The organism is Rhodococcus sp. Leaf278, from assembly GCF_001426085.1.
Classification (GTDB): domain Bacteria; phylum Actinomycetota; class Actinomycetes; order Mycobacteriales; family Mycobacteriaceae; genus Rhodococcoides.
On the sequence record NZ_LMRR01000012.1, the window covers coordinates 288,209 to 345,631 of the forward strand.

A 57,423-nucleotide genomic window follows, 5' to 3' on the forward strand; every position below is an offset into this window, starting at 1 on the left:
ACGACGACGGTGAGAAGGCGTTCCGTATCGGCCGCCTCTGCACCCAGCGATCGGCCCGAGGACAGGGCCACACCACGCGGATCCTGCGGGCAGCGCTCGCTGAAGTGGGCTCCGCGCCGTGCCGCATCAACGCTCAGAGCTACCTCGTCGACATGTACGCCAAGCACGGCTTCCTGCCCGACGGTGAGGAAGTTCTCGAGGACGGTATTCCGCACACCCCGATGCGTCGGGGTGGCGGCACCGCCTGGAGCGAGGCCTGACCTCCTGCACGACTCGATAATTGGTGAGGTCGTTCCGCAGGCTCCACTCCCGGAACGAATGCCACACACGGACCTACCGTGTGTGGCATTCGTTCGTTCGGCGGTAGTGTTCCGTTCGAAGTCGGTTGCGGAGAAGTCCTGTACGAATCAGGCGCGGTCCCGCCACTGTGTTCAGGAGTTCCTTCGTTCAGCAGTTTCTCCTGTCAGCCAGATCGCCGCCCGGCTTCGCTTTTATACCGAACGCCCGGCGCGGAACTCCGGGCACGAAGGGAATTGGCTGTGCAGCAAGGTGGAAGTGTTCCCGAACCGGGATATCCGTTCAGTGCGATCGTCGGACAGGACCAACTGCGCTTGTCGTTGATCCTGTGCGCTGTGCATCCCGGTATCGGCGGTGTATTGGTCCGCGGCGAGAAGGGGACCGCCAAATCGACGGTGGTGCGTGCGCTTGCGACATTGCTGCCCGCAGTGGAAGACGAGGAAGGCTCGCGGCCGGCGAAACTCGTCGAGCTTCCGGTCGGAGCCACCGAGGATCGAGTGGTCGGGTCCATCGACCTCGAGAAGGTCCTACGCGACGGCGAACGGGCCTTCCAGCCCGGCCTGCTCGCAGCTGCGCACCGCGGAGTGCTCTACGTCGACGAAGTGAACCTCTTGCACGATCATCTGGTCGACGTACTGCTCGACGCGGCCGCGATGGGCCGCGTGCACGTCGAGCGTGACGGTGTATCGCACTCGCACCCAGCACAATTCGTCCTCGTCGGCACGATGAACCCCGAGGAGGGTGAGCTGCGACCGCAGCTGCTCGACCGGTTCGGTCTCGCAGTGGACGTGACGGCATCGCGCGATGTGGATGTTCGCATGAACGTCGTCCGGCGGCGGATGAACTACGAGCGTGATCCGCACGCGTTCGCCGCCCAATTTCGGAACGACGACATCGCGGTGGCCGAGCAGATTCTGGCCGCCCGCACGATTCTCGACGATGTGGAGTTGAGCGACAAGGAACTTCGGCGCATCGCGGCCCTGTGCGCGTCCTTCGACGTCGACGGCATGCGCGCCGATTTGGTGCTGGCACGCACTGCGGCCGCACATGCCGCGTGGCGGGGTGCGAGCGAGGTGACCGAGGAGGACGTGCGGGTCGCCGCCGAACTCGCGCTCCCGCATCGGCGCAGACGTGATCCGTTCGACGAGCCGGGCATCGACGACAAGCAGTTGGACGACGCCATGCGCGATGCTGCGGAACAGGCCGAGCAACAACCGGATCCAGATCCCGACCCGACGCCCGACGGCGACGGGGGAGCGCCGGCGCCGGACAGTGCCGAAAGGACCGAGAGTTCGGAGTCGTCCCCGTCGTCGCCCGACGACGAAACTACGGGTGCTCCTGAGCCGCAGGCCTCGGGCGCGGGCAAGAACAAGCAAGCAGGAACTCCGGGTGCTCAGTTCAAGGCTCGGTTGCTCGAGGTTCCCGGAGTGGGCGAGGGTGCGCCGGGTCGACGCTCGCGGTCCCGCTCCTCACACGGTCGGTCGGTACGGCCCACAACCGAGCGAGGCACAGGGCTGCATCTGGTCGGGACTCTGTTCGCCGCCGCCGAGCATCAGGTCGTCCGCGGCCGCACGTCCGGCCGGTTGATGCTGGAGCCTGCGGATCTACGGGGCGCGATCAAGGAGGGCCGAGAGGGCAACTTGATCGTCTTCGTCGTCGATGCCTCGGGATCGATGGCTGCGCGAGATCGACTCTCCGCGGTGACCGGTGCGGTGCTGTCGCTGTTGCGCGATGCGTATCAACGCCGTGACAAGGTCGCCGTCATCACCGTGCGCGGCGCGGAAGCCGAGACTGTATTGCCGCCGACGTCGTCGGTGGATGTGGCCGTGACCCGATTGCGCAACATGAAGACCGGCGGTCGGTCTCCGTTGGCGCAGGGATTTGTGAAGGCGCGGGATCTGGTTCTGCGAGAACGGGTTCGGGACCCGCTGCGTCGTGCATTGATGGTTGCCTTGACCGACGGCCGAGCGACCGGAGGCACGGACCCCGTCGGCCGAGCACGCATTGCCGCAGCCCGTATCGCGTCGGACAAGATCGCCTCGGTTGTCGTCGACTGCGAATCGGGAATGGTCCGCCTCGGCCTGGCCGCCGATTTCGCGGCACGTCTCGGTGGCGGCTACGTGGCGCTGGAAGATCTGTCTGCCGAACAGGTCACCGCCGTCGTCCGCGCAGCGGCGTAGGGGGCACGCGATGCCTCAGGGTGTACCCGCTCCCGGAACCGTTCCGCAGGACGGACTCACGACGCGTCAGCGCCGCAATCTGCCCGTCCTCGCCGTCCACACCGGCCCGGGCAAGGGGAAATCGACCGCAGCGTTCGGCATGGCGTTGCGGGCGTGGAACCAAGGGTTCGACGTAGGAGTGTTCCAGTTCGTCAAGAGTGCCAAGTGGAAAGTCGGCGAGGAAGCGGCATTCCGGACTCTCGGCGATCTGCACGAGAGCACCGGTGTCGGCGGAGCCGTCGAATGGCACAAGATGGGCGAGGGCTGGTCGTGGACTCGCAAGAAGGGCAGCGACGTCGATCACGCCGAGGCAGCGGCAGAGGGCTGGCGGGAGATCGCCCGGCGGATCGAACAGGAGTCACACCGCTTCTACGTGTTGGACGAGTTCACCTATCCGCTCAAGTGGGGTTGGGTCGATGTCGCGGAAGTGGTGGAGGTTCTGACCCATCGACCGGGCAACCAACACGTCGTCATCACCGGACGGGACGCGCCCCCCGAGCTGATCGAGGCCGCGGATCTCGTCACCGAAATGGACAAGGTCAAGCATCCGATGGATGCCGGCCGCAAAGGGCAGCGAGGAATCGAATGGTGAATCCGTCGTGCCCCGCCGTGGTCATTGCGGCCCCCGCGTCGGGCAGCGGTAAGACGACGGTGGCCACCGGGCTGATGGGCGCACTACGTGCCGCAGGCCGAAAGGTCGCACCGTTCAAGGTGGGTCCGGATTACATCGACCCCGGGTATCACGGTCTGGCAGCCGGGCTGCCCGGACGCAATCTCGATGCGGTCATGGTGGGTGCCGATCGAATCGGGCCGCTGTTTCGGCACGGCAGCCGGGGCTGCGACATCGCGGTCGTCGAAGGCGTCATGGGACTGTTCGACGGCAAGATCGACATGACCGGCCCCGGGGAGGCGTCCGCCGAGGGATCGACCGCACGGGTGGCGGCGATGCTCGGTGCTCCGGTGATTCTGGTGATCGATGCCCGTGGCCACAGTCAGTCGTTGGCGGCTGTGCTGCACGGGTTCTCGACCTTCGACCCCAGCGTGCGCATAGGCGGTGTGATCCTCAACCGGGTCGGCAGCGAACGCCACGAGGATGTTCTGCGTCAAGCATGCGAGCGGGTGGGTGTGCCGGTGCTCGGCGCGTTGCCGAGAATGAGCGAACTGGTCGTGCCGTCACGACATCTGGGTCTGATCACTGCCGTCGAACACGGTGGGGCCGCCACCGAAGCGGTCGACGCGATGAGCGCACTGGTGGCGCAGTTCGTCGATGTCGAGGCAGTGAGCGCCTTGGCGCGCTCGTCGATACTCGCACCGGAGTGGAATTCGGCCGACGAGGTTCGTAGGTCCGAGGGATCGCCGGTCGTCGCAGTCGCAGGTGGTCCCGCATTCACCTTCGGCTACACCGAGCACGTGGAACTTCTGCGCGCCGCCGGGGCCGACGTAGCGGTGTTCGACCCCCTTCGCGACGGATTGCCCACCGGCACAGCAGCAGTCGTGCTGCCCGGCGGATTCCCAGAGGAGCACGCGGCCGCGCTGGCGGCGAACGAACTGTTGCTGGCCGACATCAGGACGGCCGCGGCCCGCGGTCTGCCCGTTCATGCAGAATGTGCCGGATTGCTGTATCTGGCGACACAATTGGACGGTCATGCAATGGCGGGAGTCGTCGACGTCGACGCGGAATTCGGGAACACGCTCACCCTCGGGTATCGCGACGCGGTCGCCCTGGAAGCCTCGCCTCTCTTCGATGCGGGAACCCGCGTCACCGGCCACGAGTTCCATCGCACGAAGCTCGTCGCAGTGCGCGAGGCCGCCTCGGCGGCCTGGGGTTGGCATCGGCAGCGACCGGACGGCAGAACCGCCGCTCGCGAAGGCTTCGTGCGCGGCGGAGTTCACGCGTCCTACCTGCACACGCACGCTGCCGGAAATCCGGAGTCCATCACCCGATTCGTCTCTGCTGCAGTCGATTACGCACGCGTCTAGGGTTCGTCGGCGATGCGGGTAGTGGTCGGAATCGGGGCCCGAAAGGGAGTCGCGGCCGCTGAGGTGGTGCGGGTGATATCGACTGTCCTGCAAACGAATTGGCGTGTCGAGGCCATCGCCTCGATCGACCGGAAAGCGGATCTGGTGGCGGCGGTGGCGTCGAGCATGGGGGTTCGGGGGGTGACGTACTCGGCGATGGAATTGTCGACCGTGGTGACCCCCACCGTGTCGGTTCGCGTGCTCGATGCCGTCGGAAGTGCCAGCGTCGCCGAAGCCGCGGCACTTCTGGCCGGTCGTTCGACGGAGTTGACGGTACCCAGGTTCGGTCTCCGAGGTGTCACCGTTGCCGTTGTCGAGCTCTGCCTTGACGGTGGACAGGGGGTTCGGGCCATCCTGTAGGTATGACCGAGACGATGAAAGCCGTTGCCTACACCCGCTCGCTTCCGATCGACGATCCCGCCAGCCTCACCGATGTGGTTGTCGACGTGCCGAACGTGCGACCGCGGGACATATTGGTAGATGTCAGAGCGGTGTCGGTGAACCCCGTGGACGTCAAGGTCCGTGCCGGCAACGATCCGCACGGTGTCCCGAAGGTTCTCGGGTTCGACGCCGCCGGTGTGGTGCACGCCGTCGGTGCCGACGTCACCTTGTTCGCACCGGGGGACGAGGTCTACTACGCGGGAGACATCGGCAGACCCGGAACCGACTCGGAGTTTCATGTGGTGGACGAACGCGTCGTGGCGAAGAAGCCGACCAGCCTCGATTTCGCGGAGGCCGCGGCATTGCCGCTGACTGCGATCACTGCCTGGGAAGGGTTGTTCGACAAGCTGCGCATCACTGCCGAGACCACCGGAACATTGCTGATGGTGGGGGCTACTGGAGGTGTGGGATCGGTTGTACTGCAGCTGCTTCGGGCACTCGTCCCTGGCGTGCGCGTGATCGCGACGGCTGCCGACGAGGATGCGGAGAAGTGGGTCCGTTCTCTCGGTGCAGCCGAGGTAGTGAATCATCGGCGCGATCTTCGGGGCGAAGTACGCCGAGTCGCACCGGACGGCATCGATTACGTGTTCACCGCTCATTCCGCCGGGCAGGTCGAGATCTATGCGGATCTGTTGACGCCGTTCGGGCAGATCGTGGCAATCGACGACCCCGAGACACTCGACGTTCTCCCGCTCAAGTCGAAAGCGCTGTCCTGGCATTGGGAGTTCATGTTCGCACGTCCGATGCACGACACTCCGGATCTTGTTCGCCAGCACGACTTGTTGACCAGGGTGGCCGAACTCGTCGACGCAGGTTCGGTCCGGACGACCGCCTCGACCGTCCTTTCTCCGATCGATGCCGAGCAGCTACGCGAAGCGCATCGGTTGGTCGAGACCGGGCACGTACGGGGAAAGGTCGTGGTCGCGGCCCGCTCGTGAGGGCGGATCCGCGCCACTGACTGGCGAAAGCGGGCCGACGCGGGCAATGTGGATCCAATGACTTCCGACAGCCTTGTCCTGCTCGGCCCGATCGTCCGGTACGTCGGCACCGAGACTGCGACCCTGTGGTTCGAGATGGCCGAATCGACGACCGTCACTGTTGTCACCGATGCCGGCGTCCGCGGCGTAGAACGAACCTGGGGTGTGCACGGCCACCACTACGCGTTGGTTCCACTCGAAGGGCTGCCCGCCAATTCTGCGGTGCACTACGAGGTGTTCGTCGACGAGCGGAAGGTGTGGCCGCGTGAAGGTCATCGGGCGGCCATCCACACTGTCGACGCTCAGGGGCCCGTCACATTGGCGTTCGGATCGTGCCGGCGAGGCGACAACTACAGCGACGAATCTCTGAAACAGATCGGGGCCGACGCGCTGGCCGGACTGGGCAACGCGCTGATCGAGGAGGATCCGAGCCGGTGGCCACAAGCATTGCTGCTTCTGGGTGATCAGGTTTACGCCGACGATCCGTCGCCGGAGATCGTCGAACGGCTGCAGGCTCGGCGTCGATCCGGCGAGGGCCCTCGAAGTGCCGTCGGAACCGACGCGGAGAACGAGATCTGCGACTTCGAGGAGTACTCCTGGTTGTACCGGGAGTCGTGGGGACTCGAGCCGGTACGGACGCTGATGGCGAGTATCCCGTCGTGCATGATTCTGGACGACCACGATCTGCGCGACGACTGGAACTCGTCCGCGTCCTGGCGTCGGGACATCGAGACTCGGCCGTGGTGGAACGATCGTGTGATCGGCGCTTACTCGTCGTATTGGGTGTATCAGCACCTGGGCAACCTCTCGCCCAAGGAGCTGGCGCAGGACGAGATGTACGCGGCGGTCCGGTCCGCCGCCAGTGACGCGGATCGCGAGAAGTTGTTGGCCGACTTCGCATTACGGATCGACCGCAATCCCGAGACGGGGCGCTGGAGCTTCTATCGCGATTTCGGGGACATTCGTCTGATCATGATCGATTCGCGGTGCTCGCGAAACCTCGATCCCAACAATCGAGAAATGGTGGACGAGAAGGAATGGGCGTGGGTACGCGAGCGCGCGCTCGAAGCCACTCCACGACACCTGCTGTTCGGTTCGTCGCTGCCCTATCTGATGCTGCCCGCCCTGCACTACCTCGAACAGTGGAACGAGGCTGTGGCGCAGGGGAGTTGGGGTGCCATGCCGGCCAAGGTGGCCGAGAAGATGCGCATCGGTCTCGACCTCGAACACTGGGCCGCCTTCACCAATTCGTTCAACGATATGGCGGCATTGACGCGTGAGCTCTCTCGCGGGGAGAACAAGCCCGCCTCCATCATGTGGCTCTCGGGCGACGTGCACTGCTCCTACGTGGCCAACGCGAACTTCGGCGTCGGTGGGCGAGATGTGCCTGCCACCTATCAGCTGACCATGTCTCCGTTCCGCAATCCGCTCGACCTTCCCATCCGCGCGGTGAACAAGCTGGCCATCAAACGTCCGGCCGCCCGGATCCTGTCGAAACTCGCCCGAGCCGCGCACGTGGGTCCGTCCGGAGTCGAGTGGGAAGCCGAGGCGGGACCGTGGTTCGACAACGGCGTGATGTTGCTGACCCTGCACGGTGATTCGGCGCGGTTGCAGGTGCGGCACGCTCACGTCGACGATGCCGGCGAGCAGGTGCTGACCGAGACATCGACCCTGGCCCTCGCCTAGAGACGGTTCGGCCCTCGCCTAGAGACGGTTCGGCCCTCGCCTGAAAGACAGGCGCAGTCGTAAACGATTGGCCATCGAGGGGCCGATGAGGTTGGCTGGTTCGTTGTGGCCCACCTCGAACTCAACGACATCGTGTACTTCCTGCCCGACGGTCGGCAGCTGTTGAACGGAGTCGGATTTCGCGTGGGCGACGGTGCCAAGACGGCGTTGATCGGCCCGAACGGAACCGGAAAGACGACACTGACGCGGATCATCGCCGGCGACGAGACCCCCGACGAGGGCTCGGTGTCGAGTTCTGGCTCGCTCGGAGTGATGCGGCAGTTCGTCGGTCAATTACGCGACGACTCGACCGTGCGTGACCTGCTTCTCTCTGTTGCGTCGCCGGCCGTCCGCACGGCGGCTGCGGCACTGGACGATGCCGAGAACACGATGATCGAGATCGACGACGAGAAGACCCAGATGAGGTACGCCCAGGCACTCTCGGATTGGGGTGACGTCGGCGGTTACGATCTCGAGCCGTTCTGGGACAAGGTCACCACCGCCGCACTCGGCATGCCGTTCGACCGGGCCAAGTGGCGTGCCGCGTCGACGCTCAGTGGCGGCGAACAGAAGCGTCTGGTGCTCGAAGCGCTTTTCGCCGGACCCGACAACCTGTTGCTTCTCGACGAGCCGGACAACTATCTGGACGTGCCGGGCAAGCGTTGGCTCGAGGCGACCATTCGAGACTCCGACAAGTCGGTGCTGTTCATCAGCCACGATCGCGAGCTGATTGCCAACGCCGCGAACAGAATCGTGACCCTCGAACCAGGTGTCAGCGGTGCGACGTCCTGGGTGCACGGCGGCGGATTTGCGACCTATCACGCCGCACGTGAGGACCGGAATGCTCGGCTGGACGAACTCCGGCGGCGGTGGGACGAGGAACTGGTCAAACTTCGGGCGCTGGTGCTGCGACTGCGTGAGAAGGCGAAGTTCAACGACGGAGTGGCCGCTCGCTACCACGCGTCCCAGACCCGCTTGGCCAAGTTCGAGGAGGCCGGCCCGCCGGAGGCGGTACCGCTGAAGCAGCACGTCACGGTTCGGCTACGCGGAGGACGGACGGCCAAGCGTGCGTTGGTGTGTACGTCGTTGGAACTGACCGGCCTGATGAAGCCGTTCGACACCGAGATCTGGTACGGAGACCGCGTTGCGGTGCTCGGCTCCAACGGCTCGGGCAAGTCGCATTTTCTGCGGCTGCTCGCCAACGGTGGTACCGACCCGGAGAAGGAGCACGAGCCGGTCCAGGAACTGGCACTGGACCCGGTGCCCCATACCGGCACTGCGGTTCTCGGTGCGCGAGTGCGCCCGGGCCTGTTCGCGCAGACCCACACTCGCCCGGATCTCGCGGGCAACACGCTGCTCGACATCCTGCACATGGGCAACGAACACCGTGACGGCATGGGCCGGGAAGCCGCGGGCAGGGCATTGGACCGGTACGGTCTGGCCCGTGCTGCCGAGCAGTCCTACGACAACCTCTCGGGAGGTCAACAGGCCCGCGTGCAGATCCTGCTTCTCGAACTGTCGGGTGCAACGCTGTTGCTGTTGGACGAGCCGACCGACAACCTCGACCTCATGTCCGCCGACGCCCTGGAAGACGCGATTGCAGCGTTCGAGGGCACTGTGATCGCAGTCACTCACGACCGCTGGTTCGCCCGTAGTTTCGACCGGTTTCTGGTGTTCGGCAGTACCGGGCAGGCGTACGAATCCGGTGAGCCCGTATGGGACGAAAAGCGAGTGCAGCGCGCGCGGTAGCGTTTCTTCCCGTGAACGCGACTGACTCTCCCTATCTGGTGGGCCTGAATCTGGACGGTCGACGCGTCGTCGTGGTCGGAGGCGGCACCGTCGCGCAACGCCGATTGCCGCTGCTCATCTCGTCCGGTGCCGTAGTGCACGTCATCACGCGCGACGCCACCCCTGCTGTCGAGGCAATGGCGACCGCAGGCCAGGTGACGCTCGAGTTGCGGGACTACCGCGAGGGTGACCTCGCCGACGCCTGGTACGCCATCGCCTGCACGGACGAGGCCGACACCAACGTCGCGATCGTCGCCGAGGCCACCGCGTCCAAGATCTTCTGCGTCCGAGCCGACATCGCCAAGGACGGAACGGCGGTCACGCCGGCCTCCGCCGAGTGGGACGGCCTGACGCTCGGTGTGCTCGCCGGTGGCGAGCATCGCCGTTCCGCGGCGGTACGCAATGCTGTGATCGAGGCTCTGCAGTCCGGGGTCGTCGCCGACTCGGCCCACGCGCCGATGACCGGCGTTGCGCTGGTCGGGGGAGGCCCGGGTGATCCGGATCTCATCACTGTCCGAGGTCGCAGACTGCTTGCCTACGCCGACGTCGTGGTCGCCGATCGCCTTGCTCCACCCGAGCTGCTCGCCGAACTGGGTCCGCACGTCGAGGTCATCGACGCCTCGAAGATTCCGTACGGCCGCGCTATGGCGCAGGAAGCGATCAATCGGGCCTTGATCGACGGCGCGAAAGCCGGCAAATTCGTCGTTCGGCTCAAGGGCGGCGACCCCTACGTGTTCGGTCGGGGATACGAGGAGCTCGAAGCGCTCGCCGCCGAGGGAATCCCGGTGACCGTGGTACCCGGCATCACCAGTGCCATCTCGGTGCCCTCGTCCGCAGGAATTCCGGTGACGCATCGCGCCGTCACTCACGAGTTCGTCGTCGTCAGCGGTCACGTGGCACCCGATCACCCCGATTCGTTGGTCGACTGGGACGCGCTGGCCAAACTCAAGGGCACGATCGTGTTGCTCATGGCCGTAGAGCGGATCGGCAAGTTCGCCGACGTACTCATCGCAGGCGGCCGGGCGTCCGACACTCCGGTCATCGTCGTACAGGAGGGCACCATGCGCACTCAACGTGAAGTTCGAGCGGATCTGAGCACTGTCGCCGAGGCCGTGAGCGAAGCAGGCATCAGGCCTCCTGCCATCGTGGTAATCGGGACCGTTGCCGGTTTTTCCGTGAACGCCGGTAACGTGAACGCTCGTGCCTGAGTCATCGATGTCCGAAACGTCCGCCACCGAGATCAAATATCCGGTGACGACCCGAGCGTTCGGGATGGCGATCATCGTCCTGAGTGGCCTGCAGTTGATGGTGGTGCTCGACGGTACCGTCGCCAACCTGGCCTTGGCACCGTTGCAGGCGGACCTCGGATTGTCCGACGCGGGTCGCAACTGGGTGCTGACCTCGTACGCCTTGGCGTTCGGTGGACTGATGCTGCTCGGCGGCAGGCTCGGCGATGCGTTCGGCCGAAAGAAGATGTTCCTCGCCGGCGTCGTGCTGTTCACGATCGCCTCGCTGCTGTGCGGTCTCGCGGTCAACGAAGCCACGCTCGTGGCGGCCAGGGCCCTGCAGGGCGTCGGAGCCGCGGTGGCGTCGCCCACGGCGTTTGCGCTGGTGGCCACCACCTTTGCCCCCGGACCGGTGCGAAATCAAGCGATTGCGATCTATGCGGCCATGACGGGTGTCGGTTCCATTGCCGGGCTCATCATCGGCGGCGCGTTGACCGAGGTGTCCTGGCGCTGGATCTTCCTGATCAATGTGCCGATCGGCGTGGTCATCGTGGTGCTCGCGGTCGTGTCGCTGCAGGAGACGGTGGGCGCGAGATTGCCCCTCGACGTTCCCGGCGCGATTCTGGCCACACTCGGCTGCACCGGCGTCGTACTGGCTCTGAGCGAGGGCACCGAGCTGGGCTGGACCAACCCGATCGTCATCGTCTCGCTGATCGCCGGGTTGCTCTTTCTCGGGTTGTTCCTTCTGGTCGAGCGTCGTGCCGACAATCCACTGCTGCCGTTCTCGCTGTTCCGCAACCGGGATCGGGTCGCGACCTTCGTGGCCATCTTCTTCGCCGGCGGAGTGATGTTCTGTCTGGCCGCGTACGTGGCCCTGTTCGTCCAGGACATCCTGGGATACAGCCCGCTCAATGCCGGCTTGGCGTTCGTGCCGTTCGCCTTCGGACTCGGTGCCGCGGCGTTCCTGGCGTCGCAACTGGTGACCCGAATCGCTCCTCGTTGGTTGATTCTGAGCGGCGCGGTCATCATGGTCGGCTGGCTCATGGTGTCGGTCACGACGATGAACGCGGATTCGTCGTACTTCCCCGGGCTGTTCTTTCCCGTCATCGGCATCGGATTCGGTGTCGGGCTGACGGTGGTCCCGCTCCCGCTGTGCGCCATCGCCGGGGTGAGCCCCACCGAGATAGGGCCGTTGACGGCGATCTCCCTGGTTGCCCAAACACTCGGTGGCCCGTTGGCCCTGGCCGTCATCGGCGCGCTGGTCACCTCGCGCACCCTGTCGCTGGGTGGAATATCGGGGCCGGCGACTCTGATGAACGAAAGCCAACTCGATGCCCTGAGCTCGGGCTACATGTTCGCTCTGTTCTGCTGCGCCGTCTGCGCCGTGATAGCAGGCTTCGCGGCCCTCTTCATCCGATTCACCCCGCAGCAGGTCGCCCAGGCCCAGGCAGCTCAGGAAGACGCCCAAAAGGGCTGATCCCTCAGCGTTTGCTCACCAGTTATTCAACTGCGCACCTGTACAGGTGGGGAGCTGAATATTCGGCGGGCAGACAAGGTGTGGTACTCGCGTCCCACTATTCATCCACAGGGGCCGAGTTGTCCACAATTGCCGTTCGGCTCGGTTTTCGGAGTCGTTGTCGGTGCACGATCGGTGCATGCATCCTGACGCCAACGGTCTGATTTCCCGCGCCACAGCGTTGAGGGCCGGCTACACGAACACAGATCTGCAACGGCTGTGCGCCCGAGGCGAATTGGTCCGGATCGTTCCCGGAATGTATGCACAGCGGCAGTTGTGTTCGACACTCGATCCGCAGGGAATTCATCGTCTGACGACCATCGCCTCCCTGGCGACCAACGCCGACGCCGCAGTGGCCAGCCATGTCTCCGCCGCTGTTCTGCACGGACTCGACCTGTGGGACACCGATCTCGGGCGCGTACATCTGACGATCCCCGGCGGGAAAGGCCGCACGACAGCTCGATTGCATGTCCACTCGACACCTCTACCGAACGAGTTCGTGACCACGGGGCTGGGAATACCAGCGACCTCTCCGGAGCGCACCGTGGTCGACTGTGCGCGGCTGCTCGATCTCGACCATGCAGTAGTCATAGGAGATTCGGCGCTGCGATCGAAGAAGGTGTCGATGGATCGGCTGCGAGCAGCGTTGGAGGTATCTGCTCGCATGAACGGTATCGGCGCGGCCCGGCGGGCGATCGCGGCAATGAGTGGGCTGAGCGAAAGCCCGGGAGAATCCATCAGCAGACTGCGGATGAAGGAGTACGGTTTCCCGGATCCAGTGCTGCAGCAGGTACTGCGGGTGGGATCCCAGTTCCTCGCCCGAGTCGACTTCTACTGGAGACGATGGCGGCTGGTAGGCGAATTCGACGGCATGGGCAAGTACGAGACCGGTCGGACGTTGACGCAGGAAAAGTTTCGCGAGGATCGACTACGGGACCGAGGGCTCGAGGTCTTCCGGTGGACGTGGAAAGACCTATGGCAGTTCGACATGGTGCGCGAGCGATTCGATCGTGCGTGCGCCAGGGCTGAGCGTCGACGTGAGTGCGCCGACAGGATGTTCAGCTGACCACCTGTACAGGTAGGCAGCTGAATATCCGGTGGGCAGGTGTCAGCGCGAGAGATCGGCGCGATCCGCAGCCGCCTGGCCCGAGTCCCAGCCTTCCGCGTCCAGGCGCGGACCGCGCATCGGCTTCGCCGTCGGGAACAACCTGTCGAATTCGGCTTCGACGGCAACGGTCTGCGCCGCCAATATAGGGAGTAGATCACCGGATTCGTGGCGCGCTTCCTCGAGTGCGTGCGCATCGGCGTCGGTCAGGCGATCTCCGATTCGGATCGCATACGCATACAGGAAGGCCTTGCCGAAGGCGGCCGAGCCGGCTTTCTTGCGCTTCTTCGCTTCCGGTGAATGGCCGAGGGCTCGGGTTGCCTGAACGAGTAGCGAGGTGAACAGCAATTCGGTCTGTTCCACATCCACTGGGGCACCCACCAAAGTCGCGACGGCGAACTCGGAGTCCCAGATGGCCTTGACCCGGTTGGCGCTCCCGACGACGTGCAGCAGTTGCGCCTTGGCTGGTGCATGGGGGCCGTCGACATGTACCCGCCGGCCGTGAATGTCGATGTGGCCCTGGGAGAGCAGCATGGTGTCGATCGAGTAGCGCGTCATCAGCTCCTGCGCCTTGGCCGTCAACGTCTCGGCCTCCTCCTCGAAGTCCGTGGCGTCGGCTTTGGCCAACAGACCGCGAATCTTGCTCAGCATCTTGGTGTTCGGCGAGTCGGATCCGGAAACACCCCGCAGCGTGGGACGAACGCGCGGCCACTGGGACGGCTTCGGTCCGAGCTGAGGCCACCGGGGGAGTGTCTGCCATTGACCGAGCAGGGTCAGCACGTCGAGCCACTGATCACTGGCAGCGATGTAATCGGTCTTACCGGAAGAGGTCAGGTACGCGGTCAGGAAGTCGGGGGTGGACTCGACCCTCGCCGCGATTTTCGGAAACTGTTCGCAGATGGAGGACATCTGATCCACCCAGTCCTGCGGGGCCCGCGAATCCGCATCGGTCAGATCGGCTTGATGCAGCAGGGCCGCCGCCGCGAGGGTGGATACGGCGATCGTGTGTTGGCGCCGCACAACGTGCACCAAATCCAGCGGTTGCCAACCGTTTTCGTACAGGGTCTCGATCATGTTCGTCAGCGCCCGCGTGCCGACCTCGGTCGCGTCCATCGACACCAGCCGGTCGGCGACGTCGTCGGCGACGCGTTGGCTCTTGGTCTTGCCCACGGACGCGTCGGCTCCCGTGCGGAGCAGACCGGGGATATCGCTCATTCGGTGAGCACGATCAGTTCGGTCGTCGACGCCACTTCGACTCGAAGACCCGCTTTCGATGCCACGCGCGCAACGGCTTTCACGTCTTTCGGCTCGGCGGTGGTCAGGGTCAATGCACGTGCCAGCAGTCCCTTGTGATGCTTGTTGAAGTGGCTCACTACCGAACGCGTTCCATTCGGCTTCTCGGTGAGGACCGTCGCGGTGATCGCGCCCGGAACGGGACCGAGCTGTTGGTAGGTGCCGGAGCGAAGGTCGACGACGATGCCTTCGTCTTCGGCGAGGATCGCGTCGGACAGTTCCGGCTTCCAGTGCGATCGCAGGGTGCCGAAGTTCGGAATCGTCGATCCGCCGGAGAGCCTGTAGGACGGAATCGGATCGGCGGCGCGGACGGCCCCGAACAGCGCTGATCCGATCCACAACCGCGCATGGGCTCGGGCGCGACCGGCTCTGGTGAACGACTGCGCATCGAGTGCGTCGTAGAGCACGCCGGTGTACCGCTGCAGCGCGGGCGTGGTGGGGGAGGTCCACAATCGGGCGTTGCGTTCGATCTCGTCGACCTGGGTAGGGCCGAGGCCGAGTGCGGTGACGGAGGCGTCGACGTCCCCGGAGAGCTCTACCAGCGCATCGGCGAGTTTTCGGCGAAGAGGCAACAACGACGGCAACGCCAGTCGGTCCAGATCGAGAGGTGCTCCGGAACCACCAACGGACTTCGTCTCGGAGGGAGGAAGCAGAATCAGCACGATAGTCAAGGCTACTCACTGCACGGCCACCTGCTCACAGGTGCTGCGCAACCGACTAGTCTGACAACCCGTGATCACCCGTCTTTCGCAGCTGTTCCTCCGTACCCTTCGCGACGACCCGGCCGACGCCGAGGTCGACAGCCACAAGCTGTTGGTTCGCGCCGGCTACGTTCGTCGTATCGCACCGGGTGTCTACTCGTGGCTGCCCCTCGGTTTGCGGGTCCTTCGGCAGGTCGAGCGCGTGGTGCGCGAGGAAATGAACGCCATCGGTGCGCAGGAGATCTCACTGCCCGCCCTGCTGCCGCGCGAGCCCTACGAGACCACCAATCGGTGGACCGAGTACGGCGACGCATTGTTCCGGTTGCAGGACCGCAAGGGCAACGACATGCTGCTGGGGCCCACCCACGAAGAGCTGTTCGCGCTCACGGTGAAGGCCGAGTACAACTCGTACAAGGATCTTCCGGTCACGCTGTACCAGATCCAGACCAAATACCGCGACGAGGAGCGTCCCCGTGCAGGAATTCTCCGCGGGCGCGAATTCGTTATGAAGGACTCGTACTCCTTCGACATGGACGAGGACGGACTGAAGAAGTCCTATGCCGCCCACCGTGAGGCCTACCAGCGCATCTTCGCCAGGCTCGGCGTCTCCTACGTCATCGTCGCGGCGACGTCCGGCGCCATGGGCGGCAGTGCATCCGAGGAATTCCTCGCCGAAAGCGACATCGGCGAAGACACCTATGTGCGATGCGTCGAGTCGGGTTATGCGGCCAACGTCGAGGCCGTCACGACGACGGCACCAGACCCGCTCCCCATCGAGGGGCAGCCGGCTGCCGTCGACCACGAGACGGGCGATACCCCGACCATCGCCACTCTCGTGGAATGGGCCAACGGTGCCGATCTGGGCCGCAACGTCACCGGGGCCGACACTCTCAAGAACATTCTGCTCAAGGTCCGTAATGCCGAGGGGGAGTGGGAGTTGCTCGCCGTCGGGCTGCCCGGCGACCGTGAGGTCGACGAGAAGCGGCTCGAGGCATCGCTCGAACCCGCCGAGTTCGCCTTGCTGACCGACGCGGATTTCGCGGCCAACCCGTTCCTGATCAAGGGGTACATCGGACCGCGGGCGTTGCAGGCCAACGGAGTTCGCTACCTCGTGGACCCGAGGGTCGTCGATGGGACCTCGTGGATCACCGGCGCCGATATCAAGGGCAAGCATGTGGTGAACCTCGTGGCCGGTCGTGACTTCGTTCCCGACGGCACCATCGAAGCGGCCGAGGTACGCGACGGTGACATGTCTCCCGACGGTCGTGGTCCGCTCGTCAGTGCCCGTGGCATCGAGATCGGCCACATCTTCCAGCTCGGGTACAAGTACACCGACGCGTTCTCGGTCGATGTCCTCGGCGAGGCCGGTAAGCCCGTCCGCCTGGTACAGGGATCCTACGGCGTCGGTGTGTCGCGTCTGGTCGCCGTGATTGCCGAGCAGATGCACGACGACAAGGGCCTGCGGTGGCCGTCGGAGGTTGCACCGGCAGACGTCCATCTGGTGATCGCGAACAAGGACGACGCCGCCCGGGCAGGTGCGGAATCCATTGCCACGCAACTGGATACGCAGGGGATCGAGGTTCTGTTCGACGATCGCAAGGCGTCGCCGGGAGTGAAGTTCAAGGACTCGGAACTGATCGGCGTTCCGCTCGTGGTCGTACTCGGCCGCGGCTGGGCCGACGGCAAGGTCGAGATCCGTGACCGCTTCTCCGGTGAGAGTCGCGAACTGGACATCGATTCGGCGGTCGAGGAGATCGTGAAGGCCGTACGGCACACCCCGTAGGACTTCTCTCGCGATCTTTCTGCGCGGTCGTTTACCCGCTGGTAGCTTCGGGGCAACGACTAGGAGAGGTCACACCGTGGCTCAGTATGCGCTGTTCGATCCGACGACCTTCGACCCGACCGAACTCGACGAAGACTCCCGCCGACAGTTGCGCGCACTGATCGACTGGTTCGAGAGCCGCGGCAAAGGCAGGCTGTTGGCGGATGATCTCGACAGCGTCTGGCCCGCCGACTTCCTGGAATTCGTCGCCGAGCAGAAGTTGTTCGCAACGTTCTCCACCCCCGCCGCGTATGCCGACGGACTGCCGAACACACGGTGGGACGCCGCACGTAACGCTGCGCTGAGCGAAATTCTCGGGTTCTACGGGCTGGCGTACTGGTACACCTGGCAGGTCACCCTCCTCGGTCTCGGCCCGATCTGGATGAGTGCCAACGACGACGCCAAGCGCCGTGCGGCAAAGGAACTCGACCGCGGCGGAGTCATGGCGTTCGGCTTGTCCGAGCGGGCGCACGGTGCCGACGTGTATTCCACCGACATGTTGTTGACGCCCTGCACCGACGACGCCGACCTCGCCTTCACCGCATCGGGGGAGAAGTACTACATCGGAAACGGCAACGTCGCGGGGATGGTGTCGGTGTTCGGTCGGCGCACCGATATCGAGGGACCGGATTCCTACGTGTTCTTCGTAGCCGACAGCGCGCATCCTGCCTACCGGTTGCGTGAGAGTGTCGTACACGGCCAGATGTACGTCAGTACGTTCTCGCTCGAGAACTATCCGGTCCGCGAGCAGGACATTCTGCACACCGGTGCCGACGCCTTCTCGGCGGCGCTGAACACGGTGAACGTCGGCAAGTTCAATCTCTGCACCGGTTCGATCGGGATCTGCGAGCACGCGTTCTACGAGGCGATCACCCACGCGAACAACAGAATTCTGTACGGCAATCGCGTCACCGATTTCCCGCACGTGCGCAGCGCATTCGTCGACGGTTACTCACGCCTGATCGCGATGAAACTGTTCAGCGCCCGGGCAGTCGACTACTTCCGCGCAGCCGGACCCGAGGACCGGCGCTACCTGCTGTTCAATCCGATGACCAAGGCCAAGGTCACCTCGGAGGGCGAAACCGTCGTCCGGCTGTTGCACGACGTCATCGCGGCCAAGGGGTACGAGAGGAACACGTACTTCCGCGAGGCTGCCCAGCTGATCGGAACACTGCCCAAGCTCGAGGGCACCGTGCACGTCAACGTTGCCCTGATGCTCAAGTTCATGCCGGCCTACATGTTTTCGCCCACCGACTACCCCGACGTCGGCACCCGAACCGAGCCGGTCGACGACAGTTTCTTCTTCGCACAGGGTCCGGCCAGAGGCGCGAGCAAGGTTCGGTTCCACGACTGGAATCCGGTCTACCAGAAGCACTCCGGTATCCCCAACGTCGGACGGTTCTACGAGCAGGCGCAGGCGTTCAGGTCGTTTCTCGCCGAGTGCGCGCCCGACGAAGCGCAGCAGAAGGACCTCGACTTCCTGCTCGTGGTGGGGCATCTGTTCTCACTCGTCGTCTACGGTCACCTTCTGCTCGAGCAGGCCGACGAGATCTCGAACGAGATGATGGACCAGATCTTCGATTTCCAGATCAGGGACTTCTCCGGTTACGCCGTCGCGCTGTACGGGAAGCCGTCGTCGACCGAGGCTCAACAACAATGGGCGCTCGATGCCGTTCGCAAGCCGGTGGTCGATGCGAGCCGTTTCGAGATCGTCTGGAACGAGGTCGTCGCGTACGACGGTCGGTACGAGATGCGCCCCTAGGCGAGAGCGGTCACGGCTGACCGGGAAAGGCCGTCGACGAGGGTGTGACTCCCAGGATCTGTTGCCACATCGCGAGCCGAACCGCAGCATCGGTCAACGCCTGCACACCCATCTCGCGGGTGCCACCGGACTGGCTGCGTTCGATCAGCGAACGCCACGCCACGCACGTGTCGATCTCGGCCTGCGCTGCCAACCGAGTGGCCGAGACTGCGTCGGTCACCGGAAACGGTGATGCGTATGCCGGATCGGGAAGGGGCACGGTGACACTGGCAGCCTGGAGCGCATCGATGGTTGCGTCTCTGCGGGCACGATGGGCAGCTGTGTTCGATGCAACCAGATCGGCGCGCGTGGGGTTGGAGAACGCCGCGACGACGCCGTAAGCGAATACCGCCGCGTACTCGGCTTCGAGCGCGTCGACCAGCCCTTGCTGTTCCGGACCGAGATCACTCATGCCAGTACCACCAGAGCGGACACCGTGCACGACGCGCTGATCGAACCGAGAAGACCGGCCCGATAATCGCTTTCGTTTCGAGCCGCGTCTGCTGCACTGCGAGCCGACGCGGTCAACATCTCCCGCACCGCCGCGATATCCGGTGGCGGAGCGACGGGTGCGACGGTAGTCGTGGTTGCCAACGGGGAAGTGTTTGTCGATGCACCGGTGGCGCGGGCGATCTCGGTGTCGAGCGCAGCCGCGTGCTCAGTTCGCTGAGCCGCCACGATGCCGAGCGCAGCTGCGTAGTCGGCAATCACCGTCGATGCCGCGGTGGCATCCGCTGCGTCGCTGCGGGCAGCACGCAGTTGTGCGGTCAGGGAATCGAGAGCTGGGCCGGAGATCTCGTCGTCGGCGCAGGCCGCAACGGTGGAGACGGTGGCCGCAGACAGCGCTGCGGCACCGGCGAGTCGGAACAACCCGCGGCGACTGAGCGCAAAGGGGGCGATCGGCGTGGGCACCCCGACATCGTGCCAGACCGCAGCACCTGCACGTGCCATGCCCGCGTGTCGTCGAGGCGTAGGTGGTCACGAGCAGTGTCTGCGGGGCGGTAGTCTGTTGGTTCGGCGAACGCAGTCCGGCTGCCGCTCGCCGGATCGCCCACAACTACACACGAGGAGTTCGCGACATGCCTGTTCCGTCCAAGGAGAGGGTTGTCGAACTACTCGGCGACCTCGTTCGAGAACGGGGCTACGACCTCGAAGACGTGAACGTCGTCGCAGCAGGCAAGCACAGCGCGGTGCGCATCATGGTCGATCGAGAAGAGGGCATCGACCTGGACGCGCTCCCGGACCTGAGTCGCGAGATCTCCGACGCCTTCGACGCCGTGCCGGATTTCGGTGAAGCGCCGTACACGCTCGAAGTCACCACTCCCGGAATCGACCGGCCGCTGACCGAGGCGCGGCATTGGCGTCGGGCACGTGGACGCAAGGTGCGCATCGAGTTGGCCGAGGGCAAGCTCGACGCTCGGGTCGGGGTACTCGACGGAGATTCGGTCACCGTGGTGATCAAGGAGAAGGGCATCCTGTCGACTCGGTCGATCCTTCTCGAGGATGTGGTGAAAGCTGTTGTGCAGGTGGAATTTTCGAAGCCCACCGCCGAGGAGATGGACCTGGCGGGTGGCGTGGTCGGTAGCAGGCCGTCGCCTGCGAACACCGATGAAATCGTGGATGTGGAAGCACCGGAAGAAGGGTCTGACAAGTGAATATCGACATTGCCGCACTGCGAGCGATCGAGGCGGACAAGGGAATTCCGATCGAGATGGTCATCTCGACGATCCAGACCGCATTGCTGACCGCATACCGACACACCGAGGGGCACCAGTCCAACGCGTGGATCGATGTCGATCGCAAGACCGGCTCCGTTCGAGTGATGGCCAAGGAGATCGACGCCGACGGCAACGTCATCTCGGAATGGGACGACACCCCGGAGGGGTTCGGGCGTATCGCAGCCACCACTGCACGCCAGGTCATTCTCCAGCGCCTGCGCGACGCCGAACACGAGCGGTCCTTCGGTGAGTACTCCACTCACGAGGGTGAGATCGTCAACGGTGTCATCCAGCGCGACACGCGCGCCAATGCAAAGGGCACCGTCATCGTGCGCATCGGCAGCGACACCAACGGGGCCGACGGACTTTTGCCTCCCGCCGAGCAGGTTCCGGGCGAAACTTACGAGCACGGCGAACGCATCAAGTGCTATGTCGTCGGAGTCGCCCGGGGCAACCGGGGTCCGCAGATCACGCTCTCACGCACACATCCGAATCTGGTGCGCAAACTGTTCGCCCTCGAGGTCCCCGAGATCGCCGACGGTTCGGTCGACATCGTGGCGGTCGCACGCGAGTCGGGTCATCGGTCGAAAATCGCTGTCGCCTCCACGGTGTCCGGCCTCAATGCCAAAGGTGCGTGTATCGGACCGATGGGGCAGCGGGTACGGAATGTGATGAGTGAACTGGCGGGCGAGAAGATCGACATCATCGATTTCGACGAGGACCCGGCCACCTTCGTGGGGAATGCACTCTCGCCGTCCAAGGTTGTGTCTGTGACGGTCGTGGATGCCGCTGCTCGTGCCGCGCGTGTGGTGGTTCCGGAGTACCAGCTTTCTCTCGCAATCGGTAAAGAAGGACAGAATGCTCGACTGGCCGCCCGACTGACCGGTTGGCGTATCGATATCCGCAGCGATGCGGCGGCACCCGAGACGACCAGCGCATAGGGCCGGAATGCGGAGTTCGAGGCAATACAGCGGTAGAGTGGTCGTTGGTTCGGTAACGAACTCTCTTGCCAGAAGTACGAACGCGAGTATCCGGTTGTGAAAGCCCGGCCGATTCGTACGTGCGTCGGGTGCAGGGAGCGAGTTCCGGCCGCCGATCTGTTGAGGATCGTGGTTCGAGAAGCTGGTTCGCACGAATTCGCTCTCGTCCCCGACGTCCGGCATTCGATGCCCGGCCGTGGTGCGTGGTTGCACTACAGCCGAGAATGCCTGCACAATGCGGAGCGGCGCCGAGTTTTCGGTCGCGCGTTTCGGATATCGGGAAATGTGGAATCGTCCGCAGTGTCAGCCGTGCTCGACGAGCGCGACCAGCTGCTGGTCGAGGACACGACAAGAGCAACACCCGTCGACAAGAACAGGCAACAGCACTGATGAGCACACCGTGAAGCACCAACGATGAACGTCCATCGGAGATAACCCGAGGTCGTGCGGGCACCAAGCCTCGCTCGGCCTCTCAGTGAGGAGAGCAGTGGCAGGCAAGGCCCGCGTGCACGAGTTGGCAAAAGAACTCGGTGTCACCAGTAAGGAACTACTCGCACGGCTCAAAGAGCAGGGCGAGTTCGTCAAGTCCGCATCATCCACAGTCGAGGCCCCCGTGGCTCGTCGACTTCGTGAATCCTTCCCGTCCCAGACTGCAGATGCGCCCGCACCCAACGGTCGCGCAGCAGCCGATCGTGCTGCCGGCAGCACCGCGAAGCCGGGCGCAGCAAAGCCCGGTGGACCCCGTCCGGGCCCCAAGCCTGCACCCCGCCAGGCAGAGCCGGAAGCACCCGCAGCCCCGGTCGTACAGGCTCCCGTCGAAGCAGCCCCGGCTGCTCCCGCTACTCCTGCACCTGCCGCGCCCGCCCCGCAGCCCGCTGCTCCGGCCGAGCAAGCACCGGCAGCACCAGCAGCGTCGGCCGACACCGCCGATGCAACACAGGCTCCGGCAGCACCCAAGCCCGCAGGTCCCGGTCCCAAGCCCGGCCCCAAGGCTCCGCGCGTCGGCAACAACCCGTACTCCTCGGCCCCCGTGGAACGACCGGCTCCGCGGCCGGCTCCCGGTGCCCCGCGCCCCGGCGGCGGACGTCCCGCTCCCGGACAGGGTGGGCCTCGTCCCGCCACACCGTCGGCCGGCAGTCGTCCAGCTCCCGGTCAGGGTGGGCCTCGTCCCGCTCCGGGCCAGGCCGGACCTCGTCCGAGCCCGGGCTCGATGCCTCCTCGGCCCAATCCGGGTGCGATGCCGACCCGTTCGGCTCGTCCGGGACCCGCAGCAGGACGCCCCGGTCGCCCCGGCGGCGCACCGGGCGGACGTCCGGGTGGCGGCGGCGGTGGTGGTTACCGCGGCGGTGGCGCTCCGGGCGCTCCCGGTGGTGCTCCCGCAGGCGGCGCTCCCGCAGGCGGCTTCCGTGGTCGTCCCGGTGGCGGTGGCCGTCCCGGTCAGCGCGGCGCAGCAGCAGGTGCATTCGGTCGTCCCGGCGGAGCAGTCCGTCGCGGCCGTAAGTCGAAGCGGGCGAAACGCGCCGAGTACGAGAGCATGCAGGCTCCCGCAGTCGGCGGCGTCAGGCTGCCCCGCGGCAACGGTGAGACCATTCGTCTCGCTCGCGGCGCATCGTTGTCGGACTTTGCGGACAAGATCGACGCGAACCCGGCCGCACTCGTGCAGGCCTTGTTCAACCTCGGCGAGATGGTCACCGCGACGCAGTCGGTCAACGACGAAACGTTGGAGCTGCTCGGCGGCGAGATGAACTACGTCGTTCAGGTCGTCAGCCCCGAGGACGAAGATCGTGAACTGCTCGACTCGTTCGACCTCACCTACGGCGAGGATGCCGGCGGCGAGGAAGATCTCGAACAGCGTCCCCCGGTGGTCACCGTCATGGGCCACGTGGACCACGGCAAGACCCGCCTGTTGGACTCGATTCGTAACACCACGGTGCGCGAAGGTGAGGCCGGCGGCATCACGCAGCACATCGGTGCTTACCAGGTGCTGACCGAGCTCGAGGGCAACGAGCGTCTCGTGACGTTCATCGACACCCCCGGTCACGAGGCCTTCACGGCCATGCGTGCTCGTGGTGCCAAGGCCACCGACCTCGCGATCCTCGTGGTTGCGGCCGATGACGGCGTCATGCCGCAGACGGTGGAAGCCATCAACCACGCCCAGGCGGCCGATGTGCCGATCGTGGTCGCGGTGAACAAGATCGACAAGGAAGGCGCGAACCCGGACAAGATCCGGCAGCAGCTGACCGAATACGGTCTGGTCGCCGAGGAATACGGCGGCGAGACGATGTTCGTCGACATCTCCGCCAAGCAGGGCACCAACATCGATGCCCTTCTCGAAGCGGTACTGCTGACGGCCGACGCATCGCTCGATCTGCGTGCAAACCCGGACATGGAGGCTCAGGGTGTCGCCATCGAGGCGCACCTCGACCGTGGTCGTGGTCCGGTCGCAACCGTGCTCATCGCCCGCGGAACGCTCCGTGTCGGTGACTCGATCGTTGCCGGCGACGCGTACGGACGTGTCCGCCGCATGGTCGACGAGCACGGCGAGGATGTCACCGAAGCGTTGCCGTCGCGGCCCGTTCAGGTCATCGGCTTCACGTCGGTGCCCGGTGCAGGTGACAACCTCCTGGTTGTCGACGAGGACCGGATCGCTCGTCAGATCGCCGATCGTCGCAATGCACGCAAGCGCAACGCGCTCGCAGCCAAGAGTCGTAAGCGCATCAGCCTCGACGATCTCGATGCAGCTCTGAAGGAGACTTCGCAGCTCAACTTGATCCTCAAGGGTGACAACTCGGGAACCGTCGAGGCCCTCGAAGAGGCGCTGCTCGGAATTCAGATCGACGACGAGGTCGAACTGCGGGTCATCGACCGCGGTGTCGGTGGCGTCACGGAGACCAACGTCAACCTGGCGTCGGCATCCAACGCGATCATCATCGGCTTCAACGTTCGAGCGGAAGGCAAAGCCACCGAGCTGGCCAACCGCGAAGGCGTCGACATCCGGTACTACTCGGTGATCTACCAGGCGATCGACGAGATCGAGAAGGCCCTCAAGGGCATGCTCAAGCCGGTATACGAGGAGGTTGCCCTCGGGCAGGCCGAGATCCGTGCGCTGTTCCGTTCCTCCAAGGTCGGAAACATCGCCGGTTGCCTCGTCACCTCCGGTACGATCCGTCGCAACGCGAAGGCACGACTCATCCGAGACAGTGCCGTTGTTGCGGAAACCGTCACGATCTCCTCGCTACGGCGCGAGAAGGACGACGCGACGGAGGTCCGTGAAGGATACGAGTGTGGTTTGACGGTGACGTACTCCGACATCAAGGTGGGCGATGTCATCGAGGCGTACGAACTCCGTGAAAAGCCGCGCGACTAGAACAGATGCGGAGCCTCCGGGCTCCGCATCCGGTCGCGTCGGCTCGGTGGTGAAGCCAGGGGAGTGACACTGCGCTCCGACTTTCGAGCCGGTGGTGGTACGACATCTGTACCGCCACCGGCTTTGTCGTCGAAGCCGATCGAAGGACGTCAGCGTGTATCTGGGTGCTCTGGAGTTGGACGTGTTGTTGGGGGACGTACGTTCGCTGGCCGAGAAGCGGTCGATGATGGAACCGGTTCTGGGTGATCTGCAGAGGTTGGGCGTCTCGGCGGCGGAAACCGGTGAACGAGAACGTATTCGACGGTCGTTGCTGGGGGTCGCCGCGGCAGGTACCGATGTGGACCTGCTGCACGACAAGCTGGACGAATGCGAGCGGCACGTCGCCGAACGCCACGATCTGGAATTGTTGGCAGTACGTCGGAGAATATTCGGACCCGAGGATTGATTCGGAAAGTCCTGTCGAGCACTGCTCGGCAGGCGTGAACATCGCAGCCGCCGGGATGTCGCACTTCGGTCGACGTCCGGCCATGAAAGAGGAGTGTGATTGTCGTGGTGGACCAGGCCAGGGCTCGTAAGTTGTCCAAGCGAATCGCTGCCATCGTTGCAACGGCGATCGATCACGAGATCAAAGATCCGCGGCTGGCGTTCGTGACCATCACCGACACCAAAGTCACCGCAGACCTGCACGACGCCACGGTGTACTACACCGTGATGGGTGAAGACCTCGATACTCCACCCGATCTGCAGGCTGCCGCGGCGGGCCTGGAGAAGGCCAAGGGTGTGTTGCGCTCGAAGGTCGGAGCCGGAACGGGTGTCCGATACACACCGACATTGACGTTCGTGACCGATACGGTGCCCGACACCGCTCGGCACATGGAAGACCTTCTCGAACGAGCCCGCGTGGCCGACGAGGAACTAGCTCGTGCGCGTGCGAACGCCACACCGGCCGGAGACCCGGATCCGTACAAGGCTCCACGCGAAGTGGCAGACGTCGAGCCCGCCGAAGCCGACTGACATGTCCGATGGTTCGGGGGCAGAGTCGCCGCAGGACGAGGATTTCGCACGGGCGATCGAGATGTTGGAACACGCATCGTCGGTGACCGTGCTGTGCCACGTTCAGCCCGACGCGGACACCATCGGTAGCGGGCTTGCGCTCGGTTCGGTACTCGAACGTCGCGGCACCGATGTGCAGGTGGCTTTCGCGGCACCGGCATTTCTGCCCGAGTCCATGAACGCGCTGCCGGGCCGACACCTGTTGGTCGACGCCGACAAGGTGGCCGAAACTGTGGATCTGGTCGTCACTGTCGACGCCGGCAGCCGGGGTCGGCTCGGTTCGCTGGGCGATCGACTCGATTCTGCGTCGGCCAGCCTCGTCATCGATCATCACCGAAGCAACACCCGTTTCGGAACTGTCAACGTGGTGCATGCGTCAGCGGAATCGACCACTGCTGTGATCGCGCGGCTGTTGGACCAGTGGGGTGTCGAGATCGATGCAGATCTGGCGCATCTGCTGTTCGCCGGCCTGGTCACCGACACCGGTTCGTTTCGTTGGGTTCGCCCGGGTTCACATCTGCTGGCCGAAAGACTGTTGGCGACAGGTATCGACGGCGCACACATCGCGCGCAAGCTGCTCGATACTCACCCGTTCGATTGGCTTCCGATGCTCGGTTCGGTGCTCGGTTCGGCATCGTTGATTCCCGAGGCGGCCGACGGGCGCGGATTGGTGTACGCGGTCATCCGGAGCGAAGACTCGGCAGGGTTGCGCTCGGAGGAGATCGAGAGTGTCATCGATATCGTCCGCACCACATCCGAAGCCGAAGTGGCCGCGGTGTTGAAGCAACAGGACTTCGGCGCGGTCTGGGTGGTGTCGTTGCGGTCCAAGACCGAGGTCGACGTGTCCGCCGTGGCGTGTGTCCTCGGCGGTGGCGGACACCGCAACGCGGCCGGCTACACCGCAACGGGTGAGCTCGCCGACGTGATCGACGCTCTGCGCGGGGCCCTGTCCACGTCGTGAGTGCCTCGCCGGTCACCGCTCGTCGAATTCTCGGCCTGTCCCTTCCCTCTCTCGGCGTGCTCGCCGCCGAGCCCCTCTATCTGCTGTTCGATGCCGCTGTCGTCGGCCGACTCGGTGCGCTGGCGCTCGCCGGCCTGGCGATCGGTGGTTTGGTACTGGCGCAGGTCAGCACTCAGTTGACCTTCCTGTCCTACGGCACGACGGCGCGAGCCGCACGTATGCACGGTGCCGGGCGCGAACACGACGCCGTGGGTGAGGGAGTCCAGGCAACCTGGTTGGCATTCGGAGTCGGGGTGGTCATCGTGGCGGTCGTGCAACTCGCGGCCGGGCCTGTGGTGTCGGTCCTAACCGGAGGTGGGGACATCGCCGCCGAGGCGATCGCGTGGCTGCGTGTCGCGCTGTTGGGTGTGCCGTTCATCCTGATCTCCTTGGCCGGAAACGGGTGGATGCGCGGTGTCCAGAACACCGTGACACCGCTACGTTTCGTTGTGCTCGGCTTCGGTGTGTCGGCGGTTCTGTGCCCGCTTCTGGTCCACGGATCGTTCGGATTCCCGCGGTTGGAGCTGGTCGGGTCGGCCGTGGCAAATGTGATCGGTCAGGGCGTCGCCGGTGTCTTGTTCGTGCTCGCGGTCGTTCGAGAAAGCACCGGACTGCGTCCGCGATGGTCGGTGATGCGTGCGCAGTTGGTTCTCGGTCGCGATCTCATCGTGCGCAGCCTCGCTTTTCAGGCCTGCTTCCTCTCCGCCGCCGCGGTCGCGTCGAGGTTCGGGGCCGCCTCGGTTGCTGCGAACCAGGTGGTGCTGCACATGTGGAACTTGGTGTCACTCATGCTCGATTCGTTGGCAATTGCGGCGCAGACCCTCGTCGGGGCTGCGTTGGGAGCCGGCCGGACCGAGGATGCGCGCGCACTCGCATGGCGCTTGACGGCATGGTCGACGGTGTTCGCCGTGGTCCTGGCCGGCGTGTTCGCCGTCGGGCGCTCGTTCGTCCCAGGCCTGTTCACCAGCGATGCGTCGGTCATCGATCAGATGCATGCGATCTGGTGGATCTTCGTTGCGATCATTCCCATCGCCGGCGTGGTGTTCGCGTTGGACGGAGTGTTGCTCGGCAGTGGCGATGCAGCATTCCTACGGAACGCCACCATGGCATGTGCCGTTGTGGGGTTCCTGCCGTTCATCTGGTCCGCTCTGGTCTTCGACTGGGGGTTGGTGGGAATCTGGATCGGACTCGGCGTCTTCGTCGCCCTGCGCATGTTCGCGGTGGCCGGGCGGGTGCTGTCCGGTAGATGGCTGGTGATCGGCAGCGATCGTCAATTAAGGGGATGACGGCAACGCTGGATGCAATGCCACCTCGAGGCTCTTCACCACGAAGTACACGCTGCGCCCCGGCTCGAGCTCGAGATCGGAGACCGCAGCGGGGGTGATGTCGGCGGCCATGCCGGGCGAGCCGTCGGGATGCGGACGGGACCGAACGCGAATGCCGGAGCCCTGCACCTCCATCTCGTCGATCACTACTTCGAAGACGTTCCGCGGACTGGCGTGGGGGGCTGTCGGGTGGACCGAGACCGCGGCGGGGGAGAAGACTGCGACCAGCGAGGTTCCGGCGACGTGTTGCCCTGACCCGTGGACCGTCAGGCCCCAGCTCGTTGTCAGCGCGGTCGTTCCGTGGTCATCGGCCGCGCGGCCGGAGAGCAGGTTGACTCCGGCGATGCGAGCACCGAATTCGCTTCGCGGAGCGGCGAGTACCTCCGCAACCGACCCTCGCTCGACCACGCGCCCGCCGTCGACGATCGCGACGGAGTCGGCCAGCGCGACGACGTCGAGCAGATCGTGAGTGACGATCAGCGCCGTACGAGAGCGTTCGCGCAGTACCGAGCGCAGCACTCTGCGGATCGCCGGCGCGGTCTCGACGTCCAGCGCCGCAAGGGGTTCGTCGAGCAGCAACAGTCGCGGATCGGCGGCGAGGGCACGCGCGATCGCTATGCGTTGGGATTGGCCACCGGACAATTGGCCCGGGCGACGACCGGCGAGATGAGAGGCTTCTACCGCGGCCAGCCACCTGTCGGCCACAGTCTTCGAGGACTCTCGACTCGCACCCGCGCTCCGCGGCGCGAAGGCGACATTCGTTCGAGCGTCCATGTGGGGAAACAGCAGCGCGTCCTGCGCGAGGGTGGCGACTCCTCGTGCGTGTATCGGGACGAAGGTTCTCGTCGACGTGTCGGTCAACATGTCCTCGCCGAGTCGGACAACACCGTCGTCCGGTCTCACCGAGCCCGATACGAGCTGCAGCAGTGTCGATTTACCGGCCCCGTTGGGTCCGAGGATGGCAACGGTCTCGCCCTCTTCGACGTCGAGTTCGAGATCGATGCCACGGACATCGAGAGTGGCACGCACGTGCAGCGAGCTCACAGCGACGACGATCGAGTACCGCGCGCGGTGACCACGACGAGGGCCGCAACCAGGATCAGCACCAGCGACAGAGCCACCGCGGCATCCGGATCGGCCTCGCGCTGCAGATAGATCTCCAATGGCAAAGTCCGGGTTACTCCTTCGAGCGAGCCGGCGAAGGTCAAGGTCGCTCCGAATTCGCCGAGTGCGCGGGCGAACGCGAGCACGGTACCGGAGATCAATCCGGGCAAGATCAGGGGAACGGTGACGCGTCGCAGAACGGTGGTCGGAGTTGCCCCCAGAGTCGCCGCAACCACGTCGTAGCGACTTCCGGCCGTACGCAGTGCGCCTTCGACGCTCACGACGAGAAACGGCAGCGACACGAACACCTGCGCCAACACGACGGCGGAGGTGGTGAACGCGATTCTGATACCGAACGCATCGAGATGTTCGCCCAGCAATCCCTGGCGTCCGAAGGTGTAGAGCAGCGCTATGCCGCCGACGACCGGCGGCAGTACGAGGGGGAGTACGACGAGAGAGCGAAGCACCGAGATTCCTCGAACAGCGCTGCGCGAGAGCACGAGTGCCATCGGCACGCCCAGCAGTAAGCACACCACCGTGCTGGCTGTGGCCGTCTTCAGGCTCAGGATCAGCGCTGCGACTGCAGACTCCGAGGTGACGAGACCGACGAAGTTCGACCAGTCGATCCGGGTGAACATCGCGGCCAGGGGCGCCACGACGACGAGCGCGCCGACGGCCGCCGGAACGAAGATCCACAGCGGTACCCCGACCGCCGACCGCCCGCCATCGGCGGCGCGCACGGTCACGGAGCGGCGAAGCCGGCTCGGGCGAGGACGTCTCGGCCCACCGATCCGGAGACGAACTCGGCGAACGCGCGAGCGGTGGCCTCGTTTTCGGACCCACTCAGGGTCGCAATCGGATAGGTGTTGACGGCTTCGCTCGATTCCGCGAACGGCACGGCGGTCACGGCGTCACCCGCCCCTGCTGCGTCGGTGACGTACACCAGCCCGGCATCGGCTTGACCCGACGTGACTTTGCCCAGTACGTCGGTGACGGACGATTCCTCGCTCACCGCCGGGATGTCTGTGCCGGTTGCAGTTTCGAGGGCTGCCGTCGCCGCACCGCACGGCACCTGAGGGGCACAGATCACCGTCAGAAGGTCGGTATTCGCCAGATCGGCGAAGGATGTGATGCGATCCGGGTTACCCGGCGCGGTGACGATGGTCAGGGTGTTGGAGGCGAAGTCGACGGGATCGCCCGCGACCACGCCGGCATCGACCGTCTTCGTCATGTTTTTCGTATCAGCCGAGGCGAAGACATCGGCCGGCGCTCCGGCGATCAGCTGCGTGACCAGGTCGGAGGATCCCGCAAAGCTGAACTCGACCGAGGTACCGGGATGCTCGGCCTCGAAGCGCGGACCGAGTTCGGTGAACGTTGCGCGCAGCGATGCAGCAGCAAAGACGGTGATGTCACCCCCGATGGCAGCACCGGTCGCGGCCGTGTCGGAGGCACCGGATTCGGACGCCCTGTCGCATCCGGCGAGGACAAGAGTGACGGCACCGAGAGCCGCGAGTACCGGTCCGAGTTTCTGCACTGAAATCTCCTGCGATCTAGGGGGTCTCGACGATGACGGTGGTGGCCTTGACGACCGCGACGGTCACCTTGCCGGGCTCGAGGCCGAGTTCACGAACGGACCCGGTACTCATCAGAGACACGATGGAGAAGGGCCCACATTGCATCGTGACCTCGCTCATCACCGTGTCCGAGACGACCTCGGTCACCAGCCCGACCAGTCGGTTACGGGCAGAACTACCGCCGGACGCCACTTCGGGCGGGGGCGCGGCATGCTGGCGGGCATAAGCGGCGAGGTCATGCCCAGCGATCACCTTGCGCCCGGTCTCGTCCTCGAACGAGGCGAGTGTGCCGCTGTCGATCCACCTCCGCACGGTGTCGTCACTGACGCCGAGAAGTGCAGCCGCGTCTCGGATACGGACCGGGGGCACCGTCATCGATGCACCTGAGATGCCACGCATGTCCGCAAAAAAGTCATGAGAGGCACCATATACCCGAATCTGCGGTTACATCGACAGATTACCTCCAGGGTGGCCAGCACCGTCGGCCATGACAGGGCTATCGCGTCACCCCGCCTGGATGCACCGCGGAATCTCCGTGGAGGATTGAGCGTTGATACGTTCTCGGGCGGTTCGGCGACTCGACGTCGACGGCCCAACGGATCGGAAGGGGTCATCAGTGGCAGCGAAGCTGTGGGCAGTGAGCGACATTCACGTCGGACATCGGGGCAACAGACCCGTCACCGAGGACATCTTCCCCGAGTCTCCCGAAGACTGGCTGATCGTGGCCGGAGACGTCTCGGAGAAGACCGACGACATCAAGTGGGCGCTCGAACTGCTGCGTAGTCGTTTCGCGAAGGTCATCTGGGTTCCCGGAAACCACGAGCTGTGGACGACGGTGAAGGATCCCGTCCAGATCCACGGAGCAGCCCGATACGAGTACTTGGTCAACCTGTGCCGTGAGATCGACGTCGTCACTCCGGAGGATCCGTACCTGCTGTGGGAGGGGGAGGGTGGTCCGGCGACGATAGTGCCGATGTTTCTGCTGTACGACTACACCTTCCTGCCGCAGGGAGCGCGGGACAAGGAGCACGGGCTGGCGATCGCGCGAGAGAAGAACGTCGTCGCCACGGACGAGTTCCTGCTGTCCTCGCAGCCGTACGCCACACGTGACGCCTGGTGCCATGCGCGTATCGAGACCACTCGTGAGCGTCTCGATGCCCTCGACACCACCGTTCCCACGGTGCTGATCAACCACTTTCCGATGGTCCGTCAGCCGACCGAGGTGCTCTTCTACCCGGAGTTCGCGCTGTGGTGCGGGTCGACCCTCACAGCGGATTGGCACACCAGGTACAACGCGATCTGCTCGGTGTACGGGCACCTGCACATTCCGCGGACCACCTACTACGACGGCGTCCGCTTCGAGGAGGTGTCGGTGGGATATCCACGCGAGTGGCAGCGCCGTGGATTGCCGAAAAATGTTCTGCGACAAATACTTCCGGTCCCCGAGTATCCGCCGGGTTCGTTGAACAAATGGGGCGGACATTTCACCGTGACCCCCGAGATGGAGGCAGAAGTAGAGAAGATGAGGGCGGGCAAGTGATCGAATCCATACTTCCGAACGGTGTGGTCTCCGCCGAACTGTTCGCCGACCCACCGGATCTGGTGCCCCACCCGCTCGAAGCGCCGCTGGTCGCCAAGGCGGTGGACAAGCGCAAGCGTGAGTTCACCTCGGCTCGGCACTGTGCTCGCGTCGCCATGGGGAAGCTGGGTGTGGAGCCCGCACCGATCATGCGGGGCAAATCCGGTGCGCCACAGTGGCCGAAGGGTGTGGTCGGATCGTTGACGCACTGCGACGGTTATCGGGGTGCCGTGTTGGCCTACTCGATGCAGGTGCGATCGGTGGGTATCGACGCCGAGCCGCACGGGCCTCTACCCGACGGCGTGCTCGAAGCAGTGAGCTTGAAGGCAGAGCGAGACTGGCTCGCGACCGCGGGCCGTGAGGACGTGCACTGGGACCGAGTGTTGTTCTGCGCCAAGGAAGCCACCTACAAGGCCTGGGAACCGCTGACCGGGCGGTGGCTCGGTTTCGAGGATGCGCACATCACCTTCGAGCGCACCGGCTCCGGTGACGACATCTCCGGAACGTTCCGATCCGAACTGCTGGTGCCCGGCGATACCGTGTCTGGGCCTCCGCTGACGTCGTTCGAGGGTAGATGGATGGTGGCCGGCGGGCTGGTGATGACGGCGATCTCGGTGATGTGACGACCGGTTCGTCCGGCCTGGCACAATGCTCTCTCGTGAGTGCTCGCGAAAAGATTTCGTCCGGTCTCGTCGGTGCCGGTTTACTGGTGGTCGACAAGGGGCCGGGCGTGACGAGTCACGATGTGGTGGCGTCGTGTCGAAAACTGTTGCGCACCAGAAAGGTCGGCCACGCGGGAACTCTCGATCCGATGGCGACTGGCGTACTGGTGCTCGGTGTGGAGCGGGCGACCAAGATGCTCGGCCTGCTCTCGCTCACCACCAAGTCGTACACCGCGACGGTGCGGCTCGGCCGTAACACGACGACGGACGACGCCGAGGGCGACGTTCTGACGGACGTCTCGGCCGCGCACCTCGCCGATTCGGACATCGCGACCGCGATCTCTGCGTTGACCGGTGACATCGAGCAGGTACCGGCGAGCGTCAGTGCCATCAAGGTCGACGGACAGCGAGCACACAAGTTGTCTCGCGCCGGCGAGGAGTTCACCCTCGCCGCCCGGAAGGTCAGTGTCACCCGATTCGATGTGACGGCCAGGCGTGATGTCGTCGAACACGACGCCACCTTCGTCGACCTCGATGTCGAGGTGGACTGCACGTCGGGGACGTACGTGCGGGCGCTGGCCCGTGATCTCGGTGCAGCACTGGGTGTCGGCGGTCATCTGACCGTGCTGCGCCGCACCCGCGTCGGCCCCTTCACGCTCGAGCATGCCCGGACGCTCGAGGAGTTGGCCGAGAATCCGGCCGTCAGTCTGGATATCGACGACGCCGCACGTACTGCTTTTCCGCACCGACAGATCGATGCAGGCGAGGCGGAGTCACTGAGCCAGGGGCGCTGGCTGGACCCGATCGGAATCGACGGGGTGTACGCGGCCGTCGATCCGACCGGTCACACCATTGCTCTGCTTCAGGAGAAGGGCAAGCGCGCCAGCTCGGTCATGGTCGTGCGACCCGCGACGTTGCGCGGGCATTGAGCGGACCCGAAGATCAGTTCGCTGGAACCATCCAGATCGCCTCGGCGGCGCGATGGCCGAGGTCGATGGAATCGGTGGTGCCGGTGCGAGCCAGCTCGATGGCGACGGTGCCGGCGTAGTCGCGTCGTTCGACGACCGTGATCGGCAGATCCAGCGTGATACCGACGGAATCGAAGTATCGGAGCATCGCCGGGTCGGAGTCGGAAATTCTGGCGACTCGGCCGGATTGTCCATCGAGGTACTCGCTCAGGCGGGTCGCGGACGGAGTTTCGATTGCGCCGTCGACCGAGGGAATCGGGTCGCCGTGCGGATCCCGTTCGGGGTGGCCCAGTTTGGCGTCGATTCGATCCATCATCAGATCCGAGACTGCGTGTTCGAGAATCTCCGCCTCGTCGTGCACTTCGTCCCAGCCGTAACCCAGTTCTCGAACCAGGTAGGTCTCGATCAGACGGTGCCGACGCACCATGCCGATGGCAGCCAGGCGACCTTTCTCGGTGAGTGAGATGGCTCCGTAACGGGCGTGGTCGACCATGCCCTGATCGGCCAGCTTGCGAATCGCCTCGGACACCGTGGAGGCAGAGACGCCGATGCGCTCGGAGAGCATCTTGGTGCTGACGGAGTCCTCGCTCCATTCACTGGCCGTCCAGATGACCTTGAGATAGTCCTGCGCAACCGCGGACAGCTGGACACCCTCGTCGGCCGGTGCGGGATCGGTTTTTTGTTGCGCCACGGTGCCGAGCTTAGGCAATCCAATGGAAAAAGACATCTCACCCGGCCGGAGCCACCGGCACCCGACCGCGCTGCCTCAGAGCGCGGGTGACGATGCCCTGCGAGGGGCTCAGCAGGTAGGCGAGCACGAAGACGAGCCCTTGGGTGAGTACGACGCTGCCACCGGAGGACACGTCGAGGTAGAAGCTGGCGTAGATCCCCACCAGCGCGCACCCGACCGAGATGAGTGGTGCCAGCACCAGCATGCGGCCGAAACTGTGTGTGAGCAGGTACGCGGACGCACCGGGAGTGATGAGCATTGCCACCACCAGGATGACGCCCACGGCCTGTAGTGCGACCACGGTGGTCAGCGCCAGCAGGGTCAGCATCACGGCCGAGATCACGGTCGGATTGATTCCGACGGCGCGTGCTTGGGTGCGGTCGAAGGCGAAGAGCGTGAAGTCGCGACGCTTGACGATCATGATGATCAGCGCGATTCCGCCGAGGACGAACACCTGCACCATGTCGGCCTGCGAGACGCCGAGCAGGTTGCCGAACAGGATGTGATTGAGGTCGATCTGGCTGGGAAACTTCGAGATCAATACCACGCCGAGTGCGAACAAGGTGGTGAAAACGACGCCGATCGCGGCGTCCTCCTTGACGATGGTGGTGTTGCGGACGACTCCGATGGCACCGACCGCGATGAGGGCGAACAGTAGCGCCCCGATCGCAAAGGGTGCACCGAGCAGGTACGACAGCGCGACACCGGGCAGAACGGCGTGGGAGACCGCGTCGCCCATCAGAGACCAGCCGATGAGGACGAGCCAACAGCTCAACACCGCGCACACGATCGATGCGGTGACCGTCACCAGGAGCGCCCGTTGCATGAAGGTGTATTCGAGTGGGTCCACGAGAAAGTCGATGACGTACACGGTTCAGCTCGCTTCCGCGGTTCGAGTTGCCGGTCGTGAGGTGCCCGCGCCCAGTTCGTCGATCTTCGACGGATCGATGCCGAAAGCCAGAGCGAGGTTCTCGGGGCGAAGTACCTCGGCGGGACTGCCGTGCATCAGGACCCGCTGCTGGAGCAGGATCGCCTCGTCGCACAGGTCGGGCAAGGCATGCAGATCGTGCGTGGACACGAGAACCGATGCACCGTGTGCGGCGAGTTCCCGCAGCAGCCGGGTGATGGTTGCCTCGGTCTTCTTGTCCACTCCGGCGAAGGGTTCGTCGAGCAGGAGCAACGACGCCTCCTGGGCAATGGCGCGGGCCACGAACGCGCGCTTGCGTTGGCCACCGGAGAGTTGGCCGATCTGACGGCCCGCGAGATGGGCGAGGTCGACGCGGTGGAGGGCCTCGTCGACGGCGCCCCTATCGGCTGCTCGAGGTGTGCGAAGAAAATTCTGCTTTCCGTATCGGCCCATCATCACCACGTCCCGCACACTGATCGGGAACGTCCAGTCGACCGATTCCGCCTGGGGTACGTAGCTGACGGTGCCTGCCTTGCGCGCCTGGGCGGGGTCGCCGCCGAACACGGTGATCGAGCCGGAGTTGGGCTTGACCACGCCCATGACGGCCTTGAACAGCGTCGACTTGCCCGATCCGTTCATGCCGACCAACCCGCACACTCGTCCCGGTGCGAGAGTGAGGCTGGCGTCGACGAGAGCTACGACTTCGCGGTATCGCACGCTGACGGTGTCGACCGACAGCGCTGCTCCGTTCGCGTCGGGGCCGCCGTCGGGCTGGGTCCCAGTGTTTCGGGTCATCGGTCTCCTACCAGTGCGTCGGCGATCGACCGCGCGTCGTAGCGCAGAAGATCCAGGTATGTGGGAACGGGGCCGGCCGCATCGCTCAGCGAGTCGACGTAGAGCTTTCCTCCGAATCGAGCGCCGGTGTCCTCGGCCACCTGCAGCTGCGCCTTGTCCGAGACGGTCGACTCGCAGAAGACGGCGGGTACGGCGTTGTCGCGAACGAAATCGATGGTGCGCACCACCTGCTTCGGCGTTCCTTCCTGCTCGGCGTTGACGGGCCACAGGTACGCCTCCTGCAGGTCGAAGTCGCGGGCCAGATAGCCGAATGCACCCTCACAGGTGACCAGTGCGCGCTGACGTTCGGGCAATGCCGAGAGGTCGGCGTCGAGTTCGGCACCGACCTCGCGGAGTTGTCCGATGTACGCGACCGCATTCGCTCGGTAGTCGTCTGTATTGGCGGGATCGAGCTCGACGAACGCGTCGGCGATGTTCTGCACGTAGGTCTCGGCGACGACCGGCGACATCCAGGCGTGCGGGTTGGCCTTTCCCGCGTAGGCATCGTCGCGAATGTAGACCGGTTCCACGCCCGCACTCACCACCTTGTGTGGTGCGGGAACACGTTCGACGAACTTCGCGAACCACGACTCGAGTCCGAGTCCGTTGTCGAGAATCAGTTCGGCTTGCTCGGCAGTGCGTAGGTCTCCCGGTGTCGGCTCGTAGCCGTGGATCTCGGCACCGGCCTTTGTGATCGATTCCACTCGCAGGTGTTCGCCGGCGACGTTCGCGGCCATGTCGGCGAGAACGGTGAACGTCGTCAGGACGAGTGGTCTGCCGTCGTCGGACGCAGCCGGATCGTCGTCGCCCACGGCGCGGGCGCAGCTGGTCGACGCCACGACCAGGAGGCCGGCCAGCACCCAGCTCAGCGCTACGCGTCGAGTGCGAAATCCACTCGGGCGAAGAAAAAAGTTAGGCACTCCGAAATATTTACCGTGGGGATACCTTTTTGTCCATAGCTGCCATTCGCGACACGCCTGGCCGAGGATGACCGAGCGGCCGTCGGGCCGTAGGCTTCGCGGTGTGCAGAGATGGCGAGGTCTCGACGATGTACCTGCCGACTGGGGTCGGTGCGTGCTCACGATCGGCGTCTTCGACGGCGTCCATCGCGGGCACGCGCAACTGATCGGTCGGGCGGTGGCTGCAGCGAAGACGCGCGGCGTTCCCAGCGTGCTCATGACGTTCGATCCGCACCCGATGGAAGTCGTGCGGCCGGGGAGTCACCCTGCTCAGTTGACCACCCTGACGCGGCGAGCCGAACTCGCCGAGGAGCTGGGCATAGACGTGTTCTGCGTCATGCCGTTCACGCCCGAACTGATGAAACTCACCCCCGAGCGATACGTACACGAGATCCTGATCGAACGTCTGCACGTCGCCGAAGTGGTCGTCGGTGAGAACTTCACCTACGGGAAAAAGGCACTCGGCACCGTACCCATGCTGCGCAAGATCGGCGAACGGTCCGGATTCGCAGTCGACGGCGTCAATCTGCTCGCCGAGCATGCCGTGACGTTCTCCTCGACGTACATCAGATCGTGCGTGGACGCCGGTGACGTGGCCGCAGCCACGGCCGCGCTCGGGCGACCGCATCGGGTCGAGGGCGTGGTTGTGCACGGTGACGGTCGAGGCCGCCAAATGGGTTATCCGACAGCCAATGTCGCGCCGCCCATGTACTCGGCCATTCCTGCCGATGGCGTCTACGCGGCATGGTTCACCGTGTTGGGCCCGGGTCCGATCATGGGGACGGTCACGCCGGGGGAGCGACATCCTGCTGCCGTGTCGGTGGGCACCAACCCCACGTTCTCGGGTCGTACCAGGACCGTCGAGGCGTTCGTGCTCGACGGTGAAGCAGACCTGTACGGGCAGCATGTGGCGGTCGACTTCGTCGAGCGGCTGCGCGGGATGGAGAGATTCGATTCGATGGAGGCGCTCGTGGAGGAAATGGGCCGCGACGCCGACCGTGCCCGCTCCATTCTGGCGTCGAGCACAGCCTGATAGGCTGTCCCCTCGGTGCTCGCTGCGGTCCGTGGCGGCTGTACCGGCTTCGGTCCCGCTCGCTCGATCGGCGGGACGCGTTGCTTCCTTTCACGCGGACGTCATTGATCAGGAGTAGTACCAGTGGCATTGACCACCGAACAGAAGAAGGCCGTTCTCGGCGAGTACGGCTTGCACCCCACCGACACGGGCTCGCCCGAGGCGCAGGTTGCAATGCTCACCAAGCGCATCGTCGACTTGACCGAGCACCTCAAGATGCACAAGCACGACCACCACTCCCGCCGCGGCCTGCTGCTGCTGGTCGGACGTCGTCGTCGCCTGCTCAAGTACATCGCGAAGGTCGACGTCACCCGCTACCGCTCGCTCATCGAGCGTCTGGGTCTGCGTCGATAATTCGCAACGACGCGAGGATGTCACCTCGGCACGGTTCGACGCGCCGGTGTACACCCGACTCGCAGCAATAGTGCAGTAGCCAACGAGGCAGTGCTTAGACTGGTCCTCGTTGGCTATCTGTGTTTGTACCGCAAGAACAGTTTCGCCAGCACGACAAAAGCGGATGCACGGCATCCGCACACCGCCGTGTATGCCTGTCACGCCGTGGTGACGGTCTTCGGTAGTGGCCTCTCGGATACGAGATCCGGTGGGCTTCGATCGATGGCCGCCTCCGCGCAGCCGCGTCCCGAGAGAAGCTCGGAGATGGACGGCGCAGGTATGCCGCCACAGCCAGGAGGGCTCGTGGTGTGTCCACGCGGGCACGGCAAAGACGAGAGGACGAGAACAGAACACATGTCGGAAACCACAACCTTGGACGTCGAAGAAGGCGTCTACGAAGCAACCGCGATCATCGACAACGGCACGTTCGGCAAGCGGACCATCCGCTTCGAGACCGGCCGCCTCGCACAGCAGGCCGCAGGCGCAGTCGCCGCGTACCTCGACGAGGACACCATGCTGCTGTCGGCAACGACCGCAGGCAAGCACCCCCGTGAGGGATTCGATTTCTTCCCGCTGACGGTCGACGTCGAAGAGCGCATGTACGCCGCGGGCCGGATCCCCGGATCGTTCTTCCGCCGTGAGGGCCGTCCGTCCACCGACGCCATCCTCACCTGCCGCCTGATCGACCGGCCGCTGCGTCCGACGTTCGTCGACGGACTGCGCAACGAGATCCAGGTCGTCATCACCGTCCTGAGCCTCAACCCCGCCGACCTCTACGACGTCGTCGCGATCAACGCGGCATCGGCCTCGACTCAGATCGCCGGCCTGCCGTTCTCCGGCCCGATCGGTGGCGTCCGCGTCGCTCTCATCGACAAGCAGTGGGTCGCGTTCCCGACCAACGAGCAGCTCGAGAAGGCCGTGTTCAACATGGTCGTCGCCGGCCGCATCGTCTCCGGCTCCGGTGCCGACGCCGACGTCGCCATCATGATGGTCGAAGCCGAGGCAACCGAGAACGTCATCGAGCTCATCGAGGATGGCGCTACCGCACCCAACGAAGCCGTCGTCGCCGAGGGCCTCGAGGCTTCGAAGCCCTTCATCGCTGCCCTGTGCACCGCCCAGCAGGAGCTCGCGTCCAAGGCCGCCAAGCCCACCGGCGACTACCCGGTCTTCCCGGCGTACCAGTCGGACGTCTTCGAAGCGGTCGAGAACGCTGCGAAGATCCCGCTGAACGAGGCGCTGACCATCGCGGGCAAGGCCGAGCGCGAGAACAAGCTCGACGAGGTCAAGGCTCAGGTTCTCACCTCGGTCGGAGATAGCTTCGCCGGCCGCGAGAAGGAGATCGGTGCCGCATTCCGCGCGCTGACCAAGAAGTCGGTGCGCCAGCGCATCCTCACCGATCACTTCCGCATCGACGGCCGTGGCATCACCGACATCCGGTCGCTGTCCGCCGAGGTCGCGATCATCCCGCGTACCCACGGATCGGCCCTGTTCGAGCGCGGCGAAACCCAGATCCTGGGCGTCACCACCCTCGACATGGTCAAGATGGCGCAGCAGGTCGACTCACTCGGGCCCGAGACGTCCAAGCGTTACATGCACCATTACAACTTCCCGCCGTACTCCACCGGTGAGACCGGCCGTGTCGGTTCGCCGAAGCGTCGCGAAATCGGCCACGGCGCACTCGCCGAGCGTGCTCTGCTGCCGGTGCTGCCGAGCCAGGCAGAGTTCCCGTACGCCATCCGTCAGGTCTCCGAGGCGCTGAGCTCCAACGGCTCGACCTCGATGGGCTCGGTCTGTGCGTCGACTCTGTCACTGCTCAATGCCGGTGTGCCACTGCGTGCCCCGGTTGCCGGTATCGCAATGGGCCTCGTGTCCGACGAGGTCGACGGCGAAACCCGTTACGTCGCCCTCACCGACATCCTCGGTGCCGAAGACGCGTTCGGCGACATGGACTTCAAGGTCGCCGGAACCAAGGACTTCGTCACGGCGTTGCAGCTCGACACCAAGCTCGACGGCATCCCCTCCAAGGTGCTCGCCGGCGCGCTGTCGCAGGCCAAGGATGCTCGCACCACGATCCTCGAGGTCATGGCCGAGGCCATCGACACCCCGGACGAGATGAGCCCGTACGCACCTCGCGTCACTGCGATCAAGGTGCCGGTCGACAAGATCGGCGAGGTCATCGGGCCCAAGGGCAAGATGATCAACTCCATCACCGAGCAGACCGGTGCCAACATCTCGATCGAAGATGACGGCACTGTCTACGTCGGTGCAGCGGACGGCCCGTCCGCACAGGCCGCGATCGACATGATCAACGCCATCGCCAACCCGCAGCTGCCGAAGGTCGGCGAGCGATTCCTCGGAACCGTCGTCAAGACAACGGCTTTCGGTGCATTCGTCTCGCTGCTCCCGGGCCGCGACGGACTGGTGCACATCTCGAAGCTCGGTAACGGCAAGCGCATCAACAAGGTCGAGGACGTCGTGAGCGTCGGATCCAAGTTGCGCGTCGAGATCGCCGACATCGACAACCGCGGCAAGATCAGCCTCGTTCCCGTCGAAGACGACAACGCTGCTGCTCCCGCCGACGCTCCCGAGGCACCCGCCGAGGTCAGCGCTGAGTAAGAAGCAACCGAGCCGAACGGTACGTCCCCTCGGGACGTACCGTTCGGCCGTTCCAGAGAGCACCGGCATGGATACGGGCGTGCAGCGTACGACCTTGCCTGGCGGGCTTCGAGTCGTCACCGAGTTCGTGCCCGGCGTTCGCTCGGCCTCGGTCGGCGTGTGGGTCGGAGTCGGCTCACGCGACGAGCAGCCGAGTGTTGCCGGAGCCGCGCACTTTCTCGAACATCTGCTGTTCAAATCGACGCCGACGCGCAGCGCGCTCGAGATCGCCCAGGTGATGGACGGTGTCGGGGGAGAGCTGAACGCATTCACGTCCAAGGAGAGCACGTGCTTCTATGCGCACGTCCTCGACGAAGACGTGGCGCTCGCCATCGATCTGGTCAGCGATGTGGTGCTTCGCGGTCGGTGTAGATCGGCAGATGTGGACGTCGAGCGTCAGGTGGTTCTCGAAGAGATCTCCATGCGCGACGACGACCCCGAGGATCTACTCGGAGATGCCTTCCTGGAAGCCATGTTCGGCGATCATCCGATCGGACGCCCGATCATCGGTTCCGTCGAATCCATCGAGTCGATGACTCGTGCGCAATTGCACTCCTTCCACGTTCGCCGCTACACGCCGCAGCGCATGGTCGTTGCCGTCGCGGGCAACGTCGATCACAAGCAGATCGTCTCGCTGGTGCGCCGCGCGTTCTCCGGCCATCTGGTCAAGGGTGAACGACCGGCCGAAAGGCGAGGTGGCACAGCGCGATTGCGCAATGCGCCCACGTTGAGTCTGACCACCCGTGACAGCGAGCAGGCGCATCTGTGCCTGGGCGTGCGGGCGTTCGGTCGACACGAAGGGCATCGCTGGGCGTTGTCGGTGCTCAATTCGGCCGTCGGCGGTGGCCTCAGTTCTCGCTTGTTCCAAGAGATCCGGGAAGAGCGGGGCTTGGCGTATTCGGTGTACTCCTCGGTGGACACCTTTGCCGACAGCGGCGCGTTCTCGGTGTACGCGGGATGTCAGCCGGAGAACTTGGGCGAGGTCACCACGGTGATTCGCGAGGTGTTGGCCAAGGTTGCGGCCGAGGGCATCAGCGACGCCGAGTGCGCTCGCGCTAAGGGCTCGTTGCGCGGCGGACTTGTTCTGGGCCTTGAAGATTCGGGTTCCCGGATGAACCGTATCGGTCGCAGTGAACTGAACTACGGCAACCATCGCGACATCACCGATACGCTCTCGCGTATCGACAGCGTCGGGAACGACGAAGTGCGCGAGGTCGCTGCCGTGTTGCTCGATCGTCCGTTCGGAGCCGCGGTGGTCGGTCCATACAAGAATGCCCGTCAGTTGCCGGCATCGGTCAAGTCTCTGGTCCGTTAGCGGCTGCGATCACGTCGCGCACTGCGCAGCGGACCAGCTCCGACACTGCTGAGGTGTCGGTGATCGGCTCGAATGCGCGGGTGGAGTGGAGCGCGGCTATTCCGTGCACGGAGGTCCACAGTCTCAGTGCTGTGAACTGTGGATTCTCCGGCGCGACGGCACCGACCGCGGCGATCAAGGCCTCGAACAATGGACGCGATGTGAGCCGCAGGTTCTCGCCCGAGCCTTCGAGTGCGTCGTGCCTGAAGATGAGGGCGAACATCGCCGGTCGCCGTGCCGCAAAGTCCACGTAGGCGTCGGCTATCGCATTCAGTGCATCGTGGGGTGAACCCGACTGTTGTGCAGCAGAATTCAGTGCGGTCGAGAGATCGACCAGACCGACTCGGGCCACGGCCGCGGCCAGTGCGTTCAGTGTCGGAAAGTACCGTCTCGGTGCGCCGTGTGAGACCCCGGCCTCGCGAGTGACCGCTCTGATGGTCAACCCTTCCGGCCCTTCGCTGTCGAGTAGGCGTACACCCGCGTCGATCAGTCGCGTCCTGAGGTTGTCCGGCACGTAGACATTGTCTACTCTCAGCCGTGACGATGTCCAGCCGAGAGGATCGATCAATGTGGTATCTGCTTTTCAAGTACGTGTTGATCGGACCGATTCTCCGAGTTCTCGGGCGTCCGTCGGTGGTCGGTCGAGGCAATCTCCCGACGACGGGACCGGTGATCATCGCCGGCAACCACCTCACCGTCGTCGACTCGTTCTTTCTCGTCCTCCTGGTTCGTCGCCGGGTCACGTTCATCGCCAAGAGCGAGTATTTCACCGGCGGAGGGGTCAAGGGGGCGGTGCTCCGCTGGTTCTACTCGGCTGCGGGTCAGGTTCCCGTCGATCGACGCGGTGCCGACGCGTCGGCTCCAGCGCTCGAGGCCGCGAAAAGCGTTCTGCGACAGGGAAAGGTGTGGGCGGTGTATCCGGAAGGAACTCGATCTCCGGATGGCCGGCTGTACAAGGGCAAGACCGGCCTGGCTCGAGTGGCAATCGAGACGGGTGCTTCGGTCGTGCCTGTGGTGATGCAGGGAACGCTCCGAGTCAATCCGGTCGGTTCTCGAATGTGGCGACCGGGAAAAGTGCGGATGGTCGTCGGTGAACCACTGCATTTCACGAGATACGCAGGGGGAGAGAACAGTAGAGCCATTCTGCGGGCCGTCACCGATGAGGTGATGACGGCGCTGGCCAACCTGTCGGGGCAGGAATACGTCGATATGTACGCCGCGACGGTGAAGGACGCGGCATGACCTCGGACGCGCAGGCACGCGGCAGAACAGTCCTCGTGACCGGCGTCGGTCGGCGCGAGGGAATCGGCTTCGCCATCACCCGACGACTGTTGCATGACGAGAGCACGCGTGTCTTCGCGCACTCGTGCGATGGCTACGACGTCACCGAGCCGTGGGGAGTCGGCACACCGGGAGCAAGGGAGGTGTTGGCCGAGTTGTCGACCGCCTCGGACAGACTCGGCCACCTCGACATCGACTTCGTAGACCCGACAGCACCGGCGACCCTGTTCGACGCGGCCGAATCCAGGCTCGGCACCATCGATTCTCTGGTGGTCAATCATGCGCGATCGCAGCTGGGTGATCTGAATTCGATGACGGCGGAGTCGCTCGACCTGACCTTTGCGGTGAACGTGCGAGCGTCTCTGCTTCTGGTGCAGGAGTTCGTGCGGCGTTACGAGGATCATCCCGACGGTGGCCGAGTCGTACTGTTCACCTCCGGCCAGGACGAGGGGCCAATGCCGACAGAGATTCCCTACGCCGTGAGCAAAGGTGCCATCGCGTCGATCACCCCGACCCTGGCCGATGCGGTGATCGAGCAAGGCATCACGGTCAACACGATCAATCCGGGTCCCACCGATACCGGCTGGGCCAGCGCAGATCTGAACGAATTCGTAGAGCGTCATATGCCACGCGGTCGGTGGAACTCACCGGAAGAGGCCGCGGCCGTCGTGGCGATGTTGCTGTCGCCCGATTCGGGTTCGATCACCGGTCAGGTCATCGGAGCCGAAGGCGGATTTCGACGCTTCACGCCGTGATGGCCGCCGGTGCGTCGGTCAGAGTTTCTTCTTGCCCAGCAACAACTTCCAGGGCACCAGGGCCGACTCGAGCTGTACCGACAAGCTCATCTTGGATTCACCCTCGCTACGCTCCTCGAACGTGATCGGCACCTCGGCGAGAGTGAGTCCGTGCTTGACGGTCCGATAGTTCATCTCGACCTGGAACGCGTACCCGTTGCTCTCGACCGACGCGACGTCGATGGTGCGCAAGGTACGCGCGTGCCACGCTTTGAACCCTGCTGTCGCGTCCTTGACGCCGAGTCGCAGGATCGTATTGACGTAGAAGTTCGCCCAGGCCGACAGCGCTTTGCGGTGCCAGGGCCAATCTGCGGCAACCGCTCCGCCGGGAACGTATCGCGATCCGAGAACCACTGCCGCATCGGTGGTGTTCAGCTTGTCGATCATGGCCGGGATCACCTCGGTGGGGTGCGAGAGATCGGCATCCATCTGGATCACGATGTCCGCGCCTTCGTCGAGAGCCCGCGTCATACCCGCGACGTACGCGCGGCCGAGTCCGTTCTTCTCGGTGCGGTGGAGAACACTGATGGGAAGAGGGCCGTCGATGGCCAGTTTGTCGGCCAAGTCGCCGGTACCGTCGGGTGAATTGTCGTCGACGACCAGCACGCCGAGCCCCTCCAGCTTCAACCCGGCGAGCAACTCGACGAGCTTGGGGAGGTTCTCGCGCTCGTTGTACGTCGGTACAACGACGGTGGTCTTCGGGGCGACTCGTTCCGTACTCACCACCGTATGATCCGTGATCAGGGGTCCCGATCCAAATATCGGACACGATCGGCCGTGTCGGTTCGGCGTTTCAGCCCTCTGTCGAACCTGCGATCGGCCGTCGACGAGCGGCGTCGACGAACATTCCGTCGCGCACGATCGGAACGCAGCCACTAGAGCCGGTCTCGGCGGCGATCACCACATCTTCGGGATGCCCCATCGCGATCAGCTCCTGTCCGGACGCGCATCGCTGCAGCTCGGAGGCCACATCCTGCTCCACGGCCCGCCACGCCGCTGCCGCCGCCACCGCCTCCGCCGACGCATCGGCTGCCCCGGAATCGAGAAGTTCGGCGATGACCGCACCCGCACCCCACAGGTCCTCGACGGCGGGACGCAGTGACGCATCGGGCCACCGTTCACCGGACGCTATGACGGCAATCACGGCGGTCGGGTTCTCGGCACGTATCCACTTCGCGACCGCCGCGGCATTTCTCAACGATGCGCCCACACACAAGTCTGCCCGGCTCGCGAGCTCGTGCGCGATGGTGGAGCCATTGGGTGACGGCAACACCAGACGGGCGGGTGGTGGACTGTTCCGGATACTGGCCGGGCACAGGCTGATCCGGCCCGGTGAGCCCACCGAACGGCCGACGGCGAGAACTGCGCCGAACTCGTCGGCCAGCTGCGAGGCTCGGTCATCGCGCCAGCGGGACGGAATCACATCGATACCCGCATCCATCGCCACTGTCAGCGTCGTCGTGAACGACAGGACGTCGACGATCACGGTGATGTCCGACCCGTCGACGATCGCATCGGCACCCGAGAGACCCCACTCGAATCGGACTCCCTGTGCGCGCTGAGACAGTTCGGGGTCGACAGGCATTGCCGAACGGTAGCAAAGCAGGCGACGGTGCTACCTTCGGCGCGTAATCGAGTGGGGGAGTCGAAGATGCAGTTGGCGCTGGATACAAAGGTGATCGTCCTGGCGGCAGGTCTTCTGTTGCTGTGGGCTCTGGGGTTGGGGGTGTTGAAATACCGCCAGATGTCGACCTCGGCGGACGGGGCTGCGCATCGGTACGTCGACATCGCTCACCGGGCGGCGCTGATGTACTCGTTCGCCGCGCTGGTCTTGGCCGTTCTGGCGCAGTTCAGTGCCTGGCCGGTTCTGGTCGACCTGGCCGCCGCGTCGGTGGTGTTGCTGTTCTTCGTGGGTGCGATTGCCGGATACACCGTACATGGGGTCCGCCGGGATACCGAGAACCAGTTCGTCGATCCCGTCCCGGGGACGCATCTGTTCATGGTGGCGTTGATCGTCGGCGAAATCGGCGGTACAGCCGTACTGCTCACCGGTTTCGCAATCCAGCAGTTCGGTTCGAGCTGAAACCGAGAGCTACCGAGGGTCCAGATACAACTCGGCGGTCTCGGTGGCGACCGCGGACACCGCAGCAGCAAGACCCGGCTCCAGGTCCAGCGCAGCGGTGAGTCGTTCCCCTCGCAGTCCCTGCGTTCGCAGCAGCTCCCAGGCTTGTTCTACGAGGCGTACCGAGGTGGGGTGGTCCAATTCGGGGCGGTTGGAGCGCAGTGCAGTCGCAGCCCAGTCCGCGTCGAACGTCCCGTTGGGCGGACCGAACACACGCTCGCCTGACGAATAACTTTTCGGCTCCATATACCGACGCTAGCAGCATCGACCGTCGGTGTGATCGTGACCGAATAGCGTCGGAGCAGCACTACCGAACCGATCGGTTTGTTCGGTAGGTTACGGCGATGTACGAAGGTCACCACAGCAAGCCGGGTGCGTCCATGGCGGCCTGGTCACTGGTGGCTGTTGTGCTGACGGGCTGCTCCGGTACCGACGTCGCCACCGGGATCGACGAGGTCCCGGCCGGCACGAACTACACCACGGTCACGGGTTCTTTGATGGTCGGAGATCCGCTTGCTGTTCCGGGTCCCACCGCCGCTCCAACGGCCGTGATTCCCTACGCCGACGAGCTTCCCCCGAATCTCGAAGGTGCCCGATACCCGGGAATGTCGCCGGTCGGTGTCGCCGATGTCGTGTTCGTGGGGTCTTCGGCCGTCGAATATCGGCTGGCGGGCAACGGACCGGTGTCGTACACGGTTCGTTATGTCGACGAGGCGGTGCGATACGCCACGAGTGAACCCGTCGCGGTGCCGGGAAAGTCCGTACTGCAGGTCGATCTGTCCGGGACGTCGACAGAACCGGACGTTGCCGTCCCGGCCTACGCCGGGCCCGAGCGGATACGCAACGATGCGAATTCGGCCGTGGTCTCGGTCGACTTTCTGGCCGATCCCGGCGGAATTTCGCAATCGTTCATCGGGGTGGGTGCCGATCGGCCCGAATTCACGGTGACCACGACGGAAAGTCCTGCCGCAGTGATCGTCAGCATCGCATCCTGACGAACGCGTGAACGTCGAATGCACCTCGGCCCTGGCTGTTTCGGTCCGTCTGCGTCGGCCGAGCGGTAGCATCCCCGGTGTGTCCGACGCCACTGCGAGAGAGAATCTGCCGGCTCGACTGCGGGTGCTCGTCTACAGCAGCAATGCCGAGACTCGCACTCGGGTGAAGTCTGCCGTGGGAACGCGACCGGATCCGGTGCTCGGCGAGATCGACTACGTCGACATCGCCACGGCAGCTGTCGTCATCGAGCACATGGATGCCGGCGAAGTCGACTTGGCCATTCTCGACGGCGAGTCCTCACCCGTCGGAGGGCTCGGCTTGGCGAAGCAGCTCAAGGACGAGATCGATCCGTGCCCGCCGGTGCTGGTACTCATCGGCCGCCCCGACGACAGGTGGTTGGCGGACTGGTCACGCGCCGAGGCTGCGATCGCGCACCCGCTGGATCCCATGCGGCTCGGGCGTGCGGTGGTGGATCTGTTGAGGCAGCACTCGGTTCACGTCGACGGGGTCTCCCAACAGCGTTAGGTCAGACCGTCTTCTCCGATGCTGGCACCGTCAGCACGAACCGGTGGATCGAACCGGCGATGACGGCTCCGAGCACAGGGAACACCACGAACACCCAGAGTTGAGACAGTGCAGGTCCGCCGGCGACGAGCGCAGGTCCGAAAGACCGAGCCGGGTTGACCGAGGTCGAGTCGATGCCGATGCCCAGTAGGTGAACCACGGTCAGGGTCAGGCCGATCGGGATGCCGGCCGCGACGACGGGGTGAACGGTAGGAGCCGTGGTGGCCAGTACGACGAGGACGAGCAGGCCGGTCGCGATCGTCTCGAACACCGCCACCGACATCAGCCCGTACGCTCCGGGCGAGGAGGTGCCGAATCCATTGGTGCCCAGACCGTCCGACGACATGTCGTACCCGGGGCGGCCGGACGCTACCGCCAGAACGATCAGCGCGCCGATCAGTGCACCGACGGCCTGGGCGGCGATGTAGAACGCAGCTTTGATCGGGGTGATTGCGCGAGCGATCAGCGCTCCGATCGTCACGGCCGGGTTGATGTGGCAGCCCGAGACAGGGCCGATCGCGTACACGAGGGCAAGCAGTGTCAGCCCGAAGGCCAGAGCGATGCCCGGGGTTCCGACGGTGTCGCCCGCTATGACGGCGGTGCCGACGCCGAAGATCACGAGCAGGGCAATTCCCAGTCCCTCGGCGGCGAGCGCCGAGACGGAAATCGATTTCATCGTTTCTCCTTCTTGATCACGGCGGCCCGTGCTCGGGCGGCCGGCAATATTCGATGGTTTGTCGTCGACCGCTGCTCGGAGCGCATGCGATCGAGGTGGTGATACGGAATACACCGGCGGTGGCACTCGGGGACGGGCCGCCATGAGTGTCAACGGTGTAGGAAACTGGACCGCTCGAAATCCCGCGAGATTCGCACCGAACCCATACTGTGTGGTTCAGGTCACATTGGTACGGCCGTCGCATTTACTTCGCGTCGGCGCGGACGTCGATCGAGGGAGCGGATGCCCGAATGAACGCCTACGTTCCGATTCTCGTTCTCGGTGTCATTGCGATCGTCTTCGCGGTGTTCTCGGTGATGGTCGGCACCATGGTGGGGCCCGCACGATACAACCGCGCCAAATTCGACGCGTACGAGTGCGGTATCGAGCCCACGATGCATGCGCCTACGGGGCAACGGTTTCCGGTGAAGTTCTATTTGACCGCAATGCTCTTCATCATCTTCGACATCGAAATCGTCTTTCTCTATCCGTGGGCCGTCCATCTCGATGTACTGGGCGCGTTCGGGCTGGTCGCGATGGCGCTGTTCGTCGTCAACGTGTCGGTCGCGTACGTGTACGAGTGGCGGCGGGGCGGCCTCGGTTGGGATTGACTCGACGATGAACCGTGCTTGTTCTCATTTCTGCGGAAGCGAAAGAGCGTGATCGATGGGACTCGAAGAAAAGCTACCCAGTGGATTTCTGTTGACCACCGTCGAAGGGTTGGCCGGATACGCCCGTAAAGGTTCGCTGTGGCCTGCCACGTTCGGTCTCGCGTGCTGCGCGATCGAGATGATGGCCACCACGTCCGGGCGGTTCGACCTTGCCCGATTCGGCATGGAAGCGTTTCGCGCGTCTCCGCGGCAAGCAGATCTGATGATTGTGGCGGGGCGTGTCAGCCAGAAGATGGGTCCGGTGCTGCGGCAGGTGTACGACCAGATGGCCGAACCCAAATGGGTCCTGGCCATGGGGGTCTGCGCGTCCTCCGGCGGGATGTTCAACAATTACGCGGTGGTCCAAGGCGTCGATCACATTGTTCCTGTCGACATCTATCTGCCGGGTTGCCCGCCGCGACCGGAGATGTTGCTCAACGCAATTCTGGAGTTGCACAAGAAGATTCAGCAAATGCCGCTCGGGGTCAATCGCGAGCAGGTGCGCGCGGCCGCCGAAGCCGCGGCGCTGTCGTCCACCCCGACGATCGACCTCAAGGGCCTGCTGCGATGACTGCCCACGGGCCCCGCGGGATGTTCGGTGTCCAAGGCACCGGTGACACATCCGGCTATGGCCGACTGCAACCACCGGTGGCAGCGCTCGATACCGCCGTGCGGCCCTACGGCGGTTACTTCGATGCAGTGGTCGACCGGCTGGCCGCAGTTCTCGAAGCCGGTGCAGTGCCGTACGAGGACGCCGTCGAACGCGTCGTGACACATCGTGGCGAGTTGACACTCCATCTCACTCGACAGCATGTGCCCGTCGTGGCGCAAACGCTGCGCGACGACGACGAGCTGCGATTCGAACTGTGCACGGGCGCATCGGGTGTGCACTATCCGGATCAGACCGGCCGCGAATTGCATGCGGTGTACCACCTTGTCTCCATCACACACGGACGTCGCCTGCGAATCGAAGTCGCCGTACCCGATGCGGATCCACACACGCCCTCACTGTGTGGGGTGTATCCCACCAACGATTGGCACGAACGCGAGGTCTACGACTTCTTCGGCATCGTGTTCGACGGCCATCCTGCATTGACGCGTATCGAGATGCCCGACGACTGGGTCGGTCACCCGCAGCGCAAGGATTATCCGCTCGGCGGAATTCCCATCGAGTACAAGGGCGCTCGGGTTGCGCCCCCGAACGAGCGCAGGTCGTACAACTGATGAGCGCAACAGACGAAACCATATATGCGGTATCGGGGCAGGATTGGGACGACGTCGTCGAACTGGCGCGCGGGTCCAGCACCGAACGGATCGTGGTGAACATGGGTCCGCAACACCCGTCCACCCACGGGGTACTGCGGTTGATTCTCGAAATCGAGGGCGAGACCGTTACCGAGGCTCGGTGCGGAATCGGCTACCTGCACACCGGAATCGAGAAGAACCTCGAGTATCGGAACTGGACTCAGGGCGTCACCTTCGTCACCCGCATGGACTACCTGTCGCCGTTCTTCAACGAAACTGCGTACTGCCTCGGTGTGGAGAAGCTGCTCGACATCACCGACGACATCCCCGAGCGCGCAACGGTGATCCGCGTGATGCTGATGGAGCTGAATCGCATTTCGTCCCACTTGGTTGCATTGGCAACGGGCGGAATGGAATTGGGTGCGGTGACGGCGATGCTGTTCGGCTTCCGCGAGCGAGAGCTGATCCTCGATGTCTTCGAGGCCATCACCGGGCTCCGAATGAATCACGCATACATCCGTCCTGGAGGGCTGTCTCAAGATCTCCCGGACAATGCGATCGACAAGGTGCGCGAGCTTCTCCGAGTGCTGCCAGGACGCCTTCGAGATCTCGAACTCATGCTCAACGACAACCCGATCTGGAAGGCCAGAACCGAGAACGTCGGCTACCTGGACCTCACCGGATGCATGGCCCTCGGCGTCACCGGCCCGGTGCTTCGGTCGACCGGGCTGCCCTACGATCTGCGCCGTTCCGATCCCTACTGCGGATACGACAGCTACGAGTTCGACGTGGTGACCGACACCGGAAGCGACTGTTACGGGCGCTATCTGATCCGGGTGGAGGAGATGAAGGAATCACTCAAGATCGTCGAACAGACCCTCGATCGCCTGCGACCGGGACCCGTCGTCATCGACGACAAGAAGATCGCCTGGCCTGCCGATCTGGTGTCGGGACCCGATGGCCTGGGCAACTCGCAGGATCACGTGCGCACCATCATGGATACCTCGATGGAATCGCTGATCCACCACTTCAAACTGGTGACCGAGGGGATGCGCGTACCGGCGGGGCAGGTGTTGTCGTCGGTGGAGTCTCCACGAGGTGAGCTGGGTGTCCACATCGTCAGCGACGGCGGAACACGGCCGTACCGAGTGCATTTCAGAGACCCTTCCTTCACCAATCTGCAGGCAGTGGCCGCGATGTGCGAGGGCGGCATGATCTCCGACGTGATCGCTGCGGTTGCCAGCATCGATCCGGTGATGGGTGGGGTGGACCGATGACCGCGCAGCCGCACTCGGAGCCGGTTCTGATTCAACTCGGGGCCCGCCCGGACGAAGCGGTGCAACTGGCCGGGCCGGGTGCGCGAACGTCGTATCCCGCCGAGGTGCTCACCCGGCTGCGGGCCGATGCCGAGACCGTTGTCGCACGTTATCCGCAGGCACGATCGGCGCTGCTGCCATTGCTGCATCTCGTGCAATCCGAGGACGGCTACCTCACCCCCGCCGGGATCGAATTCTGTTCCGACGTACTCGAACTGACCGGCGCTGAGGTCACTGCCGTCGCAACGTTCTATTCGATGTATCGCCGCGAGCCCACGGGGACGTATCGGGTCGGCGTGTGCACCAATACGCTGTGCGCCGTCATGGGCGGTGACGCCATCATGGACACCCTGCGTGACCACCTCGATATCGACCACGGCCAGACGACCGCCGATGGCACCATCACTCTCGAACACATCGAATGCAACGCCGCGTGCGACTACGCACCGGTGATGATGGTCAATTGGGAGTTCTTCGACAACAGCACCCCGTCGTCTGCGCGGGATCTGGTCGATGCACTTCGATCCGGTGCCCAGGTCACCCCGACGCGTGGAGCAGCACTGTGCACGTTTCGTGAGACCGAACGAATTCTCGCCGGATTTCCCGACGACTCCCGTGAGTCGGTCGAATCATCCAGTGGCGCAGGCGAAGCTACTCTCGCCGGTCTGCGGTACGCCCGAGAGCACGCCATGTCTGCCCCCGAGGTCGCATCGAACCCGGACGACGGGCACCCCGATGTCGAGACCCCCGATGTCGAGACCCCCGATGTCGGAGCCGAAGCAATTGCGGACACGGTGCGAGACAAGCCTGCCCCGGCGCCCTCGGCCACCGTGCCACCACAGCCGAACACCACCGAGACCGATCCATCGACGAAGGGGGAGTGACATGGCCCTGACGCCGGTCTTGAGCGAGTTCTGGGACGAAAAGGACTCGTGGACTCTCGACACCTACCGAAGTCACGACGGATACGCGGGGCTCGAGAAGGCTCTCGCGATGGACCCCGACGACCTCATCGCCTTCGTCAAGGAATCCGGCCTACGAGGCAGAGGTGGTGCGGGCTTTCCTACCGGAACGAAGTGGAGCTTCATACCCCAGAACGACGGCAAAGAGCACTATCTGGTGGTCAATGCCGACGAGTCCGAGCCGGGTACCTGCAAGGACATGCCGCTGCTGATGGCGAGTCCGCACACCCTGATCGAGGGAATAGTGATCGCCGCGTACGCAATTCGCGCGTCCCACGCCTTCGTGTATGTCCGCGGTGAAGTGGTTCCGGTGCTACGCAGGCTGCAGGCCGCGGTCGCCGAGGCCTACGCGGCGGGCTATGTGGGACAGGACGTTCTCGGATCGGGCTTCGACCTCGAGCTGGTAATTCACGCCGGGGCCGGCGCATACATCTGCGGCGAAGAGACAGCCCTGCTCGATTCGTTGGAGGGTCGGCGTGGGCAACCTCGGCTGCGGCCACCGTTCCCCGCAGTGGCGGGCCTGTACGCGCGCCCGACCGTGGTGAACAACGTCGAATCTATCGCCAGCGTTCCGGTGATCCTGCGCAAGGGAATCGAGTGGTTCCGGTCGATGGGCAGCGAGAAGTCACCGGGGTTCACGCTGTATTCCATGTCGGGCCACGTCTGCCGTCCGGGACAGTACGAGGCACCGCTGGGGATCACGCTGCGAGAGTTGCTCGGCTACGCGGGCGGGATCAGACCGGGACGCGAACTGAAATTCTGGACGCCGGGAGGATCCTCGACACCGATGTTCACCGGCGAGCATCTCGATGTCCCACTCGACTACGAAGGCGTCGGTGCCGCCGGATCGATGTTGGGTACCAAAGCACTGCAGATCTTCGACGACACGACGTGTGTGGTGCGAGCGGTGTTGCGGTGGACCGAGTTCTACGCACACGAATCCTGTGGAAAATGCACACCGTGCCGGGAGGGGACCTACTGGCTGGTGCAGATCCTCAGGCGTCTCGACGGTGGTACCGGCACCGAGGGCGACCTGACCACGCTGCTCGACATCGCAGACGGTATCGCGGGAAAGTCCTTCTGCGCGTTGGGAGACGGTGCCGCGAGTCCCATCGTGTCCTCGCTGAAGTACTTCCGCGACGAATACATCCGTCACGTCACCGAGCAGGGATGCCCGTTCGACCCGCACCGATCGACCCTGATGGCAGAGGAGCTGGCGTCATGACGCTACCCCCGGGTCGTTCCGCGGGCTCCACTCCTGAATCCCCGGGTCGTTCCGCAGGCTCCACTCCTGCACAGCCTGAGCAGTCGGTCACCGGAGTCGAGATGGTGACATTGACCGTCGACGACCACGAAGTCAGTGTTCCCAAGGGCACGTTGGTGATTCGTGCTGCGGAATTGATGGGAGTGCAGATTCCGCGCTTCTGTGATCATCCGCTGCTCGATCCGGTGGGGGCCTGCCGGCAATGTCTCGTCGATGTCGAGGGGCAGCGGAAGCCGCTGGCATCCTGTACGACGACGGTGGCCGACGGCATGGTCGTGCGCACACAGGTGACGTCGGAGGCGGCGAACAAGGCGCAACGAGGCGTGATGGAACTGTTGCTCATCAATCATCCGCTCGACTGCCCGGTGTGTGACAAGGGCGGTGAATGTCCACTGCAGAACCAGGCAATGGCTGCGGGCCGCACCGAGTCCAGGTTCACCGAGACCAAACGTACCTATCCCAAGCCGATTCCGTTGTCGGCCGAGGTTCTGCTCGATCGAGAGCGCTGTGTGCTCTGCGCTCGGTGTACTCGTTTCGCGGCTCAGGTTGCCGGAGATCCCTCCATCGAGTTGCTCGAACGAGGTGCGGTGCAACAGGTGGGCATCTTCGGTAACGAACCGTTCGACTCCTACTTCTCGGGAAATACGGTTCAGATCTGTCCGGTGGGGGCACTGACGAACACCGAGTATCGATTCCGGGCCCGACCTTACGACCTGACCTCGTCGCCGAGCGTGTGCGAGCACTGCGCAGGCGGCTGCGCTCAACGTACCGACCACCGACGCGGCAAGGTTCTTCGACGTCTGGCCGGAGACGATCCCCAGGTCAACGAGGAATGGAACTGCGACAAGGGCCGCTGGGCGTTCCACTACGCCACCGAGACCGACCGCATCACCGCGCCGATGGTCCGTGACGAATCGGGCGTATTGGTCGAGACGTCGTGGTCGGCTGCCCTCGCGGCCGCAGCAACCGGATTGGCCGCGTCCATCGGTCGAGCGGCGGTACTCGTGGGTGGAAGATCGACCCTCGAAGACTCCTACGCGTACGCCAAGTTCGCTCGAACGGTATTGCACACCAACGATATCGACTTTCGTAACCGTAGCCACAGCGCAGAGGAAGCGGACTTCCTGGCCGGTCGCATCGCCGGGACCGGATTGGGAGTCACGTATACCGACCTCGAGAATGCCCCCGTGGTTTTGCTCGTCGGGTTCGAGCCCGAGGAAGAATCGCCGTTGGTGTTCCTGAGACTGCGCAAGGCGCACCGAACTCGGGGCCTGGTGGTGGCTTCGGTCGCGCCCTGGGCCAGTAGAGGTCTACGCAAACTCGATGGTGTTCTGCTGCAATCGGTTCCAGGAGAAGAGCCGCAGTGGCTCGACGCCTTGCACGTCGGTGATCGAGGCACCGAATCGATTGCGCAACTCCTCCGCGAGCCCGGATCGATCGTTCTCGTCGGAGAGCGGCTCGGCGCTGTCTCGGGTGGACTGTCCGCAGCGTCGACGTTGGCCGACGACACCGGAGCGAGGTTGGCGTGGATTCCGCGGCGCGCGGGAGAACGTGGCGCGCTCGACGTCGGCGTGCTGCCGAATGTGCTGCCGGGCGGGCGGCCTGTGGCCGACGCGTCGGCGCGCGCCGAGGTGGCAGCCGTGTGGGGAGTGGCCGAACTCCCCGCAGACGTGGGCCGCGATGCCGCCGCCATATTGGCGGACGCCGGTCCCGATCGCGTTCTGATCACGGCCGGCATCGACCCTGACGATCTACCCGATCCGCGCGGTGCGCTCGCCGCGGTGGACCGATCGGCATTCGTGGTCAGTCTCGAACTTCGACACAGTGCCGTCACCGATCGCGCCGACGTGGTGTTCCCGGTGGCTCCGGTGGTCGACAAGCAGGGAACCTTCGTGGACTGGGAGGGACGACCACGCGCATTCGACACTGCACTAGGCGCAGGCGCGGTCTTACCCGACCAGCGCGTGCTCGATGCCATCGCCGAACAGATGGGGGCAGAGTTCTCGCTGCCCGACGCGGCTGCAGCACGCGCTGAGCTGGCTCGCCTCGGTGGCTGGAACGGATCGCGGATCCCCGTGCCCCGAGTGACTCCGCGTCAGGACACGCCGCCGCTCGCGCCAGGGGAGGCGATTCTCGCCACGTGGCGGATGCTCATCGACTCGGGGCGGATGCAGGACGGCGAAGTCGATCTCGCGAAGACCGGTCGCCCGCCTACGGTCCGACTGTCCGCGGCGACTGCGTCGACGATCGAGGCGCAGGCCGGTGACTGGGTGCGGGTCGAGACGGACGGCGGCTCGATCACGCTGCCGCTCGACATCTCCGACCTACCCGACAACGTGGTGTGGGTGCC

57 protein-coding genes (2 of these 57 only partly in view) are annotated in these 57,423 nt (G+C 64.6%); 40 read left to right on the forward strand and 17 right to left on the reverse strand.

Annotated elements, in window-relative coordinates; translation table 11 throughout:
• From ASG84_RS14070 to ASG84_RS14120, 11 genes are all read left to right on the forward strand, one after another.
• On the forward strand, positions 1-260 hold the 3' portion of the coding sequence (locus ASG84_RS14070; protein WP_032377066.1) for a GNAT family N-acetyltransferase. Its footprint begins 217 nt before the window's first position; the window shows 260 of its 477 coding nt (coding positions 218-477); its start codon lies off the left edge, out of view; the stop codon is at positions 258-260.
• A gap of 273 nt (positions 261-533) precedes the next feature.
• The gene (locus ASG84_RS14075) at positions 534-2,477 is read left to right on the forward strand and encodes a magnesium chelatase subunit D family protein (protein ID WP_082520982.1); all 1,944 of its coding nucleotides are present in this window, start codon (positions 534-536) and stop codon (positions 2,475-2,477) included.
• Between the two features lie 10 nt (positions 2,478-2,487).
• On the forward strand, positions 2,488-3,108 hold the full coding sequence (gene cobO, locus ASG84_RS14080; protein WP_057477638.1) for a cob(I)yrinic acid a,c-diamide adenosyltransferase: 621 nt from the start codon (positions 2,488-2,490) through the stop codon (positions 3,106-3,108).
• Positions 3,102-4,496 (forward strand): cobyrinate a,c-diamide synthase, encoded by a 1,395-nt coding sequence (locus ASG84_RS14085; protein ID WP_057477639.1) that lies wholly within the window; start codon positions 3,102-3,104, stop codon positions 4,494-4,496. Before cobO ends, ASG84_RS14085 begins: the two co-directional genes overlap by 7 nt.
• 12 nt (positions 4,497-4,508) lie before the next feature.
• Positions 4,509-4,895, forward strand: coding sequence for a cobalamin biosynthesis protein (locus ASG84_RS14090; RefSeq protein WP_057477640.1), 387 nt, complete (start codon positions 4,509-4,511; stop codon positions 4,893-4,895).
• 2 nt (positions 4,896-4,897) lie between these two features.
• Positions 4,898-5,914 (forward strand): zinc-binding alcohol dehydrogenase family protein, encoded by a 1,017-nt coding sequence (locus ASG84_RS14095; protein ID WP_057477641.1) that lies wholly within the window; start codon positions 4,898-4,900, stop codon positions 5,912-5,914.
• Between the two features lie 57 nt (positions 5,915-5,971).
• On the forward strand, positions 5,972-7,639 hold the full coding sequence (locus tag ASG84_RS14100) for a DUF7800 domain-containing protein (protein ID WP_057477642.1): 1,668 nt from the start codon (positions 5,972-5,974) through the stop codon (positions 7,637-7,639).
• Between the two features lie 105 nt (positions 7,640-7,744).
• A complete protein-coding gene (locus ASG84_RS14105; protein ID WP_057477643.1) occupies positions 7,745-9,427 on the forward strand; it encodes an ATP-binding cassette domain-containing protein in 1,683 nt (560 codons plus the stop codon).
• The gene (cobA, locus tag ASG84_RS14110) at positions 9,394-10,674 is read left to right on the forward strand and encodes a uroporphyrinogen-III C-methyltransferase (RefSeq protein ID WP_057477644.1); all 1,281 of its coding nucleotides are present in this window, start codon (positions 9,394-9,396) and stop codon (positions 10,672-10,674) included. Before ASG84_RS14105 ends, cobA begins: the two co-directional genes overlap by 34 nt.
• Before the next feature lie 7 nt (positions 10,675-10,681).
• Positions 10,682-12,169 (forward strand): MFS transporter, encoded by a 1,488-nt coding sequence (locus ASG84_RS14115; protein ID WP_057477645.1) that lies wholly within the window; start codon positions 10,682-10,684, stop codon positions 12,167-12,169.
• 178 nt (positions 12,170-12,347) lie between these two features.
• Positions 12,348-13,274 carry a type IV toxin-antitoxin system AbiEi family antitoxin domain-containing protein gene (locus ASG84_RS14120; protein WP_057477646.1) on the forward strand — a complete coding sequence of 309 codons (927 nt, stop codon included), beginning with the start codon at positions 12,348-12,350 and terminating at the stop codon, positions 13,272-13,274.
• Positions 13,275-13,316: 42 nt separating this feature from the next.
• Here ASG84_RS14120 and ASG84_RS14125 read toward each other — a convergent pair whose 3' ends face one another.
• Both ASG84_RS14125 and yaaA read right to left on the reverse strand, forming a co-directional pair.
• A complete protein-coding gene (locus tag ASG84_RS14125) occupies positions 13,317-14,528 on the reverse strand; it encodes a DUF2786 domain-containing protein (RefSeq protein WP_057477647.1) in 1,212 nt (403 codons plus the stop codon).
• Positions 14,525-15,268, reverse strand: a complete 744-nt coding sequence (gene yaaA / locus ASG84_RS14130; RefSeq protein ID WP_057477648.1) for a peroxide stress protein YaaA — start codon at positions 15,266-15,268, stop codon at positions 14,525-14,527. Before yaaA ends, ASG84_RS14125 begins: the two co-directional genes overlap by 4 nt.
• Before the next feature lie 70 nt (positions 15,269-15,338).
• Between yaaA and ASG84_RS14135 the strand changes: the two genes are divergently transcribed.
• Together ASG84_RS14135 and ASG84_RS14140 are read left to right on the forward strand one after the other, a co-directional pair.
• A complete protein-coding gene (locus ASG84_RS14135; RefSeq protein WP_057477649.1) occupies positions 15,339-17,090 on the forward strand; it encodes a proline--tRNA ligase in 1,752 nt (583 codons plus the stop codon).
• 76 nt (positions 17,091-17,166) lie between these two features.
• Positions 17,167-18,891 (forward strand): acyl-CoA dehydrogenase family protein, encoded by a 1,725-nt coding sequence (locus tag ASG84_RS14140; protein WP_057477650.1) that lies wholly within the window; start codon positions 17,167-17,169, stop codon positions 18,889-18,891.
• Positions 18,892-18,901: 10 nt separating this feature from the next.
• Here ASG84_RS14140 and ASG84_RS14145 read toward each other — a convergent pair whose 3' ends face one another.
• A complete protein-coding gene (locus tag ASG84_RS14145; protein ID WP_057477651.1) occupies positions 18,902-19,342 on the reverse strand; it encodes a ferritin-like domain-containing protein in 441 nt (146 codons plus the stop codon).
• Positions 19,339-19,881, reverse strand: coding sequence for a hypothetical protein (locus ASG84_RS14150; RefSeq protein ID WP_235581655.1), 543 nt, complete (start codon positions 19,879-19,881; stop codon positions 19,339-19,341). Before ASG84_RS14150 ends, ASG84_RS14145 begins: the two co-directional genes overlap by 4 nt.
• A 128-nt stretch (positions 19,882-20,009) precedes the next feature.
• On the opposite strand from ASG84_RS14150, the gene rimP reads away from it, so the two are divergent.
• From rimP to ASG84_RS14190, 8 genes are all read left to right on the forward strand, one after another.
• Entirely contained in the window at positions 20,010-20,585 is a 576-nt protein-coding gene (rimP, locus tag ASG84_RS14155) for a ribosome maturation factor RimP (protein WP_057477784.1), read from the forward strand.
• Complete coding sequence (gene nusA, locus ASG84_RS14160; RefSeq protein WP_057477652.1) at positions 20,582-21,589, forward strand: transcription termination factor NusA; 1,008 nt, start codon at positions 20,582-20,584, stop codon at positions 21,587-21,589. The genes rimP and nusA overlap by 4 nt, the downstream gene beginning before the upstream one ends.
• Before the next feature lie 96 nt (positions 21,590-21,685).
• Positions 21,686-22,018 (forward strand): YlxR family protein, encoded by a 333-nt coding sequence (locus ASG84_RS14165; protein WP_200936580.1) that lies wholly within the window; start codon positions 21,686-21,688, stop codon positions 22,016-22,018.
• 97 nt (positions 22,019-22,115) lie between these two features.
• Positions 22,116-24,995 carry a translation initiation factor IF-2 gene (gene infB, locus ASG84_RS14170; protein WP_057477653.1) on the forward strand — a complete coding sequence of 960 codons (2,880 nt, stop codon included), beginning with the start codon at positions 22,116-22,118 and terminating at the stop codon, positions 24,993-24,995.
• A gap of 154 nt (positions 24,996-25,149) precedes the next feature.
• Positions 25,150-25,440 (forward strand): DUF503 domain-containing protein, encoded by a 291-nt coding sequence (locus ASG84_RS14175; RefSeq protein WP_032377081.1) that lies wholly within the window; start codon positions 25,150-25,152, stop codon positions 25,438-25,440.
• A 104-nt stretch (positions 25,441-25,544) separates the two neighbouring features.
• Positions 25,545-26,009 carry a 30S ribosome-binding factor RbfA gene (rbfA, locus tag ASG84_RS14180; RefSeq protein ID WP_057477786.1) on the forward strand — a complete coding sequence of 155 codons (465 nt, stop codon included), beginning with the start codon at positions 25,545-25,547 and terminating at the stop codon, positions 26,007-26,009.
• A gap of 1 nt (position 26,010) precedes the next feature.
• Positions 26,011-27,009, forward strand: coding sequence for a DHH family phosphoesterase (locus ASG84_RS14185; RefSeq protein WP_057477654.1), 999 nt, complete (start codon positions 26,011-26,013; stop codon positions 27,007-27,009).
• Positions 27,006-28,334, forward strand: coding sequence for an MATE family efflux transporter (locus ASG84_RS14190; protein WP_057477655.1), 1,329 nt, complete (start codon positions 27,006-27,008; stop codon positions 28,332-28,334). Before ASG84_RS14185 ends, ASG84_RS14190 begins: the two co-directional genes overlap by 4 nt.
• Here ASG84_RS14190 and ASG84_RS14195 read toward each other — a convergent pair.
• Genes ASG84_RS14195 through ASG84_RS14210 form a run of 4 tightly spaced genes read right to left on the reverse strand, consistent with a single transcriptional unit; the run spans position 28,323 to position 31,426 of the window.
• Entirely contained in the window at positions 28,323-29,417 is a 1,095-nt protein-coding gene (locus ASG84_RS14195) for a sulfate/molybdate ABC transporter ATP-binding protein (protein WP_156399514.1), read from the reverse strand. The genes ASG84_RS14190 and ASG84_RS14195 overlap by 12 nt on opposite strands.
• Positions 29,414-30,223, reverse strand: a complete 810-nt coding sequence (locus ASG84_RS14200) for an ABC transporter permease (protein ID WP_200936581.1) — start codon at positions 30,221-30,223, stop codon at positions 29,414-29,416. The genes ASG84_RS14195 and ASG84_RS14200 overlap by 4 nt, the downstream gene beginning before the upstream one ends.
• The gene (gene modA, locus ASG84_RS14205; RefSeq protein ID WP_156399515.1) at positions 30,220-31,011 is read right to left on the reverse strand and encodes a molybdate ABC transporter substrate-binding protein; all 792 of its coding nucleotides are present in this window, start codon (positions 31,009-31,011) and stop codon (positions 30,220-30,222) included. Before modA ends, ASG84_RS14200 begins: the two co-directional genes overlap by 4 nt.
• Positions 31,012-31,027: 16 nt before the next feature.
• Positions 31,028-31,426: a TOBE domain-containing protein gene (locus ASG84_RS14210; protein WP_057477789.1), complete on the reverse strand. Its 399-nt coding sequence runs from the start codon at positions 31,424-31,426 to the stop codon at positions 31,028-31,030.
• 241 nt (positions 31,427-31,667) lie between these two features.
• Here ASG84_RS14210 and ASG84_RS14215 point away from each other — a divergent pair, with 241 nt between their 5' ends.
• From ASG84_RS14215 to truB, 3 genes are read left to right on the forward strand one after another with little or no spacing between them, the layout of a single operon-like run.
• On the forward strand, positions 31,668-32,591 hold the full coding sequence (locus ASG84_RS14215; protein ID WP_057477657.1) for a metallophosphoesterase family protein: 924 nt from the start codon (positions 31,668-31,670) through the stop codon (positions 32,589-32,591).
• The gene (locus tag ASG84_RS14220; protein WP_057477658.1) at positions 32,588-33,253 is read left to right on the forward strand and encodes a 4'-phosphopantetheinyl transferase family protein; all 666 of its coding nucleotides are present in this window, start codon (positions 32,588-32,590) and stop codon (positions 33,251-33,253) included. The genes ASG84_RS14215 and ASG84_RS14220 overlap by 4 nt, the downstream gene beginning before the upstream one ends.
• Before the next feature lie 35 nt (positions 33,254-33,288).
• A complete protein-coding gene (gene truB / locus ASG84_RS14225) occupies positions 33,289-34,221 on the forward strand; it encodes a tRNA pseudouridine(55) synthase TruB (protein ID WP_057477790.1) in 933 nt (310 codons plus the stop codon).
• A gap of 13 nt (positions 34,222-34,234) precedes the next feature.
• Here the strand turns inward: truB and ASG84_RS14230 are convergent, their stop codons facing one another.
• From ASG84_RS14230 to ASG84_RS14245, 4 genes are read right to left on the reverse strand one after another with little or no spacing between them, the layout of a single operon-like run.
• Positions 34,235-34,969, reverse strand: coding sequence for a metal-dependent transcriptional regulator (locus ASG84_RS14230; RefSeq protein WP_442970950.1), 735 nt, complete (start codon positions 34,967-34,969; stop codon positions 34,235-34,237).
• A 19-nt stretch (positions 34,970-34,988) separates the two neighbouring features.
• Positions 34,989-35,861 carry a metal ABC transporter permease gene (locus ASG84_RS14235; RefSeq protein ID WP_057477660.1) on the reverse strand — a complete coding sequence of 291 codons (873 nt, stop codon included), beginning with the start codon at positions 35,859-35,861 and terminating at the stop codon, positions 34,989-34,991.
• A 3-nt stretch (positions 35,862-35,864) separates the two neighbouring features.
• On the reverse strand, positions 35,865-36,692 hold the full coding sequence (locus ASG84_RS14240; protein ID WP_057477661.1) for a metal ABC transporter ATP-binding protein: 828 nt from the start codon (positions 36,690-36,692) through the stop codon (positions 35,865-35,867).
• The gene (locus tag ASG84_RS14245) at positions 36,689-37,651 is read right to left on the reverse strand and encodes a metal ABC transporter substrate-binding protein (protein WP_057477662.1); all 963 of its coding nucleotides are present in this window, start codon (positions 37,649-37,651) and stop codon (positions 36,689-36,691) included. The genes ASG84_RS14240 and ASG84_RS14245 overlap by 4 nt, the downstream gene beginning before the upstream one ends.
• A gap of 103 nt (positions 37,652-37,754) precedes the next feature.
• Here ASG84_RS14245 and ASG84_RS14250 point away from each other — a divergent pair, with 103 nt between their 5' ends.
• The 4 genes from ASG84_RS14250 (at position 37,755) to ASG84_RS14265 (ending at position 43,125) form a co-directional block, all read left to right on the forward strand.
• Positions 37,755-38,723, forward strand: a complete 969-nt coding sequence (locus tag ASG84_RS14250) for a bifunctional riboflavin kinase/FAD synthetase (protein WP_200936582.1) — start codon at positions 37,755-37,757, stop codon at positions 38,721-38,723.
• Between the two features lie 123 nt (positions 38,724-38,846).
• The gene (gene rpsO / locus ASG84_RS14255; RefSeq protein WP_027496764.1) at positions 38,847-39,116 is read left to right on the forward strand and encodes a 30S ribosomal protein S15; all 270 of its coding nucleotides are present in this window, start codon (positions 38,847-38,849) and stop codon (positions 39,114-39,116) included.
• Between the two features lie 393 nt (positions 39,117-39,509).
• Positions 39,510-41,771, forward strand: coding sequence for a polyribonucleotide nucleotidyltransferase (locus tag ASG84_RS14260; RefSeq protein WP_057477664.1), 2,262 nt, complete (start codon positions 39,510-39,512; stop codon positions 41,769-41,771).
• 67 nt (positions 41,772-41,838) lie between these two features.
• Positions 41,839-43,125: a M16 family metallopeptidase gene (locus ASG84_RS14265; protein WP_057477665.1), complete on the forward strand. Its 1,287-nt coding sequence runs from the start codon at positions 41,839-41,841 to the stop codon at positions 43,123-43,125.
• Here ASG84_RS14265 and ASG84_RS14270 read toward each other — a convergent pair.
• Positions 43,106-43,678, reverse strand: coding sequence for a TetR/AcrR family transcriptional regulator (locus ASG84_RS14270; RefSeq protein ID WP_235581658.1), 573 nt, complete (start codon positions 43,676-43,678; stop codon positions 43,106-43,108). The genes ASG84_RS14265 and ASG84_RS14270 overlap by 20 nt on opposite strands.
• 53 nt (positions 43,679-43,731) lie before the next feature.
• On the opposite strand from ASG84_RS14270, the gene ASG84_RS14275 reads away from it, so the two are divergent.
• Together ASG84_RS14275 and ASG84_RS14280 are read left to right on the forward strand one after the other, a co-directional pair.
• The gene (locus ASG84_RS14275; RefSeq protein ID WP_057477666.1) at positions 43,732-44,406 is read left to right on the forward strand and encodes a lysophospholipid acyltransferase family protein; all 675 of its coding nucleotides are present in this window, start codon (positions 43,732-43,734) and stop codon (positions 44,404-44,406) included.
• Positions 44,403-45,200: an SDR family oxidoreductase gene (locus ASG84_RS14280; RefSeq protein ID WP_057477667.1), complete on the forward strand. Its 798-nt coding sequence runs from the start codon at positions 44,403-44,405 to the stop codon at positions 45,198-45,200. The genes ASG84_RS14275 and ASG84_RS14280 overlap by 4 nt, the downstream gene beginning before the upstream one ends.
• Positions 45,201-45,218: 18 nt before the next feature.
• Here ASG84_RS14280 and ASG84_RS14285 read toward each other — a convergent pair whose 3' ends face one another.
• Positions 45,219-45,962: a polyprenol monophosphomannose synthase gene (locus tag ASG84_RS14285; RefSeq protein ID WP_057477792.1), complete on the reverse strand. Its 744-nt coding sequence runs from the start codon at positions 45,960-45,962 to the stop codon at positions 45,219-45,221.
• Between the two features lie 70 nt (positions 45,963-46,032).
• Entirely contained in the window at positions 46,033-46,824 is a 792-nt protein-coding gene (locus ASG84_RS14290) for a 2-phosphosulfolactate phosphatase (protein ID WP_057477668.1), read from the reverse strand.
• A gap of 66 nt (positions 46,825-46,890) precedes the next feature.
• Here ASG84_RS14290 and ASG84_RS14295 point away from each other — a divergent pair, with 66 nt between their 5' ends.
• On the forward strand, positions 46,891-47,322 hold the full coding sequence (locus tag ASG84_RS14295; RefSeq protein WP_057477669.1) for a hypothetical protein: 432 nt from the start codon (positions 46,891-46,893) through the stop codon (positions 47,320-47,322).
• 9 nt (positions 47,323-47,331) lie between these two features.
• Here the strand turns inward: ASG84_RS14295 and ASG84_RS14300 are convergent, their stop codons facing one another.
• Entirely contained in the window at positions 47,332-47,607 is a 276-nt protein-coding gene (locus ASG84_RS14300) for a hypothetical protein (protein ID WP_057477670.1), read from the reverse strand.
• A 98-nt stretch (positions 47,608-47,705) separates the two neighbouring features.
• Here ASG84_RS14300 and ASG84_RS14305 point away from each other — a divergent pair, with 98 nt between their 5' ends.
• Positions 47,706-48,356: an AMIN-like domain-containing (lipo)protein gene (locus ASG84_RS14305; protein WP_057477671.1), complete on the forward strand. Its 651-nt coding sequence runs from the start codon at positions 47,706-47,708 to the stop codon at positions 48,354-48,356.
• A 79-nt stretch (positions 48,357-48,435) separates the two neighbouring features.
• Entirely contained in the window at positions 48,436-48,882 is a 447-nt protein-coding gene (locus ASG84_RS14310) for a hypothetical protein (protein WP_057477793.1), read from the forward strand.
• A 1-nt stretch (position 48,883) separates the two neighbouring features.
• On the opposite strand, the gene ASG84_RS14315 is transcribed toward ASG84_RS14310, so the two are convergent.
• Positions 48,884-49,597, reverse strand: coding sequence for an aquaporin (locus ASG84_RS14315; protein ID WP_057477672.1), 714 nt, complete (start codon positions 49,595-49,597; stop codon positions 48,884-48,886).
• 290 nt (positions 49,598-49,887) lie between these two features.
• Between ASG84_RS14315 and ASG84_RS14320 the strand changes: the two genes are divergently transcribed.
• The 7 genes in view from ASG84_RS14320 to ASG84_RS14350 are tightly spaced (at most 55 nt apart) and all read left to right on the forward strand, a layout consistent with a single transcriptional unit that may run on beyond the window.
• Positions 49,888-50,247, forward strand: coding sequence for an NADH-quinone oxidoreductase subunit A (locus ASG84_RS14320; protein WP_057477794.1), 360 nt, complete (start codon positions 49,888-49,890; stop codon positions 50,245-50,247).
• A 55-nt stretch (positions 50,248-50,302) separates the two neighbouring features.
• Positions 50,303-50,857 (forward strand): NuoB/complex I 20 kDa subunit family protein, encoded by a 555-nt coding sequence (locus ASG84_RS14325; protein WP_057477673.1) that lies wholly within the window; start codon positions 50,303-50,305, stop codon positions 50,855-50,857.
• A complete protein-coding gene (locus ASG84_RS14330; RefSeq protein WP_057477674.1) occupies positions 50,854-51,510 on the forward strand; it encodes an NADH-quinone oxidoreductase subunit C in 657 nt (218 codons plus the stop codon). Before ASG84_RS14325 ends, ASG84_RS14330 begins: the two co-directional genes overlap by 4 nt.
• Positions 51,510-52,808 carry an NADH dehydrogenase (quinone) subunit D gene (gene nuoD, locus ASG84_RS14335; protein WP_057477675.1) on the forward strand — a complete coding sequence of 433 codons (1,299 nt, stop codon included), beginning with the start codon at positions 51,510-51,512 and terminating at the stop codon, positions 52,806-52,808. The genes ASG84_RS14330 and nuoD overlap by 1 nt, the downstream gene beginning before the upstream one ends.
• Complete coding sequence (nuoE, locus tag ASG84_RS14340; protein WP_057477676.1) at positions 52,805-53,731, forward strand: NADH-quinone oxidoreductase subunit NuoE; 927 nt, start codon at positions 52,805-52,807, stop codon at positions 53,729-53,731. Before nuoD ends, nuoE begins: the two co-directional genes overlap by 4 nt.
• 1 nt (position 53,732) lies before the next feature.
• Positions 53,733-55,034, forward strand: coding sequence for an NADH-quinone oxidoreductase subunit NuoF (gene nuoF, locus ASG84_RS14345; RefSeq protein WP_057477677.1), 1,302 nt, complete (start codon positions 53,733-53,735; stop codon positions 55,032-55,034).
• Positions 55,031-57,423, forward strand: partial view of an NADH-quinone oxidoreductase subunit G gene (locus tag ASG84_RS14350; protein ID WP_082520983.1) — the 5' portion only. Its footprint extends 112 nt past the window's final position; the window shows 2,393 of its 2,505 coding nt (coding positions 1-2,393); the start codon lies at positions 55,031-55,033; its stop codon lies beyond the right edge, outside the window. Before nuoF ends, ASG84_RS14350 begins: the two co-directional genes overlap by 4 nt.

Excerpts from the sequence above, each read along its gene's own strand:
- ASG84_RS14240 (WP_057477661.1), bottom strand. The coding sequence starts at position 36,692 with ATGACCCGAAACACTGGGACCCAGCCCGACGGCGGCCCCGACGCGAAC.
- ASG84_RS14115 (WP_057477645.1), top strand. The coding sequence starts at position 10,682 with ATGTCCGAAACGTCCGCCACCGAGATCAAATATCCGGTGACGACCCGA.
- ASG84_RS14085 (WP_057477639.1), top strand. The coding sequence starts at position 3,102 with ATGGTGAATCCGTCGTGCCCCGCCGTGGTCATTGCGGCCCCCGCGTCG.
- ASG84_RS14145 (WP_057477651.1), bottom strand. The coding sequence starts at position 19,342 with ATGAGTGATCTCGGTCCGGAACAGCAAGGGCTGGTCGACGCGCTCGAA.
- ASG84_RS14290 (WP_057477668.1), bottom strand. The coding sequence starts at position 46,824 with ATGCCTGTCGACCCCGAACTGTCTCAGCGCGCACAGGGAGTCCGATTC.
- ASG84_RS14325 (WP_057477673.1), top strand. The coding sequence starts at position 50,303 with ATGGGACTCGAAGAAAAGCTACCCAGTGGATTTCTGTTGACCACCGTC.
- ASG84_RS14305 (WP_057477671.1), top strand. The coding sequence starts at position 47,706 with ATGTACGAAGGTCACCACAGCAAGCCGGGTGCGTCCATGGCGGCCTGG.
- ASG84_RS14260 (WP_057477664.1), top strand. The coding sequence starts at position 39,510 with ATGTCGGAAACCACAACCTTGGACGTCGAAGAAGGCGTCTACGAAGCA.
- cobO (WP_057477638.1), top strand. The coding sequence starts at position 2,488 with ATGCCTCAGGGTGTACCCGCTCCCGGAACCGTTCCGCAGGACGGACTC.
- ASG84_RS14095 (WP_057477641.1), top strand. The coding sequence starts at position 4,898 with ATGACCGAGACGATGAAAGCCGTTGCCTACACCCGCTCGCTTCCGATC.
- nuoD (WP_057477675.1), top strand. The coding sequence starts at position 51,510 with ATGAGCGCAACAGACGAAACCATATATGCGGTATCGGGGCAGGATTGG.
- ASG84_RS14275 (WP_057477666.1), top strand. The coding sequence starts at position 43,732 with ATGTGGTATCTGCTTTTCAAGTACGTGTTGATCGGACCGATTCTCCGA.
- ASG84_RS14295 (WP_057477669.1), top strand. The coding sequence starts at position 46,891 with ATGCAGTTGGCGCTGGATACAAAGGTGATCGTCCTGGCGGCAGGTCTT.
- rimP (WP_057477784.1), top strand. The coding sequence starts at position 20,010 with ATGCCTGTTCCGTCCAAGGAGAGGGTTGTCGAACTACTCGGCGACCTC.
- ASG84_RS14210 (WP_057477789.1), bottom strand. The coding sequence starts at position 31,426 with ATGACGGTGCCCCCGGTCCGTATCCGAGACGCGGCTGCACTTCTCGGC.
- ASG84_RS14100 (WP_057477642.1), top strand. The coding sequence starts at position 5,972 with ATGACTTCCGACAGCCTTGTCCTGCTCGGCCCGATCGTCCGGTACGTC.
- ASG84_RS14150 (WP_235581655.1), bottom strand. The coding sequence starts at position 19,881 with ATGGCACGTGCAGGTGCTGCGGTCTGGCACGATGTCGGGGTGCCCACG.
- nuoE (WP_057477676.1), top strand. The coding sequence starts at position 52,805 with ATGACCGCGCAGCCGCACTCGGAGCCGGTTCTGATTCAACTCGGGGCC.
- ASG84_RS14265 (WP_057477665.1), top strand. The coding sequence starts at position 41,839 with ATGGATACGGGCGTGCAGCGTACGACCTTGCCTGGCGGGCTTCGAGTC.
- nuoF (WP_057477677.1), top strand. The coding sequence starts at position 53,733 with ATGGCCCTGACGCCGGTCTTGAGCGAGTTCTGGGACGAAAAGGACTCG.
- ASG84_RS14300 (WP_057477670.1), bottom strand. The coding sequence starts at position 47,607 with ATGGAGCCGAAAAGTTATTCGTCAGGCGAGCGTGTGTTCGGTCCGCCC.
- ASG84_RS14185 (WP_057477654.1), top strand. The coding sequence starts at position 26,011 with ATGTCCGATGGTTCGGGGGCAGAGTCGCCGCAGGACGAGGATTTCGCA.
- ASG84_RS14120 (WP_057477646.1), top strand. The coding sequence starts at position 12,348 with ATGCATCCTGACGCCAACGGTCTGATTTCCCGCGCCACAGCGTTGAGG.
- ASG84_RS14280 (WP_057477667.1), top strand. The coding sequence starts at position 44,403 with ATGACCTCGGACGCGCAGGCACGCGGCAGAACAGTCCTCGTGACCGGC.
- ASG84_RS14090 (WP_057477640.1), top strand. The coding sequence starts at position 4,509 with ATGCGGGTAGTGGTCGGAATCGGGGCCCGAAAGGGAGTCGCGGCCGCT.
- ASG84_RS14320 (WP_057477794.1), top strand. The coding sequence starts at position 49,888 with ATGAACGCCTACGTTCCGATTCTCGTTCTCGGTGTCATTGCGATCGTC.
- cobA (WP_057477644.1), top strand. The coding sequence starts at position 9,394 with ATGGGACGAAAAGCGAGTGCAGCGCGCGCGGTAGCGTTTCTTCCCGTG.
- ASG84_RS14125 (WP_057477647.1), bottom strand. The coding sequence starts at position 14,528 with ATGAGCGATATCCCCGGTCTGCTCCGCACGGGAGCCGACGCGTCCGTG.
- ASG84_RS14315 (WP_057477672.1), bottom strand. The coding sequence starts at position 49,597 with ATGAAATCGATTTCCGTCTCGGCGCTCGCCGCCGAGGGACTGGGAATT.
- ASG84_RS14330 (WP_057477674.1), top strand. The coding sequence starts at position 50,854 with ATGACTGCCCACGGGCCCCGCGGGATGTTCGGTGTCCAAGGCACCGGT.